Raw genomic sequence first — 56,326 nt, forward strand, 5'->3', positions numbered from 1 at the left:
TGCGGCTCGGTGGCGTCCCACTTCATCTCGTTCTCGGCCACGACACTGTTGAACTCACGGTTCAGAATCGTCGTGTACACGCTGGTGGACAGCTTGCCCGTCGCGACGGCCGCGCCGAAGTAGCGGCCCTTCTCGGCCGCCGAGGCCCGGAGGGTCGTGCCGGCGCTGGCCGTTGAGGTCAGCGCCACCGTCATCCCGGCGGCGAGAACGCCGGTGACTGCGATGGTCACCGCCGTTCGCAGGGCTCTTCTGTGATTCATGCGGATTCCTTCTCTTCGGTGGTGCAGCGATGGAGGCGCAACGCCCGAATCTGCTTGTGCGAAGAAGACGTCAGCACCGGTCGCTGTCGCGGCAGCAGTGCGGGGAGTCCTGACGCGACGTCCGGCATGCCCTGGGCGGACGTCGCGTTCCGAGGGGCCACAGCAGGTTCGCCCGGTGAACCAGAGGCGCGGCCGCCCTCAACCATCGACTGTGAGCGATAACATGCCGTTCGTCAAGTCGTAACCACCCGGGCCGTGCACGGGTCGCTCCGGTCGCGCTGCGGGGGCAGGTCTCGTGCTGCCGGAGCCGTACGAGCACGGCTCCGGCAGCGCCCGTCACTGGAACGAGACGTCGTCGACGAGGAGGCTGTCGGTACCCTCCGCCGTCTCCACGTAGAAGGCGGCACCCGAGAGCGTGCCGCTCCACGACACGGTCGTCGTGCCGGTGAGCAGGGCCCAACCGTTGACGTTCACCCCCACCGCCGGGGTCAGCTGGAAATAGTTCGTCGTGCCGTTCGCGGTCAGCGACAGCGTCGCCTTCGCCGACGGGGTGCCACTCTGCGCGCGTACCCAGACGTTGGTGGTGTAGCTCTTGCCGTTGGTGAGCTTGGTGGTCACGTCCTGACTGGGGCCGTTCCACGCGCCGGTCCGGCCGGTGATCGAGAGCGACCCGCTGCCGCCGTGCGCGACGGTGGTGTTCCTGGCGAGCGTGCCGCTGCCGTGCACGCCCCAGCCTGTCGTGCCGTTCTCCACGTCGCCGTTGGTGAGCAGGTTGGCGCTGCCGCCGCCGGTGCCGCTGAACTGCCACCAGTTGATGTTGAACAGGTTGCCGCTGCCGCCGGCGAAGCGTAGATAGAGATCATGGGTGCCGGTCGCCCCACTGACCGCGCAGGTGGTGGTGGTCCAGGTCTGCCAACCGCCGGTGCCACCCACGGTGCAGGTACCCACTGTCGGGCCGCTGGCGCTGTCGAGGCGTACCTCGATCCGGCCGCCGCTGGTGGCCGACGCGACCCGGGCGCTGAACGAGGTCGCACCCGCGCCGAACGCGACGCCCTTGACCTTGATGTAGTCGCCGTTCTCGATCCAACCGACGTTCATCCCGCCCTCGCTGGACACCTCGGTCTCGATCCCCGAGCCCCACGCGATCGTCTCGGCCTCCTGCCGCACGTACGGGTTCAGCGTGCCCACCTGCGGGGCGCCCGTACTCGTCATCGTGATCGTCGGGAACAGGCCATTGCTGGTGTAACTGAACTTCTCCACCGCGACCGAACGGGTGTAACCACCACCGCCGGGCAACGCCCCGTTGTGGTAGAAGAAATACGAGCCACCCTGGAAATCGATGACACCCGCGTGATTGGTGAAGCTGGCGCCCTGCCGCGGCATGATCGTTCCCCGATACGTCCACGGTCCCGTCGGCCCCGTCGCCGTGGAATACGCGATAAACTCCGAGCAACACTCCGCCGCGAACACGTTGTAGTACAACCCGTTGCGCTTGAACACCCACGGCCCCTCCTCGTACAGGGTTGGCCGACTCGCATTACCGGTACGGGTACCGAACCCCGCCGTCGTGAGCGGGATGCGCGTCGCGCTGCCGGAGAACGAAATCATGTCCGGGTTCAGCTTCACGTACCACAGACCCGGGTTTCCCCAGTACAGATACGCCTGCCCGTCGTCGTCGATGAACGCGTGCGGGTCGATCTCGTTGTTGCCGACCAGGGGCCGGCCGAGCGCGTCACGGAACGGCCCGGTCGGGCTGTCCGCCACCCCGACGCCGATGACCATCTGCCCGTTGGAGCGCTGGCGCACCGGCACGTACCAGTAGAACTTGCCGTTACGCGCGATCACCTGCCCGGCCCACGCGTTGGCGTCCGCCCAGGCGAACGTCGCCAGATTCATCGGTGAGCCGTGATCGGTCCAGTTCACCATGTCCGCCGACGAGTACACCCGCCACTCACGCATGGTGAAGTAAGTGGAACCGTCCTCGTCATGTCCGGTGTAGACGTACACCCGGCCGTTGTGCACCATCGGCGCCGGGTCGGCGGTGTAGATGTTCTGGACAATGGGGTTGTCGGCCTTGGCCGTGCCGGGGATCAGTGCGAGGACGCAGGCCATGCTCGCCAGCCAGGCGATGGCGCGCCTGGCCCGGCGGGTGGCCCGGGTTGAGGTTCGATCTTTCACCTTCACGATTACTCCCACAGAGAGTGCGCCGTGCGCGATGGTTGACTCGGCGAGCCACCGTTGTCCTGGCTGCCGCTCGGACAGGTTCTGCCGTCCGCGCGTAGGGCAGCATGACTGGCGGACGTGTTAGCGCTAACAGCTCTTCCCGGACACCCCCTCCCCCATCTGACCTGGATTTTTGCGAGGCGCGGATGACCGTCGTAACCACACCGCAGCAGTGTTGTATCGACGTTGACATCGAAGTTTTACGATGCACCGTACTGAGCAGCCGGACGGGCGTCAACGGAGGACGGTCGTCGACACCCGTCACGCACGGTCATGTTTCGGTGTTTACGAGCCCGGCAAATGTCCGCTTCGAGCCATAGCGACCACCGGGTCCGGCACCCTCGGGTCCGGCCGTCGCAGGATGAGTCAGCGAGGCGCCCCGGGGGTTGCGGGCGTGTTAACGACCAACTATGTTAGCGATCACATCGATGGGCCGCGATAAGCGCAGGGGTGGGCACCCGGCGTCCACGGCGACCCCGTCCCACCACCCACACCGCACCCGTCGTCGGCCCCGCGCCGCCGACGATCCCCCGCCATCGATGGCGGCCCCTACGTACCCGGCCACCTGGAGGTTCCCCATGCCACCCCCGCCCCTCAGCCGTCGCCACCTGCTTCAGGCCGCCGGAGCCACCGTGGTGGTCTCCACGAGCGGCGTCGCCCTCTCCCCCGGGAGCGCGTCCGCGGCCGTCGTGCCCCCGGCCCGGCCCGACATCGGCGTCTCGGCGTACGCATTCGACCCGGGTCAGGTACGACTCAGCTCCGGCCGTTGGATGGACAACCAGACCCGGACGCTCAACTACCTGCGGTTCGTCGACGTCGACCGGATGCTCTACAACTTCCGCGCCAACCACCGGCTGTCCACCAACGGCGCCGCCACCAACGGGGGCTGGGACGCGCCGAACTTCCCGTTCCGGACCCACATGCAGGGCCACTTCCTGAGCGCGTGGGCGTACGCGTACGCGGTACTGGGCGACACGACCTGCCGGGACAAGGCCAACTACATGGTGGCCGAGTTGGCCAAGTGCCAGGCCAACAACTCCGCCGCCGGGTTCGGCGCGGGTTACCTCTCCGGCTTCCCGGAGTCCGACTTCACCGCGCTCGAGGCACGGACGCTGTCCAACGGCAACGTGCCCTACTACTGCATCCACAAGACCCTCGCGGGTCTGCTCGACGTCTGGCGCTACATCGGCAACACCCAGGCCCGTACGGTGCTGCTGGCCCTCGCCGGCTGGGTCGACACCCGGACCAGCCGGCTGAGCTCCAGCCAGATGCAGTCGATGCTGGGCACCGAGTTCGGGGGCATGAACGACGTGCTCGCCGACATCTACCAGCAGACCGGCGACAGCCGGTGGCTCGCCACCGCGCAGCGGTTCGACCACAACTCAGTGTTCAACCCCCTGGCCTCCGGCCAGGACCAGCTCAACGGGCTGCACGCCAACACGCAGGTGCCCAAGTGGATCGGCGCCGCCCGCGAGTACAAGGCCACCGGGACCACCCGTTACCGGGACATCGCCAGCAACGCGTGGCGAATCACCGTCGGCGCGCACACGTACGTCATCGGCGGCAACAGCCAGGCGGAGCACTTCCGGCCGCCGAACGCCATCGCCGGCTACCTCAGCAACGACACCTGCGAGCAGTGCAACACGTTCAACATGCTCAAGCTGACCCGGGAGCTGTGGCTGCTCGACCCGAACCGGGCGGACTACTTCGACTTCTACGAGCGCGCGCTGATCAACCACCTGATCGGCGGGCAGAACCCGGCCGACAGCCACGGCCACATCACCTACTTCACCCCGCTGCGGCCGGGCGGACGTCGCGGTGTGGGCCCGGCGTGGGGTGGCGGCACCTGGAGCACCGACTACAACTCGTTCTGGTGCTGCCAGGGCACCGGCCTGGAGATCAACACAAGGCTGATGGACTCCATCTACTTCTACAACGGCACCACACTGAGCGTGAACCTGTTCACGCCGTCGGTGCTGAACTGGACGCAGCGCGGCATCACGGTCACCCAGACCACCAGCTTCCCGGTCAGTGACACCACCACGCTGACCCTGTCCGGCTCGATGAGCGGGTCGTGGAGCATCCGGGTGCGGATCCCGTCCTGGACCAGCGGCGCGACGATCGCCGTCAACGGCACGGTGGAGAACGTCACCACCACACCGGGCAGCTACGCCACTGTCACGCGCACCTGGGCCGCGGGCGACACCATCACCGTTCGGCTGCCCATGCAGGTCGCCGTCAAGGCCGCCAACGACAACGCCAACGTCGGCGCGGTCACGTACGGCCCCACGGTGCTGGCCGGCAACTACGGCAACACGGCCCTGAGCACCCTGCCCACCCTCACCGTCTCCTCGATCACCCGGACCAGCACCAGCTCGCTCGCGTTCACCGCCAGCGCCAACGGGTCCACGGTAAACCTCGCCCCCTTCTACGACGCCCACGGCTACAACTACACGGTCTACTGGAACACCAGCGGCAGCGGCGGCCCCACCGGCAGCTACCGCCTGGTCAACGTCGGCACCGGGCTGGTGCTCGGTGTCCAGAACATGTCCACCGCCGACGGTGGTCTGGCCGTGCAGTGGGGCGACAGCGGCACCGCGGACCACAACTGGGTGGTCATCACCGACGGCAACGCGGTCCGGTTCCGCAACGTCCACAGCGGCAAGGTCCTGGGCGTGGAGAACATGTCCACCGCCGACAACGCCCGGGTCCTGCAGTGGGCCGACAACGGCACCGCCGATCACCGGTGGATCCTCGTGGACAACGGCGACGGCACCTACAAGATCCGCAACGTCAACAGCAACAAGCTGCTCGGGATCCTGAACGCGTCGACCGCCTGGGGAGCGCAGGCCGTGCAGGATCCGGACAACGGCAGCGCGGACAACCGGTGGAGGCTGGTCCGCAACGCCTGATTTCCCCCGCTCGACGGGCTCACCGGCGCGGTCACCCGAAGGCCGCGCCGGTGACGCCGAGCGGGCACCCGCCAGCGGTCGTACAGTGGGCAGGGTCCTGGCCCCAGTGAACGTGGCGGACGTGTCGGCTCGTGCCGCTTCCGCCCGGAAGGAGCACAGTGAACCGCCCCCTCCGCACCACGCTCGGCGGCGCGTTGACCGCCGCCATGCTGGCCACCGTCGCCGTCGCGCCGGCGCAGGCGCACCCCGCCGGGCGGCCGCCGGCCGTCCTCGCCCTCCCCGACGGGTTCCAGCCCGAGGGCATCGCCACCGCCGGCCGGTACGCCTACTTCGGCTCCCGCGCTACCGGTGCCATCCAGCGCGTCGACCTGGTCACCGGCCGGGGTACGACGATCGGCGCGGCCACCGGCACACCGTCGCTCGGCCTCAAGGTCGACCCACGTGGCCGGCTCTTCGTCTCCGGTGGCACGGCCGGCGACGCTCGCGTGCTCGACACCCGCACCGGCGAGGTGCTGGCCCGCTACCAGTTCGCCACCGCCCCGACGTTCGTCAACGACGTCGTGCTGACCCGCGACGCGGCATACTTCACCGACTCGAACCGGCCGGTGCTCTACCGGCTGCCGCTCGGTCGCGGTGGGGCGCTGCCGCCCGCCGACGCCTTCACCACGATCACGCTGACCGGCGCGTACGAGCAGGTCGGCACCGGCGTGAACCTCAACGGCATCGCCACCACACCGGACGGCCGGGCGCTGATCGTCGTCCAGTCCAACACCGGCACGCTGTACCGGGTCGACCCGACCACCGGTGCGAGCACCGTCGTGGACGTGCCGGGCCACACCTTCGCCAACGGCGACGGACTGCTCCTGCTCGGCCGCACCCTCTACGTCGTGCAGAACCGCCTCAACCAGGTCGCGGTGGTCCGACTGAACCACGCCGGCACCGCCGGAGCGCTCACCAGCACCATCACCGACCCGAACTTCGACGTGCCCACCACCGTCGCCAAGGCGTTGGGCCGGCTCTACCTGCCCAACGCCCGGTTCACCACACCGCCGACCCCCACCACGCCGTACACGGCCGTCGCGGTCCGCGCCCACTGAGCGACCCGAGGGGGTGCCCGCTGCACGGGTGCCCCCTCGGCCCGCCGCTCTGGATCTCGAACGCCGACCGGCCGCCAGTAGGATCACTGGCACCTCGGCGATGACTGTCGCCTCGTGCACCCCGGAGTCCGTGTGGCCGCCCGTTCGTACCGGTTCCTGCGCCGAACCCTGGCCGTGGGCTGCCTACTCGCCGCCGCCGCACTTCCGGCCGCACCGCCGGCCATCCCGCCGGCCGTACCCACCGGCGCCACGGACGCCCCGCAAGCCACGGTCCTGCGGATGCTCCAGCTGAACCTCTGCAACAGTGGCCGCGCCGGCTGCTACACCGGCCGTGCGATCGCCAGGGCCGCAGAGGTGATCACCGTCGAGGCACCCGACCTGGTCACCCTCAACGAGATCTGCGCGGACGACCTACCCGTCCTGCACGACGTGTTCCAAACCGTCCACCCTGGGCGGACCGTCGTGGCCGCGTTCCAGGCCGCCGGCGACCGCCCGAGCGGCGACGACACCCGCTGCCGCAACGGCCAACGGTTCGGCATCGGGCTGCTGACCCACGTGCGGACGTCGGGCACCCCACACACCGTGTACGCCGGAACCCACCCGACCCAGGACCTCGCGGACCCCGAGGAACGCGCCTGGCTCTGCGTCGACGGCGCTCTGCTCGCCTGCACCACGCACCTGTCGGCCACCGGCTACCGCATCGCGCTCACCCAGTGCGACCACCTGCTCGACACCATCCTGCCGACGCTCAGCCGCGACGCCGGGCACCAGCCCACCGTGCTGGGCGGCGACCTCAACCTGCGCGCCGGCCACGACCCCGACGTGCGGTCCTGCACACCGCCGGGCCATCAGCGGATCGACGACGGCCGACTGCAACACATCACGGCGACCACCGACATCACGCTCTGTTGTCGCACACTGATACCCATGCACGGGGCGACCGACCACCCCGGGCTGCTGGCCACCCTCAGCATCGACCCCGGCCGCCGGCCGGCCTGAGCCGCCGCCGCGCCGGGCACGGATGGCGCGGGCCGGCCGCACGGCGTCAGCGCGGCGGCGTGTCCCGGCGGGACGGGAACGGAGTACCCGGCTGGCCGAGGGTGGAGCGGGCGCGCAACCCGACCGGGTCGGGAGCGGCGGTGGGCGTCGGGGCCGCCGGTTCCGAGAGCCGCCGCCCGTCCAGGTACTCGGCGGCGGCCCGGTCGTCGTCGGTCGGGGCGGCGAGCAGCGCGTAGAGCAGACCGACCACCCCGAAGGCCACCGCCAGCACGATCGGCACCAGCAGAGTGCTCACTCCGACGCCGGCCACCTCGCCTGTCCGTTCGTGGCGGTGCACCGACAGGGCGCTCATGCCGGTGAAGTGCATCCCGTTGACGGCGATCCCCATGACCAGCGCGGAGGCGAAGATCGCCAACCCGCGCCGGACGGTCATCGCGAGCCAGAACGCGACCGTGGACGCCACCACGGCGATGATCACCGAGAGCACGACCCGGACGGTGTCGTAGCCGAGGCTTCCGTTGAGGCGCATGGCGGCCATTCCGGTGTAGTGCATGGAAGCCACCCCGGCGCCGGTGAAGATGCCGCCGGCGATCAGTCGTACCGGATTCAGCCGGCCGGTGCCCACGATGGCCAGGCCGATGCCGACCGCCACCACGGCGATGGCCGTGCTGGCCGCGGTCAGCGGCACGTCGTAGCGAATCCGGGTGTTCTCGACGGCGAAGCCGAGCATGGCCATGAAGTGCATGCCCCAGATGGCGGTGCCGCCCAGGGCCCAGGCCGACAGCAGACCCCACCACGCCCGCTGACCGCTCGTCCGGGCCGTACGGATGCGCCCGGCGCAGACCAGACCGAGGATCGAACCGAGCACGGACAGCGCGTAACTCAGCGCGGGCGTGATCCAACCGTACTCAAAGTGATTGATCTCCGCCACGGCGGCTTTCTCCCCATTCGTTACCGACGCGTCAACAAGACGCCTCGGCAATGATCAGGGGTGCTGTGATCAGGCGCAACAGTGCCCCCGGGCCATCCGAGGGGTGCCGTTGCGGTGACCGTCCGCTGCGTCGATTCGACGCCGATAATGATTGAGCGTAATGATCAGGCCGACGTGTGGTACGCGAGAACACCCCGATTGACGGCCGCTATAGCCTGCCGAGCGGTAGAGCGCAGCTCCGCTGCGGCACCACCGGAGTCGGCAATCTGACCGAGCAGGTCGACGACCTGTCGGGCCCACCGGACGAAGTCACCGGCCGGCATCTCACCATCGATCTCGTGCCCGCTGCCGAGCACCTTGGCCAGCGCCTCGCCCCGGGCCCACCGGTAGACGGGCCAGGCGAAACCGAGATCCGGCTCCCGGGTCGCGGTCAGCCCCCGCGCCGCCTCGTCGGCCTCGATCTCCCCCCACAGCTTCAGCGTCTCGTCCACCGCGTCGGCCACCGGCCCGCGCGGCAGCGACGCCCGCTCGTCGACATCACGGCGCGCCTCGAACACCACCACGGACACCGCGGCGGCCAACTCGGCCGGGGACAACCCGTTCCACACCCCCCGGCGCAGGCACTCGGCGACCAACAGGTCCGCCTCGGTCCAGATCCGGCCCAGCATCCGACCGGCGTCGGTGACCGCGCCGTCTTGGCCGAGGTAACCACGTTCGGTCAGCAACGCCACGATCCGGTCGAACGTCCGAGCCAGGGACCCGGTACGACCACTGACCCGCTCGCGCAGCTCCTCGGTGTCGCGCTCCAGCCGACGACGCCGCTCCGCCCAGCGGGCGTGCTCCTCCCGCTCCGGGCAGGCGTGGCAGGGGTGGTTGCGCAGCTCGGTGCGGAGCTGGGTGATCCGGTGGTCCTCGCCGGTCACCTGCCGGGAACGGCCCCCGCGCCGGCCGCCGTGCCGGTCCAGGCCGGTGCCGCTGACCTCGGCGGCGAGATCCCGCCGGGCACCCGGGGAGCGGTGGTTGAAGTGCTTGGGCACCCGAATCCGGGCCAGCACCTCGGCCGGGGTGGTGAAGTCGCCGGGGCTGACCCGCCCGGCCCACCGGTCCTGGGTGAGCACCAGTGGCCGGGGCTCACCGAACCCGCCGGTCGCCGGGTCCAGCACCACGGCCAGCCCGGCCCGACGGCCCGACGGCACCCGGATCACGTCACCGACGCGCAGCCGCTCCAGCGAGGCCACCGCGGCGGCCTTGCGCTGGCTCTGCCCCTGCCGGGCGATCGCCTTCTCCCGGTCGGCGATCGCCACCCGCAGCGCGAAGTACTCGTCGAAGTCGCCGTGGTGGCAGGCGGCCTCCGCGCCGTACGCCTCGATGGTCTCGGTGTTGCGCTGCACCTGCCGGGCCAGGCCGACCACCGACCGGTCCGCCTGGAACTGGGCGAACGAGGACTCCAGCAGCGCCCGGGCCGGCTCCGCGCCGACCGTGCCCACCAGGTTCACGGCCATGTTGTACGACGGCCGGAAGCTGGAGCGCAGCGGATAGGTGCGGGTGGACGCGAGCCCGGCCACGTGCCGTGGATCGGTCTCCGGGGACCACACCACGACGGCGTGCCCCTCCACGTCGATGCCCCGGCGGCCGGCGCGGCCGGTGAGCTGCGTGTACTCCCCCGGGGTCAGGTCGACGTGCGCCTCGCCGTTGTACTTGACCAGCCGTTCCAGGACCACGCAGCGGGCCGGCATGTTGATGCCCAACGCCAGGGTCTCGGTGGCGAAGACCGCCTTGACCAGGCCACGGACGAACAACTCCTCGACGATCTCCTTGAACACCGGCAGCATGCCGGCGTGGTGGGCGGCCAAGCCGCGCTCCAGGCCGTCCAGCCACTCCCAGTAGCCCAGGACGGACAGGTCCTCGCCGGGAATGGCGGTGACCCGGGACTCGACGACCCGGCGGATCTCGGCCCGCTCCTCCGCCGAGGTGAGCCGCAGCCCGGCGGCGAGACACTGCTGCACCGCGGCGGCGCAACCGGCCCGGCTGAAGATGAACAGGATCGCCGGTAGCAGACCCTCCCGATCCAGTCGGTCGACGATGTCCGGGCGCGACGGGCCACGCCAGCGCGGGCCACGCCGGCCGGCACCGGGCCCCGCGCTGCGCCCCTCGCCCAACTCCAGCCGCCGCGCGGTCTCCCTGGTGTAGCGCAGCAACTCCGGGTGCACGTCGTGCTTGCGGGCGGCGTCGGCGTCGTGGAACAGGTCGAACATCCGCTTGCCGACCAGCATGTGCTGCCACAACGGCACCGGCCGGTGCTCGCTGACCACCACGGCGGTCTCGCCGCGCACGGTGACCAGCCAGTCGGCGAACTCCTCGGCGTTGGAGACGGTCGCCGACAACGAGATCAGGGTGACCGAGGCGGGCAGGTGAATGATCACCTCTTCCCACACCCCACCGCGGAACCGGTCGGCCAGGTAGTGCACCTCGTCCATCACCACGTACGCGAGGCCCTGGAGCGTGCTGGAGCCCGCGTAGAGCATGTTGCGCAGCACCTCGGTGGTCATCACCACCACCGGCGCGTCGCCGTTGATCGCGTTGTCGCCGGTCAGCAGGCCGACCTGCTCGGCGCCGTACCGGGCGACCAGGTCGTGGTACTTCTGGTTGGACAACGCCTTGATCGGCGTGGTGTAGAAGCACTTGCGCCGGGCCGGCGGGGTCGTCGCGTCGGCGGCGGGCACCGGGTCGTCGGGCCGCCCGCGCAACGCCAGGTGGACGGCGAACTCCCCGACCACCGTCTTGCCGGCGCCGGTCGGGGCGCAGACCAGCACACCGCTGCCCCGTTCCAGCGACTGACACGCCTCACGCTGGAAGTCGTCGAGGTCGAACCCCAGTTCAAGGGCGAACTCGTCCAGCGCCGGAAACTGTGCGGCTTGTGCGGCCTTGCGGCGCGCCGCTGCGTACCGCTCGGCGGGACTCGACATGGCACCAAGATTAGTGCGTGCCGAGTCACGTCACCCCACAAGGCCGTCCGGAGGCACGGTCGGGGACGGTCGGTAGGGTGCACGGCGTGCCGGACCATGCCGAACCGCCCCAGACCAGTCCGCCGGGCACCGCCGAGGCGCCCGCCGCCCGCCGGGCGTCCCGACGCCCTGTCAAGGCGGTGCTCTTCGACTTCCACGGCACCCTGGCCCAGGTGGAGGACCCCCAGCAGTGGGTGCTGAAGGCCGCGGCGGCGTGCGGCGTCACCCTGGACCGGGTCCGCGCCACCTCGCTGGCCGACCGACTGCTCACCGCCGGCCGCGCCGGCGGCCCACTGCCGACGCGGGTGCCACCCCGACTGGCCGAGCTGTGGGCCGACCGGGACCTCTACCAACACGCCCACCGGGGCGCGTACACCGGGCTGGCCGAGACCGTCGACGCCGGCATCGACGGCTTCGCCGAGGCGCTCTACGAGCGGCTGCTGATCGCCGAGGGCTGGCTACCGTACGCCGACACCGCACCCACGCTGACCGCGCTGCGCGACGCCGGGGTGCCGGTGGCGGTGGTCAGCAACATCGGCTTCGACCTGCGGCCACACTTCGACGCCTGGGGGCTGACCGACCTGGTCGGCGCGTTCGTGCTCTCGTACGAGGTGGGGCGCTGCAAACCCGACCCGGCGATCTTCTGGCGGGCCTGCGGGATGCTGGGCGTCGACCCGGAGCAGACCCTGATGGTGGGTGACACCCCGGCGGACGCGGGCGCGGTGGCCGCCGGCTGCTCGGTGCTGGTGCTTCCGGCAGCCGAGCCGGGCCGGGAGAACGGGCTGGGCGCGGTGCTCGACCTCGCCCTGCCGGCCTGAGCGACACCGGCCCGACCCGCGCCGGGCCCGCCGCAGGTCACGCCGGTGGACACCGCCGCAGGGTGGCCGGAGCTGAACGCCTACCGTCGTGCCCGTGACCGAGATCCTGCTGCCCACGCCACCGCCGGCCGCAACACCATCAGCCCGGCGTGGTGGGGTCGCCGCCGTGGGGCTGGTGCTCGGCGGGGCCCTGTCGGTGCAGTTCGGCTCCGCCGTCGCCGCGTTGCTCTTCCCGCGTACCGGGGTGGCCGGCGCGGTGACCCTGCGGCTGACCATCTCGGCGGTGCTGCTGCTCGTCGTGTGCCGACCCCGACTGCGCGGGCACGACCGGTCGGCCTGGCTCGCGGCCGGCGCGTTCGGGTTGGCGCTGGCCGGCATGAACTCGCTGTTCTACCAGGCCATCGAACGCATCCCGCTGGGCCCGGCGGTGACGCTCGAGGTACTCGGCCCGTTGGCGCTGTCGGTGTTCTCCGCCCGCCGACTGGCCAGCTGGGGCTGGGCGGGGCTGGCACTGGCCGGGGTGGCGCTGCTCGGGCAGGGCGGCTTCGACCGGCTCAACCCGGTCGGGGTGGCCTTCGCGTTCGGCGCGGGCGCCATGTGGGCCGCGTACATCGTGCTGAGCGCCCGGGTCGGCGACCGCTTCCCGGGCGCGGACGGGCTGGCTCTGGCGCTGACCCTCGCCGCGCTGGTCACCCTGCCGCTGGGCATCATCGACGGCGGTGCGGTGCTGCTCGACCCGCCGGTGCTGGCGCTCGGCGCCGCCCTCGCGGTGCTCGCCTCCGGGCTGCCCTACACCCTGGAGCTGCTGGCGCTACGGCGAATGCCCACCGCCACCTTCGCGGTGCTGATGAGCCTCGGCCCGGCCGTCGCCACGCTCGCCGGGTGGCTGGTGCTGCGGCAGGCGCTGACCCTGCTGGAGTGCGCCGCCATCGTGCTGGTCATCGCTGCCAGCATCGGCGCGGTACGGGTCAACGCAGCAGCCGCAGAGCGCCCGGAACCGCGCTGATCGACACCGGCAGCGTCAGCGAGCGTTCCCCGTCGGCGTACGAGGTGATGCCCTCGGCGGCCAACTCCACGGTGCGGGCCCGGAAGCTGCGCACCAACGGGTGGCTGACGTGGGTGCCCTGGTAGATGCGCGGCTTCACCCGAATCAGGGTCCGCCGGTTGACCCGACCCGCCACCACCACGTCGAGCAGCCCGTCGGTCGGGTCCGCGTCGGGGCAGATCCGCATCCCACCGCCGTACGTGGGGCAGTTGCCCACCGCCACCAGCACCGCGTCCAGGTCGTGCGACACCCCGTCGAGGCGCAGCGTGTAGCGGCGTGGGCGCAGCCGGGCCAGCTCGACCAGGATCGCCAGGTCGTACCGGCGCGGGCCGCGTGGCCAGCGCATCCGGTTGGCCCGCTCGTTGACGATCGCGTCGAACCCGGCCGCGAGGACCGCCCCGTACCAGCGCTCGACGCCGTCGACCCCGACCATCCGGGCCAGGTCGACCGGTTGGCTGCGGCCGTCCCGCACCGCCTCGGCGATCACCGCCGCCGCCGCGAGGGGGTCGGCCGGGAAGCCGGTGTCCAGGGCGAAGTCGTTGCCGGTACCGGCCGGGATCGGGCCGAACGGCACATCGGTACCGGCGACCGCCTGCAACGCCCGGTGCACGGTGCCGTCCCCACCGACCGCCACCAACGCGCCAGCGCCGTCGGCGACGGCGGCCCGGCACGCCGTCTCCGCCTCGGCGGGGCTGGACGCCGGCAGCAGCACGACCGGCCGCCCGGCGGTGGCCAAGGCGTCCAGCAGCCGGGGCAGCAGGACGCGGTGCCGTCCGCGACCGGCGGTCGGGTTGGCGAGCACGGCGACCGGGCCGGGCAGGTGATCGTCTGCGGTCACGGGCAGCACCGTACCGGTCGGACACCCGCCGTTCACCAGGGGCAGGCGTCCTCACCATCAGTTCCGCCGCCGACGCGCGAGGTGACGCAACGACGCCGTCCCCGGCAGACGGGGACGGCGTCGGTGGACCGGTCGGCGCGGGGCCGTCAGGTCATGTCGTCGTAGCGGCGTTCGATCGGCGCCGGTGGGGCGACCGGTTCGGGTACGCCGATCGGCGCGGCCGAGTCGACCCGCTGCCCGGCCACGACCGGGTCCGCGTCGAACTCCAACGGCGACACCTCGTCGTCGTCGATGCCGGCGTAGACCTCCTTGCCCCGCCCACGCCGCCGATCGTTGAGGAACGCGACGCCGACCGCGGCGAAGTAGAGCGCGGACAGGCAGAGGGCCAGAGCGGTCATCCCGAACGGATCAGGGGTGGGAGTGACCACGGCGGCGAACGCGAAGAACACGAAGACCGCCACCCGCCACCAGCTGAGCAGCCGCTTCGCGCTGGCGATGCCCACGAAGTTGAGCATCAGCACGATCAACGGAAACTCGAACGCCACCCCGAACAGCAGGATCAGGTTGGTGACGAACGAGATGTACCGGGTGACTTCCAGGGTGGTCGAGATGTCATCGCCGGACACGTTCATCAGGAACTCAAGGCCCTTGGCGGTGACGAAGAACGCCAGCACCGCGCCGGCCGCGAAGAGCGGCGCCGCCAAGGCGGTGAAGGCGTAGGCGTAGCGCCGCTCGTGCCGGTGCAGACCAGGCGCGATGAACGCCCAGAGTTGATAGAGCCAGATCGGCGCCGCGATGATCAGGCCCACCCACAGGCCGATCTTTAGGTTCAGCAGGAACAGGTCGGCCGGGCCGAGTTGCACGAACTCGCACTTGCCGTCGACGAACCTGGCCTGCGGCAGGTCGCAGTACGGCTTCGACAGTAGGATCCGGACCCGCTCGGCCAGCCAGATGCCGACGCCGAAACCGATCATGATCGCCAACGAGGCGCGGAAGAGACGATTGCGCAGCTCACGAACGTGCTCGATGAGCGTCATCGACCCGTCGGCGGCCCGTTCGAACGCCTTTGGGCTGCGTCTACGCAGTGCGAAGGCCACGGTGGTGGGGCCCTTCGGTCAGTTGTCGCGGACGCGGTGCACCGGGTCGACGACCGGCTGCTGCGGCGGCGCCTGCTGGTACGGGGCCTGCTGCGGCTGGCCAGCGTACGGCGCCTGCTGCCCGGCGTGCGGCGGCAGCGGCTGGTAGCCGGCCTGCGCGTCGGCCTTCTCGGCGAGGTCGCGGTCGTCGTCCTGCAGGCTCTTCGTCTCGGCCTTGATGATCCGCAGCGACCGACCCAGCGAACGGGCCGCGTCGGGGAGCCGCTTCGCACCGAAGAGCAGGATCAGCACAACCACGAGAACAGCGATGTGCCACGGCTTGAGGGCACCCATGAGAAGCTCCAGTCGCTCTGTGTCCGGGGGGTGGTACGCAGCCCATCGTACGTGCGGATCGGCTGCCCGCCACCCGCTGGGTGGTGGTGGTCTGGGCGGGAGGGGTGAAGTCTTGACCAACCCGCGATGATCCGTCAACCACCGCCGGGCGCGTGCTCGGTCAGCCGCGCTTCGCCTTGATCACCGCGAGTCGTCGGGATGTGGTGTCGAGCCGACGTTGGACGTCCTCGGCGCGCTGTTGCAGCGCCTCGGCGGTTTCCCGCAGCGCCTCGGCCTCGGCGGCCCGCCGCTGCAACGCCACGGCGGCGCGGTGCAGTCGGGGCAGCCGGGCCAGCACCGGACGCACGGCCAACGCGAGCGCCACGAGAGGTAGCAGCACCACCGCGAGCACGATCCAGATCAGCACGGCGGTCAGCCTACTGGGTGCGGCCGGCCACCGCCGGGTCACCCGACGGCGCGCGCTCCGGGTCGACCTCGGGCGGCCGGGGCACGGCCGCTGGCGCGGGCACGGCGTACGCGTCCAGCGCGGCGGCCGCCGTCGCCCGCACCTGCTCGGCCAGCTCGACCGGGGCGACCACCGTCACCTCCGGGCCGAGGCCCAGCACGAACCGGCGGGCCCACCCCAGGTCGGTCACCCGCAGGGAGACGAGCCACTGGTCGCCGTCGCCGGCCTCCACCCGCTCACACGGGTAGTACTCGGTGATCCACCGCTCGCCCCGGCCGATGCGCAGGGTGATCAACGGCAGGTCGGCCGAGGGGCGGAACACGCCCTCGGTGAGGTCGTGCGGGACGGCCTGCGGCGGCACCGTGGCCGGTTCGTCCAGTTCGGTGATCGCGTCGATCCGGTCGGCGCGGAACAGCCGGACGGCCTCCGCACGCCGACACCACGCCTCCACGTACGCCCGGCCGCCGACCATGAGCATCCGCAGCGGGTCGATGACGCGATCGGTGGTCTCGTCCCGGGCTGCCGTGTAGTAGGTGATCCGCAGGGCCTTCCCGCCCTCCACGGCGGCACGCAGCGCCTCGACCCGGCGGGTGTCCCCGGGCAACCGGACCGCCACCGGCGCGCCCACCAGGTCGCCCGCGTCCTCGATCTTGGCGAGGGCCCGTTCGACGGCCTCCCGGTTGGCCACCCCGGGCGTCTCGGCGAGCATCCGCAGCGCCACCACCAGCGCGAGGGCCTCGTCGGGGGTCAGCCGCAACGGCCGGTCGATGCCGGCGTCGTAGGTGATGGTCACCCGATCGCCGTCGAACGCCATGTCGATCAGGTCTCCGGGGCCGTACCCGGGGAGCCCACACACCCAGAGCAGCTCCAGGTCCTCCCGGAGCTGGCGCTCGGTGACACCCAGGTCACCGGCCGCCTCGGCGATCTCGATGCCGGGCCGGGCCAGCAGGTAGGGCACCAGGTTGAGCAGTCGAGCCAGCCGGTCGGCGGACGCGCGGGAACCGTTGCGGGCGGCCGGGCGGGTCACCGGGCACCCCCGCTGGCCGCCAGCTCGTCGTGGCGCACGGCGATCTCCTTGAGTCGTTGGATGACCGCCTCGCGGACCTCCGGTGGGTCGAGGACCCGCACGTCCGGGCCGTAGCCGACGAGATGACCGGCCAGCCCGTCCGGGTCCGCGTACGGCAGGACGAGCCGGTCGCCGTCCGGCCCGGCGGTCACCTCCACCGCCCAGCGGCGCAGCCCGGCGGCCCGCCCCGGGGCGGCCAGCACGGTGGCCCGACCGGTGCGCTCCACCGGACCCGACCAGCGGGCCACGTGGCTGATCAGGTCGACGTTGGCCGGCGGCTCGTACGCGCCGGCGGCGCCGGTCACCCGGACCGCGCCGACGACCCGGGACAGCCGGAAGCAGCGGGTCGCCTCCCGGTCCCGGTCGTGGCCGACCACATACCACCGGCCGCGCCAGCAGACCACGCCCCACGGTTGCAACCGCCGCCGGCTGGGCGCGTCGCGGTCGGGCACCCGGTAGTCGAACCCCACCTCGCGGCGGTCCCGGGCGGCGGCGGTCAGCGGCGCGAACGCCGGGTCGACCGTGACCATCGGCTCCAGGCCGAGGGTCGCCTGCGGGTCCACGTCCACCCCGGCGGCACGCAGCTTGGCCAGCCCGGACGACGCGGCGGCGGCCAGCCCGGCGTGCTGCCACAGCCGGGCGGCGATACCGACGGCGGCGGCCTCGTCCGGTTCGAGGAGGATGTCGGGCAGCGCGTACTCGCGGTGGGCGATCCGGTAGCCGGGCTCGGCGTCGAAGGCGCTCGCGGTGCCGGTCTCCAGGGGCACACCCAGCTCACGCAGCTCGGCCTTGTCCCGCTCGAACTTGCGCTGGAACGCCTCGTGGTCACGCGCGTCGTCAGGATCGTGCTCGTAACCGGGCACGGTCGCGGCGATCTGCGCGGCGGTCAGGAACCGTCGCGTGGACAGCAGGCAGATCACCAGGTTGACCAGGCGTTCGGTGCGGGTCCGCGACACGCGGTAGACGCTAGCAGCCGGCACGCCCACACCGTGCACCCACGCGGGCGTGCCGCACACTTGTTCGGATCGGGCCTCCCCCGGCGCGTCGGCGTCCGCGGTCATAGGGTGATCCTCATGTCGCGAGCGGACGCCAGGCCCGAGAGCGAGAGCGTCGGCACCGTCGTCGTCGCCGGCGCCGCCAACCTCGCCATCGCGGTCGCCAAGCTGATCGCCGGGCTGATCTCGGGATCCGCCGCGATGCTCTCCGAGGCGGCGCACTCGGTCGCCGACACCACCACCGAGGTGCTGCTCTTCCAGGCGCTGCGCCGCGGCGCTCGTCCGGCCGACCAGCGACACCCCTTCGGGTACGGCAAGGAAAGCTACGTCTGGGCGTTCTTCGCGGCCATGTTCACGTTCGTCGCCGGTGCCGGTTTCGCCGTCACCCACGGCGTCACCACGATCCTGGTGCACGAACACAGCGGCGACTACCTGATCTCGTACGTCGTGCTCGGGGTGTCGTTCGTCATCGAGTCGATCTCACTGGCCCGGGCCGTGCGCCAGGTCCGCCGCGAGTCGCGTCGCTGGCGGACCACGCCGCGGCGGTTCCTGCGGCTGACCGCCGACACCACCGTCAAGGCGGTCTTCCTGGAGGACAGCGCGGCCCTGATCGGTCTGGTGCTGGCCGGGCTCGGCGTCGGCCTGTCGCACGCCACCGGCGACGAGGTGTGGGACGGCGTCGCGTCGATCCTGATCGGGCTCCTGCTGCTGACGGTCGCCGGGGTCCTCGCCGGCAACAACCTGTCGCTGCTGGTCGGCCGGGCCGTCCCGGAGCGGCTGCGCCACGAGATCGAGCGGGAGCTGGCCGGGCTGCCCGAGGTGGAGCGCATCGACACCATGTTGACCATGCAGCTCGGCCCGCAGGACATCCTGGTCGCCGCGAAGGTCGACTTCCGCGACGAGGCCACCGGCGCGCAGATCGAGGCCACCGCCGACGACGCCGAGCGGCGGCTCACCGACCGGTACCCGGAGATCCGGTTCGTCTTCCTCGACCCCACCCGTTCGCGTCCGGACGCCATCGGCACCGCCCGGCACACCCAGGCCGCGAGCCCGGACGCCGGCGGCCCCGAGCCGACCTGAACCACACCCGGGCGCGGGCCGCCGGGCCAGCGCGGCTAGCGTGCCCGTCATGGTGCGATGGCGTACGGGAACGGTGGCGACGCTGCGACGGCAGTGGATCGGGGCGGTGGAGCTGGACGTCGACCTGACCGACGGCTCTCGGATGCGGGCGTTGGCCTACCCGGAGCTGGTCGGCACGCCTGAGCCCGGCGACCGGGTGCTGCTCAACGCCGGCGCGCTGCTGATGGGACTGGGCACCGGCGGGTACGCCCTGGTGGTCGCCCTGCCGGACCGGCTGCCGCCGGACCCGCCGGACGTCGCCGACACCCGCGACGCTGGGCACCTGGTCAAGGCCCGCTACACGCCGTTGCAGCCGATCCTCCTCGGCGTCGACGAGGAGGCGTCACCGCACCGCGACGTGCTGGCCGACGCGGACGACCTGGGCGGTCTGCCGGTGGTCACCGCCGACCTGCACTCGGCGCTCCCGGCGATCCTGGCCGGTATCCGGGCCGACGCCCCGCAGGCGCGGGTCGCCTACCTGCTCACCGACGGCGGGGCGCTGCCCGCCTGGTTCTCCCGCACCCTCGCCGGGCTGCGGGCCGAGCTGGCCGGCACGATCACCGTCGGGCAGGCGTTCGGTGGCGACCTGGAGGCCACCACCCTGCACGGCGGTCTGCTCGCCGCCCGGTACGTGCTCCACGCGGACGTGGCGATCGTGGCTCAGGGACCGGGCAACCTGGGCACCGGCACCCGGTGGGGCTTCTCCGGCGTCGCCGTCGGCGAGGCGGTCAACGCGGTCGCCACGCTGGGCGGAAAGCCGGTCGGCTCGTTGCGCATCTCCGACGCCGACCCCCGTCCCCGACACCGGGGGGTGTCACACCACAGCCTCACCGCGTACGGCCGGGTGGCGCTCGCCCCGGCGGAGCTGGTGGTGCCCGAGGACCTCGCGCCGTCCCTCGCGGCCGAGGTGCACGCGGCGGTGGCGCCCCTGGCGGCCCGGCACCGGATCGTCCGGGTGCTCACCGACGGTCTGGACGCCGCGCTAAGGGCCAGCGCCGTGCCGCTGTCCACCATGGGCCGCGGCCTCGACGCCGATTACGCGTACTTCCTGGCGGCGGCCGCCGCCGGCCGCCACGCGGTAACCCTCCTCCCCTGACCCCACCCTCAACACCCCGGTTGATCATGAAATTGTTGCCCGTCGTCTCGGCGTGTCAGGGCAATAACTTCATGATCGACGCAAGCTCGGGGGGCGGGGTCAGGCGAGGAAGATCAGGGCCAGCCAGCCGCCCACGATGAGGGCCAGGGCCAGGGCCAGCACCCAGGTCGGCACCGTGTATTCACCGCGCCGGTTACGGTCGATCTCGGCGCGGATCTTCTCCCGCCGGCGTTCGACCCAGTTCTGCCGCTCGGTGCCGCGCTCGGAGCGGTCGGAAGGTCCAGAAGTCGTCATGGCGCGCTCAGCTTAACCGCACAGCGGGCCGGGCCGACCGGCCCCGTCGGCGCAGCGCACCGCCGGGGCCGGCAACCGGTCACATGCTGGCGATCAGCCGCTCCACCCGCTCGTCGTACGCCCGGAACGGGTCCTTGCAGAGCACGGTGCGCTGCGCCTGGTCGTTGAGCTTCAGGTGCACCCAGTCGACGGTGAAGTCCCGGCGCTTCTCCTGGGCGTGCCGGATGAACTCGCCCCGCAGCCTCGCCCGGGTGGTCTGCGGCGGGGTCTCCTTGGCCTCGAAGATCTCCGGGTCGGTGGCCACCCGGTCCACGTCGCCGCGGCGCTCCAGCAGCCCGTAGAGGCCCCGGCCACGGCGCACGTCGTGGTAGGCCAGATCCATCTGCGCCACCCGGGGGTGCGACAACGGCAGGTCGTGCTTGCGCTGGTAACGCTCGATCAGCCGCAGCTTGCTCACCCAGTCGATCTCCCGCGAGACCGGCTCCAGGTCACCGGTCTCCACCGCGTTGAGCACCCGGCCCCACAGCTCGACGACCCGCTTGGCGGCCTGGTCGCCACCGCGTCGCTCGACGAACTCGGTAGCCTTGGAGAGATATTCCTGCTGGATGTCCAGCGCGCTGACCTCCTTGCCGTTGGCCAGCCGCACCTTGCGCCGGCCGGTGATGTCGTGCGACACCTCCCGGATGGCCCGGATCGGGTTCTCCAGGGACAGGTCGCGCATCACCACCCCGGCCTCGATCATCCGCAGCACGATGTCGGCGGTGCCGACCTTGAGCAGCGTGGTGACCTCGTTCATGTTGGAGTCACCGACGATCACGTGCAGCCGCCGGTAGCGCTCGGCGTCGGCGTGCGGCTCGTCCCGGGTGTTGATGATCGGGCGGCTGCGGGTGGTCGCCGAGGAGACGCCCTCCCAGATGTGCTCGGCCCGCTGAGAGAGGCAGTAGACCGCACCGCGTGGGGTTTGCAGGACCTTGCCGGCCCCGCAGATCAACTGCCGGGTGACCAGGAACGGGATGAGCACGTCGGCGAGTCGGCCGAACTCGCCGTGCCGCGAGACCAGGTAGTTCTCGTGGCACCCGTACGAGTTGCCGGCCGAGTCGGTGTTGTTCTTGAACAGGTAGATCTCACCCGCGATGCCCTCGTCGTGCAGCCGCTTCTCCGCGTCGACGAGCAGGCCCTCCAGGATCCGCTCGCCGGCCCGGTCGTGGGCGACGAGATCGGTCACCGAGTCGCACTCCGGTGTCGCGTACTCCGGATGCGACCCGACGTCCAGGTAGAGCCGGGCCCCATTGCGCAGGAAGACATTGCTCGACCGACCCCAGGACACCACGCGACGGAACAGATACCGCGCGACCTCGTCCGGGGACAGCCGCCGCTGCCCGCGATAGGTGCAGGTGACGCCGTACTCGGTCTCGAGGCCGAAGATTCGCCGCTCCATGGTGTGACATTAGCCGCCCGGAGGCCCGGTTCGTCACTGTCAGACCACAGGTCGTGCCCCGAGCGCGGTCACATACCGGTTGAGTGCGACATTCCGTCCGGGCCGAGGCTCGCCACGAACCGCTGGCAGCTGTCGTACTCCGGCAGCAGGCCCCGCTCGCGGGCCTGCGCCAGCGTCGGCGCCGCGTCGTCGCGCGCGGACAGCAGCGGAACGTCGGCGGGCCACTCGATGCCCAACTCCTCGTCCAGCGGGTGCACCGCGTGCTCGCCGGTCGGGTTGTAGGTGGCCGAACAGAGATAGCTCAACGTCGCGTCGTCGGTCAACGCGCAGAACCCGTGCCCCAGCCCCTCGCTGAGGTAGACCGCCCGACGGTCGATGTCGTCCAGCCGGACGCCCTCCCAACGGCCGAAGGTCGGCGAACCCACCCGCAGGTCCACGATCACGTCGAGGACCGCGCCCCGCACACAGGTGACGTACTTGGCCTGCCCCGGCGGGACGTCAGCGAAGTGGACGCCGCGCACCACGCCACGCGCGGAGACCGACAGGTTGGCCTGGGCCAGCCGCAGCGGATGCCCGACCGCCTCGGCAAGCTTGTCGAAGCGGTACCACTCCATGAACATGCCGCGCGGGTCGCCGTGCTGCTGGGCGGTGATCTCCCAGGCGCCCTCGATGCTCAGCTCCCGGATCTTCACCAGGAACCCCCGTCGCCGCCGGCCTGCTCGCTCAGCAGACCGAGCAGGTAGTCGCCGTAACCGCTCTTGGTCAGCGGCTCGGCGAGCGCACGCAGCTGCGCGTCGTCGATCAGGCCAGCGCGCCAGGCGACCTCCTCGACGCAACCGATCTTGAGACCCTGCCGCTCCTCGACCACCCGGACGAACTCGGCGGCCTGCATCATCGAGGTGAACGTGCCGGTGTCCAGCCAGGCGGTGCCCCGATCCAGCACCGTCACCGACAGCTCCCCGGTCTCCCGGTACACCTCGTTGACCGCCGTGATCTCCAGCTCGCCCCGGGCGCTCGGGGTGAGCTTGCGGGCGATGTCCACCACCCGGTTGTCGTAGAAGTAGAGGCCGGGCACCGCGTAGCGGGACTTCGGCCGGGCCGGCTTCTCCTCGATCGAGAGCACCCGACCATCGGCGTCGAAGTCGACCACGCCGTAGTCCTGCGGGTTGGCCACCTGGTAGGCGAAGACCCGCCCGCCGACCGGGTCACCGTGGTCGGCGAGCTGCCGACCCAGACCCACCCCGTGGAAGATGTTGTCGCCGAGGACCAGCGCCACCGACTCGGTGCCGATGAAGTCCGCGCCGAGGACGAACGCCTGCGCGATGCCCTCCGGGCGCTCCTGGCTGACGTACTCCAGCCGCAGACCGAACTGGCTGCCGTCGCCAAGCAGCCGACGGAACTGGTCCTGGTCGTCCGGAGTCGTGATCACCAGGATCTCCCGAACCCCGGACATCACCAGGGTGGAGAGCGGGTAGTAGATCATCGGCTTGTCGAAGACCGGCATCAGCTGCTTCGAGACCGCCCGGGTGATCGGCCAGAGCCGGGATCCGGTGCCGCCGGCAAGTAGGATTCCACGCACCGGGGAAGCCTAGCCGCACCCGGACAAGTCGTGCGGGGGTCACGTCCCAGGCGCCGCGCCGGCTGTCGCGTATACTTCCGGACCCGTGAGGATCCTCGTCACCGGCGGAGCCGGATTCATCGGGTCGGAGTACGTTCGCCTGCTGCTGGGCAAGCCCCTTGGCAGTGCAGACGGCGTGCCGCCGATCGAGCCGGCCGTCGTGACCGTGCTGGACAAGCTGACCTACTCGGGCAACCTGGCCAACCTCGAGCCCGTCCGCGACGACCCGCGACTGCGGTTCGTGCAGGGCGACATCTGTGACCCGGTCGTGGTCGACGAGGTGGTGGCCGAGCACGACGTGATCGTGCACTTCGCCGCCGAGTCACACGTCGACCGCTCGATCGCGGGCGCCGCGCCGTTCGTCACCACCAACGTGCTGGGCACCCAGACGCTGCTCGACGCGGCGCTGCGCCACGGCATTGGCCGGTTCGTGCACGTCTCCACCGACGAGGTCTACGGCTCGATCGACGAGGGCTCCTGGACCGAGACCTGGCCCCTCGCCCCCAACTCGCCGTACTCGGCGTCCAAGGCCGGCTCCGACCTGCTCGCGCTGTCGTACCACCGCACCCACGGCATGGACGTGGTCGTCACCCGCTGCTCCAACAACTACGGCCCGTACCAGTTCCCCGAGAAGGTCATCCCGCTGTTCGTCAGCAACCTGCTCGACGGTGGCACCGTCCCCCTCTACGGCGACGGCGGCAACATCCGTGACTGGCTGCACGTGCACGACCACTGCCGGGGCATCGCCCTCGTCCAGCAAAAGGGCCGCGCCGGTGAGGTCTACAACATCGGCGGCGGCACCGAGTTGACCAACAAGGAACTCACCGGCCTGCTCCTGGACGCCTGCGGCGCCGGATGGGACCGGGTCGTCCCGGTCACCGACCGCAAGGGCCACGACCGCCGGTACTCCCTCGACATCACCAAGATCAGCGAAGAGCTCGGCTACCACCCCAGCATCACCCTGGACCAGGGCCTCGCCGACACCGTCGCCTGGTACCGGGACAACCGCAACTGGTGGGAACCCCTCAAGTCCGCGCCGACCGCATGACCCGACTACTCGTCACCGGCGCGGGCGGGATGCTCGGCCGGGACCTGGTCACCGTGCTGGGCACCCGGCCCGACCTCAAGGTGACCGCCGCCACCCGCGCCGACCTGGACATCACCGACCGCGCGGCGGTCCACGCCGCCGTCGCCGGGCACGACCTGGTCATCAACGCGGCCGCGTGGACCAACGTCGACGCCGCCGAGGCCGACGAGGCGGCGGCGACCGCCGTCAACGGCGACGCCGTGGCCACCCTGGCCGCGGCCTGCGCCACCGACGGAATCCGGCTGATCCAGGTCTCCACCGACTACGTCCTCGCCGGCAACGCGGACGCCCCCTACCCCGAGGACGCGCCCACCGCGCCGGTCAACGCCTACGGCCGCGGCAAGCTCGTCGGCGAACAGGCCGTCGCGCGGCTGCTACCCGACACCGGGTACGTCGTGCGCACCGCCTGGCTGTACGGCGCGCACGGCCCGAACTTCGTGGCCACCATGCTCCGACTCGCCACCCAACGCGAGCACCTCGACGTGGTCGACGACCAACACGGCCAACCCACCTGGTCCTACACGCTCGCCGAGCGGCTGGTCGCGCTCGCCGACGCGGCGCTGGCCGGCCACGCGGCACCCGGCGTCTACCACGGCACCTGCGCCGGGCAGACGACCTGGTACGGGCTGGCCCGCGCCGCGTTCACGCTGGCCGGGCTGGACCCGGACCGGATCCGACCCACCACCAGCGACCGGTATCCGCGTCCCGCCCCCCGGCCTGCGTACAGTGTGCTAGGGCACAGCCGCTGGGCAGCCGTGGGTCTGCCCCCGCTTCCAGACTGGCACAACGCCCTGGTTGACGCGTTCCACTCCCCCGCTCCACCCGCCCCGTGGAAGGTCGCATGAAGCTCACCCTCGTCACCGGCCTGACCGGCCTGCTGCTCCTCGGCACCATCGTCGAGCTGTTGCGCCGCCGTCAGCTGCGCGAGAAGTACGGCATGCTCTGGCTCGCCGTACTGATCATCGTGATTCCGCTGTCCCTTTTCCCCCGGCTGCTCGACAACGTCGCCGAACTCCTCGGCGTCGCCTCCGGTGTCAGCCTGGTGCTCTTCCTCGGCATCGTCTTCCTGCTGCTGGTGTGCGTACACCTCAGCTGGGAGGTCAGCGCCCTGGAAGAAGAGACCCGCACCCTGGCCGAAGACTTCGCCCTGCTCCGCGCTGAGATCGACGCGGACCGGGCAGCCCGAGACGAACTGGTGTCGACCGATGGTTAACGGCAAGCGTACATTGATCATCATCCCGGCTCTCAACGAGTCGGGCTCGATCGCCGACGTCGTCGGCGAGGTCCGTGGCGAACTGCCCGGCGTCGACGTGCTCGTCGTCGACGACGGCTCCACCGACCGCACCGCCGCCGTCGCCGCCGCCGCCGGCGCCCTGGTCGCGAAACTGCCGTACAACCTCGGCGTCGGTGGGGCCATGCGCCTCGGCTACCGCTACGCCCGTGACCACGACTACGACGTCGCCATCCAGATCGACGCCGACGGCCAGCACGACCCCCGGTACGTGCCGAAGCTCGTCGACCTGCTCGACGACAACGACCTCGTCATCGGCGCCCGCTTCGCCGGTGAGGGCGACTACAACGTCCGCGGCCCCCGCCGCTGGGCGATGGTGATGCTCTCCGCCGTGCTGTCCCGGGTCGCCCGCACCAAGCTCACCGACACCACCTCCGGCTTCCGGGCCGCCAACCGGCGGGTCATCGAGATGTTCGCCGGCTGGTACCCGGCCGAGTACCTCGGCGACACGGTGGAGACCCTGGTGCACACCGCCCGCCGCGGCTACCGCATCCGCCAGGTGCCGGTCGCCATGCGCAAGCGGATGGCGGGCACACCCAGCCACTCCCCCGCCAAGGCGATGGTCTACCTCGGCCGCGCGTTCGCCGTTCTCACGCTGGCGCTCATCCGCCGGTGATCCGACGGCTACTGAGCCTGGTCCCGCCCGGCACCGTCGCTGTCGGTGCCGGGCTGGCCCTTCTCGGGCTCGCCTCCTACGTTCACCTCGCAGTCGCCGGCCACAGCCTCAGCGAGGCCGACTACTCGTCCCTGTCGGTGCTCTGGTCGATCGTGTTCACCCTCGGCATCGGCGTGTTCATGCCGATCGAGCAGGAGGTCGCCCGGGTCGTCGCCGCCCGACACAGCCAGGGGCTGCCCCCCGGGCCGGTGCTGGCCCGCGGCGTCACCGTCGCCGCCGTGATGCTCGCGGTGCTGGTGTTGGCCGTCACCATCGGCCGTCAGCCGCTCGCCGACAAGCTCTTCGCCGGTGACGGCAACCTGGTCACCGTGCTGATCGGCGCACTCGCCGCGATGGCCGTCGCCTACGCCACCCGCGGCGTCCTCTCCGGCCTGCAACTGTTCCCCTGGTACGGCGCCCAACTCGGGATCGACGGCGGCCTGCGCATCATCATGGTCGCCCTGCTCGGGCTGGCCGGGGTGACGTCCCCCCTCTGGTACGGGCTCGTGCTCGTCGCCGCCCCGCTGGTCAGCGTCCTGCTCACCCTGCCGCCCGTGCTACGCGCCATCGGCGCCGGCCCGCCGGTCGCCTGGGCCACCCTGCTACGCGGCCTCGGCCTGCTCACCGCCTCCAGCCTGCTCTCCCAGGTCGTGGTGAACATCGGCGTGATCAACGTACAGCTACTCGCCCCCTCCGACGCGGCAGCCGCCGGCGCGCTACTCTCCGCCCTCGTGCTGGTCCGCATCCCCCTGTTCGTCTTCGGCTCCCTACAGGCGTCACTGCTGCCCGGCCTGGCCACCACCGCCACCACCGGCGACCAGGCCGGCTTCCACAGCCTGCTGCGCCGGGCGCTCGGCATCGTCACCGCCCTCGGCCTCACCGGCGCCCTCGGCGCCGTGCTGCTCGGCCCATGGCTGGTCGGCACCCTCTTCGACGCACCCGGCGTTCTCGGCCACGGCGACTTTGCCTGGTTGGCGGCCGCCACGCTCGCCTACCTGTGGGCCATGGTGCTCGGCCAAGCCCTGCTCGCCCTCGACCGGCACCGCGCCCAGGCCCTCGCCTGGACCGCCGGCGTCGCCGCCCTGATCGCCGTGACGCTGATCCCCGCTCCGGTCACCCTGCGAGTCGAACTGGCGTACACCATCGGCTCCGTCATCGTGGCCGCCACCATGGCGATGCTGCTGCGCGGCGGCGTCCGCCGACCCACCACCCCCACCCGGCCGCTCGCCGAGGCCGTCGCCCCCGGAGGCATCCGATGACCCGACCCCGGGTGAGCGCCGTCATGCTCGCCTACGGCCCGGAGCCCTACCTCGTCGACGCCGCCCGGGCGGTGCTGGCCAGCACCGACGTCGAGATCGACCTCATCGTCGTCGACAACGGCTGCACCGGGGACGGCATCGACATCGTCAAGGGCCTGCCCGGGGTGCGGGTGATCCGACCGGAGGAGAACACCGGCTACTCCGGCGGCTGCCGGGTCGGCGCGGCCGAGGCCACCGGTGACTGGCTCGCGTTCGTCAACTCCGATGCCGTCGTCGCACCCGACGCCCTGGCCAAGACCACCGCCGTCGCCGCCGAAGCGGGCGTAGGCGCGGCCATGGCGTCCATCCGGTTGGCCGACACCCCCGAGCTGATCAACACCAGCGGTAACCCGCTGCACTTCACCGGCCTCTCCTGGGCCGGCGGCAACGGTGAACCGGCCAGCAACCACGCCCAGCGGCGGGCCGTACCCTCCCTCAGCGGCTGCTGCTTCGTGATCAGCCGGCAGCTCTGGCGCGAGCTCGACGGCTTCGCCGCCGAGTACTTCGCGTACCACGAGGACACCGAACTCAGCCTGCGACTGTGGCAGCGCGGACTACGACTGGAGTATGTGCCGGACGCCGTCGTGCGTCACCACTACGAGTTCTCCCGCAACGCCCTGAAGCTGTACCTGGTCGAGCGGAACCGACTGGTCACCCTGCTCACCGCGTACGAGGCGCGGACCCTCGTGGTGCTCGCCCCGGCGCTGCTGCTCACCGAGGCGGCCATGCTCACCGCCGCGGTCGTCGGCGGCTGGTCCCGGCAAAAGCTGCGGGGTTGGGGCTGGTTGTGGCGCAACCGCGACTGGGTTCGCGGCCGTCGACGGCAGCTACAGGCCGAACGCCGGGTGCCGGACGGGGTCATCGCGGAGCTGATGACCGGTCGGGTCACCCCCTCCGGTGTGCCGACCACGCCCGGCCTGGGCGCGTTCAACGCCGTCGCCGGCGGTTACTGGGCCCTGGCCCGGCCCCTGCTGCGCCGAGGATGACCGCTGGTGCCGGCCCGAACACCGGGCCCGGCACCAGCGGGCGAAACCCTAGCGCTCGCCGCCTTCCGCGGGCCGGTCCTCCAGGTCCGCGGAACCGGCCGAGCTCGTCGGCTTGTGCCCCTCCGTGGTCGGCACGACCGGCTCAGCGGGACCGCCCGCCGCATCCGTCGACTGCCCCTCGGCCGCCGCATCCCCGTCCAGCAGAGCCGTCAGCGCGGCACCGGTGATCCGCCGGAACGTCCGTCCGATCCGCTGACGGTCCAGGACCGCCACCTCGAGCTGGTTGGCGGCGATCGTCCGGGCGGCACCGCCCTCACCACCGACGGTGCTCAACGCCTGCACCGCCACCCCGACCGCCTCGGCCAGGGACATGTCCGCCCGATGCTGCGACTTCAACACACCGGTGATCGCCTCGGCCTGACCACCCATGGCCATCCGCCCCGGCTCGTCGTTGACCGAACCGTCATAGGTCAGCCGGTACAGCTCGTCCGCCTCCGGGGTGGCACCGACCTCCGCCACGCAGATCTCCACCTCGAACGGCTTCGACTGCTCGGTGAAGATCGCACCCAGGGTCTGCGCGAACGCGTTGGCCAGGGCCCGGCCAGTGACGTCACGCCGGTCGTAGCTGAGCCCGTTCAGATCGGCCATCCGGACACCGGCGCGGCGCAGGTTTTCGAACTCGTTGTACCGGCCGACCGCGGCGAACCCGATCCGGTCGTAGATCTCGCTGACCTTGTGCAGGGCGCTGGAAAGGTTCTCCGCGACGAAGAGGACCCCGCCGGAGTAGCTGAGGACCACCGCGCTGCGACCCCGAGCGATGCCCTTGCGGGCCAACTCGGAGCGGTCGCGCATGATCTGTTCGGGAGAGGCGTAGAACTGCATGGCCACGTCGGCGGTTCTCCTTACGGCGCTGTGCTGACGACTGCTGACTGGTGAGGTGCGGGTCTCAACCGCCCGGGTTCTCCATCCGGCCGGCAACCACACCCTCGGCGATCGCCGCCGTCTCGGTGTCGGTCAACCGGCGGGTGCCCTCGGCGGTCGCGGTCATCACCACGGGGTAGATCCGGCGGGTCAGATCCGGCCCACCGGTCGCGGTGTCGTCGTCGGCGGCGTCGTAGAGCGCCTCGACCGCCAGCCGCGTCGCGTCCTCGACGGACAGCCCGGCCCGGAACCGCTTCTTCAACGCGGACTTCGCGAACAGCGACCCGGACCCGATCGCGTCGTAACCGGTCTCCTCGTACGGGCCACCGGTCACGTCGAAGCTGAAGATCCGACCGGCGCGCGCCGGGTCGGCGGCGGCCAGGTCGAACCCGGCGAAGAGCGGCACCACAGCCAACCCCTGCATGGCCGCCCCCAGGTTGCCCCGGATCATCGAGGCCAACCGGTTGGCCTTACCGTCCAACGAGAGCATCGCGCCCTCGATCTTCTCGTAGTGCTCCAGCTCCACCTGGAACAGTCGCATCAGCTCGATGCCGATACCGGCGGTGCCCGCGATGCCGACCAGCGAGTACGCGTCGGCGGGGTGCACCTTCTCGATGTCGCGCTGAGCGATCAGGTTGCCCATGGTGGCCCGTCGGTCGCCCGCCATCACCACACCCTCGGCGGCCGCGATGGCCACGATGGTGGTCGCGTGCGGCGCCAGGTCGGCGGCCATGCCCGGCGGCAGCGGTCGCCGACCGGGCAACATCTCGGGGGCCACCCGACTCAGAAACGTCGTGAAGGAGGACGTCCCCGCGTTGGTGAACACATCTGGTAGACGCCCGGATGGATCAAAGCCCGCTGCCACGTGGTTCCTCTCAGGTACGTGATCGCCCTGGCCAGCCTCATGGGACTGTCACGGAACTGGCCAAGACCACCGTTGCAGTTGAAGCAGAGTATCCCGCGCACCCATCCGGTGCGATGATCGTGGTCCAGATGTTGCGGGTCGGCCCCGCCACAGATCGCGCAGACCCCGCCCTGCTCGGCCAGGAGCTCCTGAAACTCTTTCTCACCCACGCCGTACCGGCGCCGCAGGTGGTATTCGCGAGTCCCGCCGTAGAGCCGCTGCGCTGTCTCCTTGCCGCGGGCATTATGGCAGGGTTTGCAGTAGCTGTGTCGGCCGGCCTTGGTAGTGGTGGTGGGAAAGTCGTCCAGAGACTTGATCTGCTCGCAGTCCGGACACCACTTGAGACCTTCACCGACAGGCGTGGGCGACTTTCGCTGTGGGGCGATGCCGCGCTTACGCCGGCTCGCCTCAGAACGGACAGCGGCACAGGCTTTGCAGTAGAAGGCGAGACCGTCTACCCGTCGGCGGTCACGGTGGAACTCCGCACCGGCCAGCGTCTTCTTGCACTGCGGACACGTCTTGTCCGGGCGATCCGATGAATCGGACATATGCCCCTATTGACCCCCTTTCTGGACATAGCCCCTCACGAACTCCTCTGCGTTCTCTTCGAGGACGGAGTCGATCTCGTCGAGGAGGTCGTCGACGTCCTCGGTGATCTCGGCGTGCCGCTCGGCCACCTCGGGGTTGGCCTCGGTGGTGACGTCCTCGATTTCCTCGCCCTGACGGGACTTGCCGGACTGCGACTGGCCGCCGCTGTCATGAGTGGCCATGGCTGTCTCCTCCACGATCGTCTGGCATGAAATCTACCCCGCGCAGGCGACAGAAAGCCCTCACGTCCGCCGTGTTCGGGTCGGGGGCGTTCGATTGCGCCGAGGCGGTCAGCTCCGAGGAGCCGACGCGTCGGCCGGGGCCGGAGCCGAGACCGGCACCGGGACCCGCTCCGGCTCACGCTGTCCCTCCCCCGACGCCTCCGCCGGTGGTGCCTCGCGCCGCAGGCGGGGCGTCCAGTCCTTGAACCGCAGCGCCTGCTTCTCCACCAGATGCCAGGACAGGAACGCCAGAACGACGGTGAAGACCATGACCACCGCGAAGTAGCCGACGAAGCCCCAGGCAGCCGCCCCCAGCCAGGCCAGCATCTGCTGCACGACGAAGGAGTAGATGTAGATGCCGTACGAGTAGTCGTTCTTCTGGCCCACACGGTGCAGCAGCCGTGGCAACCGGACCGCGAGGTAGAGGATGGCGTACTCGTAGGTGAGCAATGCCGGGCCGAACAGGTGGCCCTCCAGGGTCTGCCAGCCGGTCACCACGATGGCGAGCACGCCGAGGACGTCGCTGATGGGCAGCTTGTCGCTGTAGAGGTCCGCCACGGCGCCCACCAGGAACATGAAGCCGAAGCGCAGGAACCAGATCTTGCTGAGCGCGCCGAGCAGCGGCAGCGTGCCGACGGAGCCGCTGGTGAAGTACGTCGACCCGCCGAAGCGCAGCGCCTCGTACTGGTTCCAGAGCAGCAGACCGAAGACGAGAACGGCGGCCGCGAGCACCAGCCAGCGGGCACGGCGCAGCACCGCCACCACGGCCAGCGAAGCCACGATCAGGTAGCAGAAGATCTCGTAACTGAGCGTCCAGAGTGAGCCGTCGAGGACGCTCTTACGCACCAGGTCGCCGTACGGCGTGTCCCGGAAGACGTCGACGATCCCCTGCTGGCGGTAGCCACCCCACCAGTTCGCCTGCAGGAAGTTGACCACGCCGGCCGGGTGCCGCCACAGGCCGTCCAGATTGCCGCGCTCGGCGTACCAGACGATCGGGGCCACCACGAAGCCGATGAACAGCAGACACACCCAGAGGCCCGGCCAGATCCGCAGGGCGCGGTGCCACAGGTAGCGGGGCAGGCTGGCCCGCCTGGCGCTGCGGGTGATGAGGAAGCCGGAGATGCCGAAGAAGCCGGCCACCCCCAGACCGGCCACGTCGACGACCTCGGTCAACGGTCGGGCGTACCCGATCACCGCGGTGTGCGCGAGGACGACCGCCACGGCGAAGCAGAGCCGCAGGAAGCCGAAACTGTTGGCACGCCCGGCGTACGCGTTCGACAGCGGTACAGCGGTCATCGCACGCAGGCCAACCTGCCGGGCTGAGGGAAGCATCGCATCACCGTGTGGGTCGACGGATCGGGGGACGGCCTAGCATGCCACACGGTGATTGCCGGCGGAGGCGGCGGATCTCAGCCCCCGGTCAACGTCTCCAACAGGTCCTTGGCGCTGGCACAGCGGTCGAACAGCGCCCCGACGTGCGCACGGGTGCCCCGCTCCGGTTCCATCATCGGCACCCGCACCAGCGACTCCCGGCCCACGTCGAAGATCACCGAGTCCCAGCTCGCGGCGACCACCTCGGAGGCGTACTGGGCGAGGCAGCGACCGCGGAAGTAGGCCCGAGTGTCCTCCGGCGGCTCGGTCATCGCGCTGCGCGTCTCGTCGTCGGTGAGCAGCGTCTTCATCGCCCCCCGGCTGACCAGCCGGTGGTAGAGGCCCTTCTCCGGCCGGACGTCGGAATATTGGAGGTCGACGAGCTGGAGCTTGTGCGAGCCCCAGCCGAGCTTCTCCCGCTCCCGGTAGCCCTCCAGCAACCGCAGCTTGGCCACCCAGTCCAGCTCGTCGGCGCAGAGCATCGGATCCCGGCCGAGCCGGTCCAGCACGCTCTCCCAGCGGTCGAGCACGTCGATGGTCTGCTCGTCGGCGTCGGTGCCGTACCGGTCGTCGACAAAGGACCGGACCCGCTCCAGGTACGCCCACTGCAGGTCGAGGGCGGTGAGCCGACGGCCGTCGCGCAGGCGCATGCGGTGCGTCAGGGCGGGGTCGTGGCTGACGGCGCGCAGCTCGCTGACCGGGTCGGCGATGCCGAGGTCGGCACCGAGGGCCTTCTCCTCGATCATGGTGAGGATCAGCGCGGTGGTGCCGACCTTGAGGTAGGTGGAGATCTCGGAGAGGTTGGCGTCGCCGATGATGACGTGCAGCCGGCGGTACTTGTCGGCGTCGGCGTGCGGCTCGTCCCGGGTGTTGATGATCGGCCGCTTGAGGGTGGTCTCCAGGCCCACCTCGACCTCGAAGAAGTCGGCGCGCTGGGAGATCTGGAAGCCGCTCTGGCCGCCGTCCTGGCCGATGCCGACCCGGCCGGCGCCGCAGACGATCTGCCGGGTGACGAAGAACGGCGTCAGGTACGCCACGATGTCGGCAAACGGCGTCTGCCGGCGCATCAGGTAGTTCTCGTGGGCGCCGTAGCTGGCGCCCTTGTTGTCGGTGTTGTTCTTGTAGAGGTGGATCGGCTGGGTGCCCGGGATGGTGGCGGCCCGGCGGGACGCCTCGGCCATCACCCGCTCGCCGGCCTTGTCCCAGCGCACGATGTCCCGGGGGGTGGTGACCTCGGGGGTGGAGTATTCGGGGTGGGCGTGGTCCACGTAGAGGCGTGCGCCGTTGGTGAGTATCACGTTGGCCAGGCCGAGGTCTTCGTCCGCGAGGGCCTCGGCGGGGTCGTACGCGGCACCGGAGTAGGTGAAGCCGCGGGCGTCGCGCAGCGGCGATTCTTCCTCGTAGTCCCACCGGGCCCGGCCGCCCCGGTTGAGTTCCGGGCGTGCCCCATAGGCGTTGACCACCTGCGATGAGGTGACCATCGGGTTGGCTCCGGCCTGCCCGGGCACGGAGATGCCGTACTCGACCTCGGTGCCCATGATCCGTCTTACGCTCATCGACCTACCCGCTTCGCTCGCCCGACCCGGTCCACCGTCAGGTCGAGCGTAGTCCGCCCTGGGCACCCGCACTCTGTAGGTGAGTGCCGGCGGGCCGGAACAGTTCGGTGGATTCGGTGTCGGAACGCTCAACGGTCGGCGTCGGGTCGTCGCTCGCGGTGGAGCGCGTGGTCCAGACGAGCCACCCGAACAGCACGAGGCCGAGGCTGGCGCTCAGCAGCGGAACCACCGAGCCGACCACCGGGTGCCAGTCGCCGGCGAGGGGGTTGAGGCTGCTCAGCCCGATGTTGGCGGGCAGGCCGTTCTGCCAGCGAACCATCGTGTACGCCAGGCAGAAGAGCTGGATCGGCAGGAGGAGCAGCACGGCGAGTCGGGTGAACGAGCGGGCCCGGGCGATCTCGAAGCCGCGTTGTTCGGCGGTCCACGCGGCGTAGAGCAGGACGCCGACCAGCATGGGCAGCATGTAGCGGCCCTGGGTGACGAAGCCGCTCTCGTTGACCAGGGCGATCTGCATGAGGGAGGGGACGGCCACGCCGCCGCCGAGCAGCACGAGCAGCCGCCACCGGTCGAGCGTGCTGCCCCAGACGACACCGATAAGCAGCAGCGCTCCGGCGACGAGCTGCCAGATCAGGTACGGCGGGGCGGGCATCCGGGTGTCCAGCCAGGAGGTGACCCCGACGATCTGGTCGAGGTATCCCCGCCACCGGTCGGCCTCGCGCAGCGCCGCCTGCCCGTAGGTGAGCCGGTCGGCGGAGTAGTTGCCGAGGTCGGAGGTCTGTTGGCGGACGGACCAGGCGAGCACGACGAGGGTGGCCAGGACGATGCCGCCCGCCCAGAGCTGCGCGGCCCGGTCCCGTAGCAGGCCGACGAGGTTGCCGCGGCGCAGTGGGAAGGCGAACGCGATGAAGGCGGTCGCCAGCCAGAGCGGGCCGGTCTGGCGCAGCACCGCGAGGAGCAGCGCGCTGATCCCGACGAGGACGATCAGGCCGCGCCGGGGGCCGGGTGGGCCGAGCAGCAGGGGGATGACCGCGCTGAAGAAGGCGATGCCGGCGGCGATCTCCAGGCCGTTCGGGTTGACCGCGCTGGCCATGTGCACGGCCATCGGGGTGGTGACGACGACCAGGGCGCCCATCATGAGGCCGCGGCGGGAGCGGTTGCGGATCACGACGTACGCGCTGGCGAGCAGCGCGGCGCAACACAGGGCGCTGATCATGCGGGCGAGCAGGACGCCGGACCAGCCGGGCCAGAGCACCGTCGGCGCGCCGACGAGGGCGTAGTAGGCGGGGAAGTAACGGCCGGCCCCGGTGCCGGCCCGGGTTGGTGTGTCGTCGCTGCCGGGCGGCTGGGCACAGGCCGCCGAGACTTCCTTCTTGAACTGCCAGCACTGCTCGCGCACGAGACCGCCGGGGACGGTCTGGAAGGCTCCGGTGCCCTTCTTCGCGGCGGCCGGCGGGGGTGCGATCTGCCCGGCGGCGACACCGGCCGCCCGGACGATGTGCTCGCGCTCGTCCGGGGTGCCGTCGTAGGGGGCGGCCATCGACCAGGCGAAAATGATCAGGAAGAACGCGGCGAAGGCGAGGGCCCAGTGTCGTCGGGCTGCGCTCGTGGTGGCTGCCGGGCTTGTGCCGGTGGCCGGCGGCGTCACTCTTCCGGGATCAGGCACGTCAACCTCGCGGCTCGCGCGGGCAGGCCCCGCTGGGTGGATGGACAGACGATAGACTCCCTCGTCGTCCTCACCGCTCCGGGTCCCCCCTTGGAGAACTCTTTGCTGTCACCTGTTGCCGATTCCGTCCGCCACCTGTCCCGACACAGTGCTGTGCGGTTCCTGGTCGTCGGGGGTCTGAGCGTTGCCGTGGACACGGGATCACTCTTCGTGTACCACGGAGTTCTCCGGATTGTCCTGCCGGTTGCGGCCGCCATGTCGTTCCTGACCTCGTTCTGGGTCAACTTCGGGCTGAACCGGGCGTGGTCGTTCGGCTCGTCCGCCCAGATGGTGCCGCAGGTGGGGCGCTACTTCGCGCTGGTCCTCGCCAACCTGACCGCCAACGTGGTGCTGGTGTCCGCGTTGACCTGGGCGGGCACGCCGTACCTGCTGGCGAAGCTGCTGGTGACGGCGTCGCTGTCGGCGGCGAACTATGTGGTGTCGAAGCGGTGGATCTTCGCTGCCTGATCGAGGCGCTGACATACCCGCAGCGAGGGTGCCCACCGGATGGTGGGCACCCTCGCTGTTGGGGTCAGAGGTACTGGCCGGTGTTGCTGGCGGTCTCGATGGACCGGCCGGCCTCGGCGCCCTTGCCGCCGGAGACGAGCGTGCGGATGTAGACGATCCGCTCGCCCTTCTTGCCGGAGATGCGCGCCCAGTCGTCGGGGTTGGTGGTGTTGGGGAGGTCTTCGTTCTCGCGGAACTCGTCGACGCAGGCGTCGAGCAGGTGCTGCAGGCGCAGCCCCTTGCGACCCGAGGTGAGGAACTCCTTGATGGCCATCTTCTTGCTCCGGTCGACGATGTTCTGGATCATCGCGCCGGAGTTGAAGTCCTTGAAGTAGAGGACTTCCTTGTCACCGTTGGCGTAGGTGACCTCGAGGAAGCGGTTCTCCTCGGTTTCGGAGTACATCCGCAGCACCACGGCGTCGATCATCGCCGCGACGGTGGCCTGGGGGTCGGTGCCGTGTTCGGCCAGGTCGTCCGGGTGCAGGGGCAGCCCGGAGAGGATGTACTTGGAGAAGATGTCCTTGGCCGCTTCGGCGTCCGGTCGCTCGATTTTGATCTTCACGTCGAGGCGACCGGGGCGCAGGATCGCCGGGTCGATCATGTCTTCCCGGTTGGAGGCGCCGATGACGATGACGTTCTCCAGCCCCTCCACGCCGTCGATCTCGCTGAGCAGCTGCGGGACGATGGTGTTCTCCACGTCGGAGGAGACACCGGAGCCGCGGGTCCGGAAGATCGAGTCCATCTCGTCGAAGAACACGATCACCGGCGTGCCCTCGCCAGCCTTCTCCCGGGCGCGCTGGAAGATCAGCCGGATGTGCCGCTCGGTCTCGCCGACGTACTTGTTGAGCAGCTCCGGGCCCTTGATGTTGAGAAAGAAGCTGGTGTGCTTCTCCTTGCCCTGCCGCTCGGCGATCTTCTTGGCCAGCGAGTTGGCCACCGCCTTGGCGATGAGCGTCTTACCGCAGCCGGGCGGGCCGTAGAGCAGGATGCCCTTGGGCGGGCGGAGCTGGTGCTCACGGAACAGGTCCGCGTGCAGGAACGGCAACTCCACCGCGTCGCGGATCTGCTCGATCTGCGACTGGAGGCCACCGATGTCGCCGTAGTCGACGTCGGGCACCTCCTCCAGGACCAGCTCCTCGACCTCGCTCTTCGGGATCCGCTCGTACGCGTACGCCGAGCGGGGCTCGATCATGAGCGAGTCGCCGGCCCGGATCGCCGAGCCGATGAGCGTCTCGGCGAGGTGCACGATGCGCTCCTCGTCGGAGTGGGAGACCACCAGCGCCCGGTCGCCCGGACCGCCGTTCGGCCCCTCCAGGATCTCCTTGAGCATCACCACCTCGCCGACCCGCTCGTAGCCGAACGCGTCGACGATGTTGAGCGCGTCGTTGAGCAGGACCTCCTGGCCACGGCGCAGGTCACCCACGTCGAGCGAGGGCGAGACCGCGACCCGTAGTTTGCGGCCGCCGGTGAAGACGTCCACCGTGCCGTCCTCGTGCTTGGCCAGGAAGACTCCGTAACCGCTCGGCGGTTGCGCGAGCCGGTCGATCTCCTCCTTGAGCGTCACGATCTGCGTGCGAGCTTCCTTGAGGGTGCTCACCAGCCGGTCGTTGTTCTCGGTCAGCCGCGCCAACTGTGCCTGGGTGGCCGCCAGCCGCTCTTCGAGCTGCCGGACGTGTCGGGGGCTTTCGGTCAACTTGCGCCGCACCAGGGCGAGTTCCTCTTGCAGGAACGCGACCTGCGTGGAGAGATCGTGGGCTTCCTTCTCCCACCGTGCGGCGCGCGAGTCCGCGTCGTCGCTACGTGCTGCCACGTCCCACCTCCCCGGGGGGCTTGAACGTTCTGCCCTAACACTAGCCGCTATGAGGCCGATTCGGTCCCACGCAACACCCTCGTCACCGAACCTTGATCGCCAAGGGTGGCCTGACGGGCCGTTACCGGCGTTCAGGTACCGTCGGAGCGTGGCACGGGAGAACATGGGGGGTGCACAGGTGGCCGAGGTCGCGACCGACGAGTTGCAGGTCTGGGTCGACCAGGATCTCTGCACGGGCGACGGGCTCTGCGTGCAGTACGCACCGGAGGTGTTCGAGTTCGACATCGACGGCCTGGCCTACGTCAAGGGCGTCGACGGTGAGCTGCGGATGGCGCCGGGCAGCCGGGTCGACGTCCCCGCGCACCTGCGACTCGAGGTGATCGACTCCGCGAAGGAGTGCCCGGGCGACTGCATCCACGTGGTGCGCGGCGACGGCGTCGAGGTCGCCGGCCCGGACGCCGAGGAAGACTGACCCACCGGCCGGGCCACGCGGCCCGGCCGGGCCCGGTTCGGGGTACGCCTCAGAGCATCGGACGGCCGACCACCGAGGCGACCAACCGCGCGAACTCCTCCAACCGGGCGATCTGCCCGGCCCCGCCGTCGTCGAGGGTCTTGCCGAAACGCAGCGCGTCGTGCCGTGGGGTGCCGGCCATCTCCTCGCTCGGCGGCGCCTCGTCCAACGAGGTGAGCAGCAGGTACACGTCGATGCTGTCGACCCGGATCTCGCCGCTCTCGGCACGGTTGAGCCGCCGCCGGCAACCCACCTCGGTGACGGTGGAGACCGGCACCACCCGCAGCGACGAGGTCATCGAGCCCGGCGGGCCCTCCTCCGGCGGTACGTCCTCACCGTGCCAGAGGATCAGCCGGCTGCCGTCGCAGACGACGACCTCCTGCCACACCCCGTTGACCTCGTTGACGAAACGTTCCAGGGTGAAGCCGAGCACCGACGCGCCGCGCAGCACGCCGCCGAGCGCCTCCAGGGCGACGTCCGGGTCGCGCAGGTAGGCCCGCGCCGCCGATTCCAGGTCCTGGTAGGGCGACCAGTCGGGAAAGACCGCGGGGAGGTCTCCACCGCCGTAGCCCGGTCGGCTCATGCCAGCGTCTCCCCCTGCTCGGCGGTGCCGACACCCAGCTCGATGGTCACGGCCTGTCCATCTCCCCCGTACCGTTGGGCTGCGCGCCTGCCGCCTGGGCGGCAGCGGACTGCCGGGCCGCCTCCGCGTCGCGCAGGTCCTGGCGGCGCTGCGCGTACGCCTCGGTGCCCTTGCTGGGCTTGCGTCGGCGTGGCGGCGCGGTGACCCCCGGGGCCAGCTTGCGCGCGGACACCAGGAAGGCGGTGTGCGCGATCATCCGGTGGTCCGGACGGACGGCGAGGCCCTCGGCGTGCCAGTCGCGCACCAGGGACTCCCAGGCCCGTGGCTCGGTCCAGCCGCCGCGCTCGCGCAGCGCCTCCACCAGCTCGGAGAGCTGCGGCGTGGTGGCGACGTAGCCGATGAACACCCCGCCGGGCACCAGCGCCCGCTCGACCATGTCGAGGGTCTCCCAGGGGGTCAGCATGTCCAGGATGATCCGGTCGAAGCCGGTCTCCTGGCACTGCGCGACGTCGCCGACGTGCAGGTTCCAGGAGGGGTGCGGCCCGTTGAAGAACGCCTCGACGTTGCGCTTGGCGATCTGGGCGAAGTCGTCACGCAGCTCGAACGAGTGCAGCTCGCCCTCGGTGCCGACGGCGCGCAGCAGGGAGCAGCTCAGCGCGCCGGAGCCCGCGCCGGCCTCGAGGACCTTCGCGCCGGGGAAGATGTCGCCCATCGCGACGATCTGCGCCGAGTCCTTCGGGTAGATCACCTGAGCGCCACGCGGCATGGACAGCACGTAGTCCGACAGGAGTGGCCGCAGGGCCAGGAACGCGGTGCCGCCCCCGGAGGTGGTCACCACGCTGCCGTCGGGGAGCCCGATCAGCGCGTCGTGCGCCAGGATGCCGCGGTGGGTGTGGAACTCCTTGCCGGGCTCCAGCGTCACGGTGTGCATCCGCCCCTTGGGGTCGGTCAGCTGGACCCGGTCGCCGGGCCGGAACGGCCCCCGGTGCACGGGTGTCAGCGCCGGGTTGGCGGGGTCGGCGGCGACGGTGGAGGGAGTTGCGGTCACGGTGTCATCTTCCGGTTGGGTTCGAGGAGCTGTGCCAGGTCCGCGATGTGCAGAATGCCGACGACATCTTCGCCTGACGTCACCACGTACTGCGCGCCCGGGTGGGTCTGTACGGCCTCCATCACCCGCTCGCCGTCCCACCCGACCGACAACGTGGGAAGTGTGCCCAGCGACCGGGCGACGGCGTCCACCGCCAACCACGGTCGGCGTTCGACCGGCACCGCGTCGGCGGCGGCCGGGTCGACCAGCGCCACCGGTCGACCGGTGGAGTCGGTGACCAGCAGCGCGGCGCCGGGCTGCCCGCTGTCGGCGTGTCGGCGCTGGGCCTCGGCCAGCGGTGTACCGGTGGCCACCGGCCAGACCGGACGGGCCAGCCGGGCGAGGTCGATCAGCGGGAACCGGCGGCTGACCCGGGCGGCCCGGATCGACTGCCCGGCGCCACGCCAGAGGGTGACGGCGACCAGCAGCATCAGCGGCAGCGCCAGCGGCGCCAGCCGCCGCTCGACGGTGAGGAGCACGACCAGGGCCGCGGTGCCGACGGCGACGACCCGGCCGGCCCACCCAGCGACCTCGGTGCCGAGGTGCCGGTCGCGGGTCAGCCCCCACACGGCGGCGCGCAGCGCCCGGCCGCCGTCGAGCGGCAACCCGGGCAGGCTGTTGAACAGCGCCACGATGACGTTGCTGACCGCGAGCTGGAAGGCGAGCTGGTGGGCCACGGTCCCCTCGGGCAGGGCGAGCGTGGCGGCGACCGCGAGGACGCCGAGCACCGCGGAGACCGCCGGGCCGGCCAACGAGACCAGCAGGTCGACGCGGGGTGACGGGGCGTCCCGGTCCATCTCGGTGTAGCCGCCGAGCAGCTCCAGCGTGATACCGCGCACACCGATGCCGTACCGCCGGGCGGTGAGGGCGTGGCCCAGCTCGTGCAGCAGCACCGAGCCGAGCAGCGACACGACGAATCCGAAGCCGATCAGGTAGCCGCTGAGCTGCGGCAGGTCCAGCTGTCGGCGGGCGAACTCGCCGTACAGCACCGCGATGAGCACCGCGAGTAGGACCATCGAGCCATTGAGGTGCAGCGGCACCCCGAACACCCGGCCGACGTTCAGGCCGAGGCGTCGGTCTGGTCGGCGCGGCGGTCGGGTTGTCTGCTCCATCGCCACGATGCTACGGACCGTCGCTGTGCGGGGCGGGCGGCGGTCGGTGTCACACCGGTGCCCTAACCTTTGCCGACATGACGGCGGAATCGGTCACCACCTCCCAGCCCTCCCCCGCGGCGCAGGCGCCGCCGACGGTGCGGGCCTCGCTGTCCCCGTCCCGGGCGGCGGATTTCAAGACCTGCCCGCTGCTCTACCGGTTCCGCAGCATCGACCGGTTGCCCGAGCGCACCACCATCGAGCAGGCCCGGGGCACGTTGGTCCACGCGGTGCTGGAGCGCCTGTTCGACCTGCCCGCCACCGGTCGCACACCGGAGGCCGCCGGCGACCTGGTGGCCCCGCAGTGGGACCGACTGGTCACCGAGCAGCCGGAGCTGGCCGGCATCTTCGACGGCGCGGAGCCGGCCGGGCCGGTGGAGTTCCTCCGCTCGGCCGCCGGGCTGTTGCAGGGTTACTTCGCGGTGGAGGACCCGACCCGGCTGGAACCGGCCGAACGCGAGAGTCTGATCTCCGCGGTCGTCGACGAGGAGTTGCTGATCCGGGGTTACCTCGACCGGCTCGACGTCGCTCCGGACGGCGCGCTGCGGGTGGTCGACTACAAGACCGGCGGCGCCCCACGCGAGGCGTTCGAGGCGCGGGCGCTGTTTCAGCTGAAGTTCTACGCCCTGGTGTTGTGGCGCACCCGGGGGGTGGTGCCCCGGGTGCTGCGACTGCTCTACCTGCGCGACGCCGAGGTGTTGGATTACACACCCGACGCCGACGAGCTGGTCCGCTTCGAGCGCACCGTGGTGGCGCTGTGGCGGGCGATCGAGCAGGCCACCGCCCGGCAGGATTTCCGGCCCCGGCCGAGCCGGCTCTGCGACTGGTGCAGCCACCAGGCGCTCTGTCCCAGCTTCGGCGGCACCCCGCCGCCGTTCCCGGTCGCCGCGGCGAGCGCCGACCCGCTGCGCGACTCCCGGTCCACGCCGGTGGCGCCGGGCGCCGACGAGTGACGGCCTCCTGACCGACGCGCACGCCCGGCGCGGCGATTCGGGGCCGCCGGGATCACCTGCCGCAGGCCGACGCCGGAGACCCGACCGCAGCGGTGCCGCCGCGGTCGGGACAGGGCGACCGGCCGGCCTCTACGGTGATCCGCGACGCACCGGTTCCGGTACGCAAGGATGACCGGTGCGCGCCACGACGTCGGCGGGACGGGAGACGAGATGAGCGATGAGGCGCCCTCGGCGCGGCCGGTGCGGATCCTGCTCGCCGACGACCAGCCGCTGCTGCGGACCGGGTTCCGGATGGTGCTGGGCGCCGAGGGTGACCTGGACGTGGTGGCGGAGGCCGGTGACGGTGTGGAGGCGGTGGAGCTGTCTCGTCGGCTGCTGCCCGACGTCGTGTTGATGGACATCCGGATGCCCCGGATGGACGGGGTGGCGGCGACCCGGGCGATCGTCGAGGCCCGACTGCCGGTACGGGTGCTGGTGCTCACCACCTTCGACCTGGACGAGTACGTGGTGGGCGCGTTGCGGGCCGGGGCCAGCGGGTTCCTGGCCAAGGACGTGCCGGCCGAGGACCTGATCGCGGCGATCCGCACGGTCGCCGGCGGGGACGCGGTGGTGACACCTCGGATCCTGCGGCGGCTGCTGGACCGCTTCGCCGAGCTGCTGCCCGATCCGGCGGCGACGCCGTCGGCGGCGCTCAACGCGCTCACCGACCGGGAGCGGGAGGTGCTCGTGCAGGTCGCCCGGGGGCTGTCCAACGCCGAGATCGCGACGGTCCTGTCGGTGAGCGAAACCACCATCAAGACCCACGTCGGGCACGTGCTGACCAAGCTGCGGCTGCGCGACCGGGTGCAGGCGGTGGTGCTGGCGTACGAGTCGGGGCTGGTCCGCCCCCGGGCGTAGCCGGACGGGCCCGGGTACCTCACCCGGCGTACTCGAAGATCCCTCCATGGGGGGACGGCCACCGTTGCCGTCGTCACCTACCGTGACCGGAGATGGCTCGGTTCGGTTGACCCTCCTGTGGCGTCAGGTGGAAACGTCGGTGCTGCCGCCCGCCGCCGGGTGGGGAAAAACGGTCGACCGGCCGCCACGTCAGGGGCAACCCTGATGCGACATAGGGGGGCACCCGCAGCGGGAAATCCGCGCCGAGTCCCCCCAGGGTCGGACGGGACGGGCGGGGAAAGCACCGATGATTGAACAGTCGCGCCGGACCATTCGGGGGGCGGCGTGCATTTTCGGACAGACGGAAGAGGTAGATGACGTGACCGCGACGGTAGGCCAGCAGGCGCAGGCCGCGGCCCGGGCGAACGACGTGTGGAAGGTGTACGGCAGCGGCGAGGCTCAGGTCGTCGCGCTGCGGGGGGTCAGCGCCGAGTTCGAACGTGGCCGCTTCACCGCGATCATGGGCCCGTCGGGTTCCGGTAAGTCGACGCTGATGCACTGCCTGGCCGGTCTGGACTCGGTGACCCGGGGGACGGTGTCGATCGGTGAGACGACGGTCACCGGGCTGGGCGACGCGGGGCTCACGAAGCTGCGCCGCGACAAGGTGGGCTTCATCTTCCAGCAGTTCAACCTGCTGCCGACGCTGACCGCCAAGGAGAACATCCTGCTGCCGCTGTCGATCGCCGGGCGCAAGCCGGACCCGGCCTGGTACGACACGGTGATCGAGACGGTGGGTCTGAAGGACCGGCTGGACCACCGGCCGGCGCAGCTCTCCGGTGGGCAGCAGCAGCGGGTGGCGTGCGCGCGGGCGCTGGTCTCCCGCCCCGAGGTGATCTTCGCGGACGAGCCGACCGGCAACCTGGACTCGCGCTCCGGCGCGGAGGTGCTCAACTTCCTGCGTAACTCGGTGCGGGAGCACGGCCAGACCATCGTGATGGTCACCCACGACCCGACGGCCGCCGCGTACGCCGACCGGGTGGTCTTCCTCGCTGACGGCGAGATCGTCTCGGAGCTGATCGAGCCGACCGCCGAGACGGTGCTGGACACCATGAAGAAGCTGGACACTCCGGCCGAGGTGGGCAACTGATGTTCCGCGCGACACTGAAGAGTCTGCTGGCCCGCAAGGTCCGGCTGATCCTGTCCGGCCTGGCGGTGGTGCTCGGGGTGATGTTCGTCTCCGGCGCATTCGTGCTCACCGACACGCTGGGTCGCTCCTTCGACTCGGTCTTCGCCGACGGTTTCTCCGAGATCGACGTGAACGTCGCGGCGAAGCCGAAGGTGCAGATCAACGAGATGGAGGGCGAGCAGAGCGTCGCCCCGCTGCCGGCCGCCCTGGTGGACCGGGTGAAGCAGGTGCCGGGGGCGGCCTCCGCGACGGGCGTCGTCAACGCCGATGGCGCCCGGGTGATCGGCAGCAACGGCAAGGTGGTCACCTCGTTCGGCCCGCCGCAGTTGGGCGAGAACTGGACCGGCGAGAGCGAGCTGCTGCAACTGCGCGAGGGGCGCGCGCCGCAGGCCGAGGACGAGATCGTCATCAACAAGGCGTTGGCCACGGCGGCGAAGGTGCAGGTCGGCCAGAAGGTCGGCGTGCTCACCGCGTTCGAGTCGAAGAAGCGGGATTTCACCCTGGTCGGCGTCTTCGGTTACAGCGGTGACCGGGACTCGATCGGCGGGGTCAACGAGGTCTTCTTCACCACGCCGGTGGCGCAGCGGCTGATGCTGGGCGAGCCGGATGTGTTCAGCAGCATCACCGTGCAGGCCGCCGACGGGGTCTCCGACGAGAAGCTGCGCGACGACGTGGCCCGTACCCTGGGCGCGGACTTCGAGGTGAAGACCGGTGAGCAGGTGGCCGCGGACGCCTCGGCCAGCCTGAAGGAGGGCCTGTCCTTCTTCAACAAGATCCTGCTCGGCTTCGCCGCGGTGGCGTTGCTGGTGGGCACCTTCCTGATCCTCAACACCTTCTCGATCATCGTGGCGCAGCGGACCCGGGAGTTGGCACTGATGCGGGCCATCGGGGCCAGCGGCCGGCAGATCATCGGTTCGGTGGTGCTGGAGGCCATCGCGGTGGGGTTGATCGCGTCGGTGCTCGGCCTCGCCGCCGGCATCGGGGTGGGCGCGCTGCTGGCGTACCTGTTCGGCAAGCTCGCCGGTGGGCTCACCCTGGCCGGGATCGGTGTGCCGGCGGCGGCGGTGATCGGTTCGTTCGGCGTCGGTCTGGTGATCACCGTGGTGGCGGCGCTGCTGCCGGCGCTGCGGGCGTCCCGGATCCCGCCGATCGCGGCGATGCAGGACGTGGCCACCCCGGACCGGCCGTTGACCAAGGTGACGGTGGCCGGGTCGCTGGTCACCGGCATCGGCGCGGTGCTGCTGTTCCTCGGGCTCAGCGGCAACGCCGGCGGTCAGACGCTGTCCACCATCCTCGGTGGGGTGCTGTTCGCCTTCATCGGGGTGGCGCTGCTGACCCCGCTGATCAGCCGGCCGGTGGTGAGCCTGCTCGGCGCGATCTTCTCCTGGTCGGTGCCGGGCAAGCTGGGCCGGCTCAACTCCGGGCGCAACCCGCGCCGTACCGCAATCACGGCCGCCGCGCTGATGGTCGGCATCGCGCTGGTCACCGGGGTCACGGTCATCCTCGACTCGGCCAAGGGCAGCATCAGCGCGCTGGCCCAGGACACCATCAAGGCCGAGTTGGTGATCGCCGGCCAGCAGGGTGGCCCGCGTCCGCCGACGTTCGACCCCGGCGTGCTGGACCGGGCCAAGGCCCTACCCGGTGTGCGGCTGGTCGACGGCGAGTACGGCGACATGGGGCGGATCGACGGCGAGAGCACCTGGGTCGCGGCGAGCAGCGACCCGGCGTCGCTGCGGCAGATCTTCGGGGCGAAGCCCGTCGCCGGTGACATCGACCGGATCGGGCCGACCCAGATGCTCGCCAGCTCCGACACCGCCACCTCCCGTGGCTGGTCGGTGGGCTCGACGGTGAGCGTGCAGCTGACCCGCGGTGAGGCACGCACCTACACGGTCAGCGGCATCTATGAGTCGTCGCAGCTGACCAACCCGGTGACGCTGCCGCCGGCGGCGGCGAAGGACTTCGCCATCCCGCAGCCCATCCAGGGCTTCATTCAGCTGGCCCCGGGCACCCGGGTGTCCGACGTCCAGCCGCAGGTGGAGGCGTTGCTCGCGGACAGCCCCGAGGTGTCGGTGGCCGACCGGGACGCATTCATCAAGCAGCAGACCAGTTCGCTCGACGGGCTGCTCACGATGATCCAGATCCTGCTCGCGCTGGCCATCGTGATCGCCGTTCTGGGCATCATCAACACCCTGGCCCTGTCGGTGCTGGAGCGGACCCGCGAGTTGGGTCTGCTGCGGGCGATCGGCCTACGTCGGTCCCAGACCATGGGCATGATCACCGTGGAGGCGGTGGTGATCTCGGTGTTCGGCGCGCTGCTCGGCGTGGCGGTGGGCACCGGCCTCGGCGCGGCCGTGGTCGAGGCCCTCAAGGACGAGGGCATCACCGACCTGATCCTGCCCTGGGGGCAGATGGGTGTCTTCCTCGGCCTCGCCGCCATCATCGGCGTGGTGGCCGCGGTGCTCCCGGCCGTCCGGGCGGCCCGGATCAACGTGCTGGGCGCCATCGCCCACGACTGATCGGCACTGCCGAGGCCCCCGGTCGCCATCCGCGCGACCGGGGGCCTCGGCCTGTCCGGGCTGCCTCATTCGTCCTCGGCCGCCCGCAGGCGACTGCCAGGCTGGTGCTGCCGGCAGGGCGCCGGCCCGCCCGCGACCGGGCGGTCGGAGAGCCGGGGCCGGTGACATGACCGATCAGGACGCGTACCAGCAGGCGCTCGACAACGCCGAGCGGCTGCTGGGCCAGCCGTTGGTCCTCCCGCTCGGCGAGGGCGAGCCGCCGGTGGGGCACGACTTCCGTCGCCTCGCCACCGTGCAGACCTTCGGCGCGGCGTGGCCCGGGAGGGCCTGGACCTGCGCAGCCGGTGCCTGGTCTCGGTGGCGATCGCCGCCGCCCTCGGCACCCACGAGCCGCTGCGCGGGCAGCTGCGCATCGCGCTGACCTCGGGCGTGACCAGAGAGGAGATCGTCGAGCTCTTCATCCACCTGGCCGCCTACGCGGGGGCCGCGCGGGCCTTCGACAGCTACCAGGTGGTCGCCGCGGTCTTCGCCGAGCGCCCCTGAACCCTGCGGCGCTCCTGACCCGCCGGGCGGGTCAGCCGGTCGCCGCAGCCCGGTCGGTCAGCAGCGCCGCGAGCAGCTCCAGGTCCACGCCGGTCAGGCTCTCCACCTGGTGTACGCCGACAGTGCTCGGCAACGCCACCTCCGCCGGCACGGCCAGCACCGCCGCGCCCGAGGCGAGCGCGCTGGCCACCCCGGTCGGTGAGTCCTCGATCGCCACGCACCGCTCGATCGGCACACCCAGCAGCCGGGCCGCGGTCAGGTAGGGCTCGGGGTGCGGTTTGGCCGCCACCACCTCGTCGCCGGCGACCACCGTGTCGAAGTTGTCCCGACCGAGGGTGTCCAGGGCGATCTCGACCAGCGCCCGCGGGCTGGAGGTGACCAGGGCGGTGGGGATTCCCGCCGCGCGGATCGCGCGCAGCAGGTCGAACGCCCCGGGCCGCCAACGCAGACCGGTGCGGAACAGCTTCAGGATCCGGGCGTTGATCCACGCCGCGCTGATCTCCGGATCCCGTTCGGGCTGCCCCAGGTCGTCGTGCAGGATGCGCATCGACTCGGCCATGGCGGTGCCGATGATCGACTGGCGGGCGTCGACGGAGAGTTCCCCGCCGTACTCCCTCGCGAGCTCCTGCAACGCGACGTCCCACAGCTTCTCGCTGTCGACCAACGTGCCGTCCATGTCGAAGAGCACAGCGGCGGGGTGATGGCTGCTCAGCGGAACCTCCAGGGTCGTGACCGACACCGGCGATCCTGCCAGCACCCTCCGGGGCCGGTGGCGGCAACGGGTGCCAGGGTGATGCGGGCAACCCCGCTCAGCCCAGGTCGCACTCCTTCAGGGAACCCTCGTAACCCCGGAAGAACATGTCGGTGCGCTGTTCGGCGGTGCCGTGCGCGCCTTCCGCGAACCATGGCTGGTCCGGGTCGTCGCCGACCGCCGCCACCCCCTCCCGGAACTCTTCCAGGTCGCCCTCGGCGAGGGTCAGGGCACCCGAGCGCACCGAGTCACCGAGGTACGCGCCGGCCATGCAGTCGGCCTGCAACTCCTGCTGGATGGTGAAGCTGTAGTTGATGCCGAGCCGCACCTGGATGGCGTGCGCGTACTCGTGCCCGAGCAGGTAGAACACGAACGCGTCGCCGACCTGGCGGAACGCCCCCACCGACCAGGCGACGTCGTACGCGATGAAGTCGCCCTGCGAGCAGTAGACGGCGTTGTTGCGGGGCAACGGCTGGCCGCCGCAGGACACCTCGCCGTCGCGCTGGTACGGGATGACGCGCCGGACTGGGCGGAACCGCTGCCCGGATTCCTTGAACTGGGCCGCCCAGTACCGCTCGGCGATTGTCTGCGCGTCGGCGACGTCCTGCTCGAACTCGGCCACACTGGTGGTGCTGTCGGCCCGGGTGGTGCTCGGCCCCGGCGAGGCGGCCGTCGGGTTCGCACCGGGGCGTTCGGCCTCCGGCTCGGCCAGCCCACCGCCGGCGCAGGCGAGGGAGACCAGGGCGGCGATCAGCAGTCCCGCCAACGGGCCCCGCGCGTCGCGTCCGAACCGTGCCCCCACTGTGCCTCCCCAGACATCGGCGCTCAGGCTGGTAGTACCCCGACGGTAGGACCGAAACGCCCGTCACCGGTTTCACGCACCGTGCGGCCGAACGGTTCAGGCGCCGCGGGCCGAGGCAGTGCGGGTCAGCCGCCCGACTCACGGCCGCGCTGCCAGGTGTCGCCCTGGTCGCCGTGCCGCCCGGCCTCGTACCGCTGCTGCCGCACCCGAGCGTCCCGCCCAGCCCGAGCGTCATCGCCCTCAACCTCACCGGCCCGCCCCCGCCAAACCACCACCCCAAACGCCACCCCCGCCACCACCACAAAAACTGCCACCACCACCCACACCACCGTCATCCCGCCAACCTAGGCCCCACCCACCACCCCTTGCGTCCCGTGATCAAGAGGTTCACGTCATCCCGCCCGGCGTGTCGTGACGCGAACCTCTTGATCAACAGATCAGGTGGGTGGGCGTGTCCGGGTGGGGGTGTGGGGTTCGACGTTTCCTGTGAGGCACCGGGGTGGTGTCCCACAGGAGGAGGGGAAAAACCGTGAAGTACATGATTTTGCTCTACGGGTCGCAGCAGGACTACGACGTGCTGTCGGGGCGGGCGTCCGACCGGCCGGCGATGTCGGCCGAGCAGATCGCCGCGATGCACAAGCACATGGAGACCTTCCACCAGGCGCTGGCCGAGTCCGGGGAGCTGGTCGACGCCCGAGGGCTGAGCGAGCCGGTGCACGCCCGCCGGGTGCAGGTCCGTGAGGGGGCGCCCGTGGTCACCGACGGCCCGTACCCGGAGACGCAGGAGGTCCTTGCCGGTTACACCATCGTGGAGTGCGCCAGCTTCGACCGGGCCACCGAGATCGCCGCCGGCCTGGTCGACCCGGACGCCCCCGGTGGGTACGTGGACGTGCGGCCGGTGCTCGACGGTGTCGAGGACCTGGCCGGCTGACCCGGTGCCGGAGACTCCCGTCGAGGACCTGCTGCGCGAGCTGGCGCCGCAGGTCCTCGGCGCGCTGGTCCGCCGCTACGGGCACTTCGACACGGCCGAGGACGCGGTGCAGGAGGCGCTGATCGCCGCGGCGGACGGTTGGCCGCGCGACGGCGTACCGGAGAATCCGCGCGGTTGGCTGATCACCGTGGCGTCCCGCCGGCTGACCGATCTGCTGCGTCGCGAGCAGGCCCGGATGCGGCGGGAGGACAGGGTCGCCCGGTGGGTGCTGCCGGAGCAGTGGCGCGCCCCCGCCGCCGACCGTCCACCGGCGGACGCCGACGACACGCTCATCCTGCTGTTCCTGTGCTGCCACCCGTCGCTGTCGGCGGCGTCGCAGATCGCGCTCACCCTGCGCGCGGTGGGCGGGTTGAGCACCGCCGAGGTGGCCCGGGCGTTCCTGGTACCGGAGGCGACGATGACCCGGCGGATCAGTCGGGGCAAGCAGCGGATCCGCGACAGTGGACTGCGGTTCGCGCCGCCCACCGGCCCGGAACGCGCCGACCGGCTCGCCGCCGTGCTGCACGTGCTCTACCTGATCTTCACGGAGGGGTACGCCCGCACGGCCGGGCCCGGGTTGCTGCGCGCCGACCTGACCGCCGAGGCGATCCGGCTGACCCGGCTGGTGCGCCGGCTGCTGCCCGAGGACCCCGAGGTCACCGGGTTGCTCGCGTTGATGCTGCTCACCGACGCCCGTGCGCCGGCCCGGATCGGTCCGCACGGCGAGTTGGTGCCGATGGCCGAGCAGGACCGCTCCCGGTGGCGGGCCGACCAGATCGCCGAGGGGGTCGAGCTGATCACGGAGGCGCTGCCGCGCGGGGTGGTCGGGGCGTACCAGCTCCAGGCGGCCATCGCGGCCGTGCACGACGAGGCGCCCAGCGCGGCGGCCACCGACTGGGCACAGATCACCGCCCTGTACGAGGTGCTCCTCGGGATGTCCGACAACCCGGTGGTGGCGCTCAACCACGCGGTGGCGGTGGCGATGAGCCGGGGCGCGTCGGCCGGGTTGGCGCTGCTCGCCGACCTGGCCGACGACCCCCGGCTCGCCGACGACCCTCGACTGCCGGCCGCCCGCGCCCACCTGTGGGAGCTGGAGGGTGAGCGGGTCGCGGCGCGGGAGGCGTACCGGGTGGCGGCGGCGCGCTCGACGAACCTGGCGCAACAGCGCTACCTGAACGCCCGCGCGGAGCGTCTCGCCAGCGACCCACCGCCCACCGGCTGAGCCGACGGGCCGTGCGGGGTCTCACGGGCTGAGCCGGCGGACCGTGCGGGGTCACCGGCTGAGTCGGCGGGCCGTACGGGTTACGGGCTGAGCCGGCGGGCGGTGTCGGTCAGGGGCTGGCGGCCAGGAAGACGAAGGCGGCCAACAGCACCAGGTGTACGCCACCCTGCAACACGTTGGCCCGGCCAGGCACCACGGTGAGGACGGCGGTCACGGCGGTGAGCGCGAGCAGGGCGAGCTGGGTGCCGCCGAGACCGAGCAGCAGCGGGCCGTCCAGCCAGATCGAGGCGATCGCGATGGCCGGGATGGTCAGGCCGATGCTGGCCATCGCCGAGCCGAGCGCGAGGTTCAGGCTGATCTGCACGCGGTCGCGGCGGGCGGCGCGGGCGGCGGCCAGGGTCTCCGGCAGCAGCACCAGCAGCGCGATGATCACGCCGACGAACGCGTGCGGCAGGTTCGCCGCGGCGACGCCGGCCTCGATGGTCGGTGAGACGGTCTTGGCGTCGCCGACCACCGCGACCAGCGCCACGAGCAGCAGCACCAGGCTGACCAGCGCCGCGCGGGTGGTCGGGGGCTTGGCGTGCTCCTCCGCGTCGATCACCTTTCCCCGGCTGTCGACCGGCAGGAAGTAGTCGCGGTGCCGGCCGGTCTGCACCAGCACGAACAGCCCGTAGAGCGCCAGCGAGGCGACGGCGGCGAAGGCGAGCTGGGCCGGGCTGAACTCCGGGCCGGGCCGGGCCGTGGTGAAGGTCGGAATGACCAGGCTCAGGGTGGCCAGGGTGATCACGGTGGCCAGGGCCCCGCCGGTGCCCTCCGGGTTGAACACCGCGACGCGACGGCGCAGCGCCCCGAGCAGCAGGGACAGGCCGAGTATCCCGTTACAGGTGATCATGACGGCGGCGAAGACGGTGTCCCGGGCGAGCGACTGGGTCTTCTCCGGCCCGCTGATCATCAGCGTGACGATGAGGGCGACCTCGATCACGGTGACCGCGACGGCGAGCACCAGCGACCCGTACGGCTCCCCCACCCGGTGGGCGACCACCTCCGCGTGGTGCACGGCCGCGAGCACGGCACCTCCGAGCAGCACCGCGACCACCACGATGACCGGGCCGGGCAGGCTCCGCCCCCAGGTGACGATCAACACCAGGACGGCGAGCACGGGTACGACGAATGTCCAGTCGGTCAAGCGGGAGCGAAGCAGGGCGGCCATCCGTACAGAGTGCCAGGTCAAGTGATCATGCGCCCACCATCGATGCAGCGGTCTGCGTTCCCGGAGGTCCACAGCGAGCAAATCCGTAACCTATAGGTTACGCTTCTGGAGTGGATGAGGTGGCCGTCGCGATCGCGGACCCGGTACGGCGGCACATCCTGACCATGTTGCGCGCCGAACCCCTCTCCGCTGGCGACATCGCCCTGCGGTTCACGATCAGCCGGCCCGCCATCAGCCGCCACCTGCGGGTGCTGCGCGAGAGCGGCCTGGTCCGTGACGAGCTGGTCGGACGGCAGCGGATCTACCGGCTCGATCCGGGCCCGCTCGCCCCGCTGCTCGACTGGCTCACCGGGCTCACCACAGTCGACCGGTGGGGCCGGCATCTCGACGCGTTGGAGACCGAGGTCTATCGCACCCGCCGAGAGCGCCGCAGCCGCGGCCCGGCGGAGCACCGAAGGGAGCACACCGCATGACCCGCACACCCGCCGGACGCCTGTTCCGCACCGACACCGGGCACGATCTCGTCCTCACCCGAACCTTCCGCGCCCCGGTGGCGGACGTCTGGGCCAGCCTGACCGAGCCGGAGCGCACGGCCCGCTGGTTCGGCCCGTGGGAGGGCGACGCCGGGCCCGGACGGACCATCCGGGTCCAGATGGCGTACGAGGAGCAGCAGCCCTGGTGTGAGATGCGCATCGACGCGTGCGAACCGCGGCAGCGCCTCGCCGTGTCGATGGTCGACGACTACGGCAGCTGGCTGCTGGAGCTGTCGCTGACCGAGACCGACGGCACCACCGAGCTGCGGTTCGTGCAGCACCTGAGCAGCGTCGAGGGGATCGCCGAGGTGGGCGCCGGTTGGGAGTACTACCTGGACCTGCTGGTCGCCTCCCGGGACGGCTCGCCCCGCCCCGAGTTCGACGACTACCACCCGGCGATGCAGCCCTACTACCAGGAGCTGGCCGCCGCGGCCGGCTAGCGGTCCAGCTCCCGCCGCAGCTTGGCGAACTCGGCGGTCAACGCCGGCAGCGGGAAGTGCGCGTTCAGGCCGCTGGGGTTCGGCAACACCCAGACCCGGGCCGGGCCCAGCCGGTCCGGTCGCGGGCCCAGCCCGGCCCGTGGCCGGGCGAAGGCGATCCGGTACGCGGTCACCCCGAGGACCGCCACCCAGCGCGGCCGGTAACGCTCGGCCTTCACCGCCAACCCGGTGGCCCCGGCCACCAACTCCTCCGAGGTCAGCTCGTCGGCTCGGGCGGTGGCCCGGTTGCTCAGGCTGGTGATGCCCAGTCCCTGCCGCAGCAGCTCGTCGCGTTCCCACGAGCGCAGCTGACGGTCGGTGAAGCCAGCCCCGTGCAGCGCCGGCCAGAAGCGGCTGCCCCGACGGGCGAACGGCTCCCCCACCGCGGCCGAGTAGAGACCCGGGTTGAAGCCGCAGAACAGCACGCGCAGCCCGGGGCCGATGATGTCCGGCAGCCCTCGGCCGGCCGCCGCGGCCACCTCCTGCGGGGTCGGCCGCCGCGCCGGTCCCGCACGCTCCGCGTCCACCCCACCGATCCTGCCGTACGCCCCGGTGCCGGGCCCGGCGCACGCCTTGGCACCCTCTACGGATGCAGTCAATCGACCACCTCGCCGCCAGCCGTTACGCGCGGATGCGCTGGAACACTCCGCTCTCGCCGGAGCACGCCGCGCTGCTGTTGCAACGGCTCGACGTCCGCCCGGGCGCGCGCGTGCTCGACCTCGGCTGCGGCTGGGGTGAGCTGCTGCTGCGGGCGGTCGCCGCCGGCGGCGTGTCCGGCCCGGTCGCGACGCGGGGCGTCGGCGTCGACACCGACGAGGCCGCGCTCGCCCGGGGGCGGCGGCTGGCCGCGGGTCGGTCGCTGAACCGGCACGTCGCCTTCGTGATGGGGGAAGCGGCGGCCTGGCAGGAGCCGGCCGACCGGGTCCTCTGCATCGGCTCGGCACACGCCTTCGGCGGCACCGCAGCCGCCCTCGACGCCCTCGCCGCCGTGGTCCGGCCCGGTGGGCGGTTGCTGTTCGGCGACGCGTACTGGGAACGGTCCCCCACGGCGGAGATCGCCGAGGTCTTCGGCCCGGAGGTGCCGAGCCTTCCCGGGTTGGTCGAGGCCGCCCGCGAACGGGGCTGGCGGCTGCTGCACCTGAGCACCGCCGACCAGCGGGAATGGGACGACTTCGAGTCCACCTGGCTCGCCGGCCGGCAGGAGTGGCTGCTGGCGTACCCGGAGGATCCCCGGGCAGCCGACGTCCGGGCGGAACTCGACGACCGGTTGCGCCAGTACGTCGGCGGTTACCGAGGTGTCGTCGGCCTCGCCTACCTCGTCCTCGGCCGCTGACGGTCCGTCCTTGACGCCGCTGGCTACGCTGCGCGTGGTGAGCACCGGATCGCGTCTCGCTCTGCCCTGGCGGATCCTCCTCGTGGTCACCGGCGCCACGCTGGTGTGGCTGTTCCTGGGCGCTCTGCTCGGCCGGGACTACGACCGACTCACCCATGCGGTCGGGGCGGTCCTCACCACCGCTGTCGTCGTACCCCTGGTGGTTGTCGCCCGTCGCGTGCTGGATCGACGCCCGTGGACCGGCCTCGGGCTGCCGTCGCTGCGCGCCGGCTGGCGGCGTCTGCTGCTCGGCATGGCCTGCTGGCTCGTCCCCGCCGCGGCCGGGTTCGCGCTCTGCCTCGGCCTCGGCTGGGTCGAGATCAGCGTCCGGACGTCCGTCGGGGACGTGCTGCGCGTGGCGGCGCTGCTGGTGGTGCTCGTCTTCCTGAAGGAGGCACTGCCGGAGGAGCTGATCTTCCGCGGGTACCTGCAACACCACCTCGCCACCCGACTGCCGGCCTGGCAGGCCCTCGTCGGGCAGGCCGCGCTCTTCACCCTCTTCGGGTTCCTCGTCGGGGCGGCCCGATCCGTCGACCGGCTGGCGCTCTTCTTCGTCTTCGCGCTGCTGCTGGGCGCCTTCCGCGCCGCCACCGGTGACATCTGGGCCGGTATCGGCCTGCACGTCGCCTTCCAGACGGTCGCTCAGTTGTTCGGCGACGTCGGGGCGGTCTTCGACGTGGTCGGCGCGGACGTCCTGGGAGTGGTGGCCATGGGGGCCATCCCGTTCTCGATCAGCTGGTGGGTCCTGCGACACCGCTACCGGGACCGCCTGAACTGGCGCGCCCTCGCACCGGACCCGGTGCGCTGAGCGGCTGAAGCCTGGGCGTTTGGCCCACCAGCCGGACCGGCGTGGGGAAGAGTGGCGGGCGAGAGCTGTCGTCGAGGAGCACGCGGGGGATTCAGATGAGCGACACGTCTTCGGCCGAGCCCGCCCGCAACGTCGTCCTGGTCCACGGCGCGTACGCCGACGGCTCCTCCTGGTCCGACGTCATCCCGCTGCTGCAACGGGCCGGGCTGACGGTCACCGCGGTGCAGAACCCGCTGACCTCCCTGGC

The 56,326-nt window shown here is 71.3% G+C and carries 58 protein-coding genes (1 of these 58 cut by a window edge); 28 read left to right on the forward strand and 30 right to left on the reverse strand.

Translation table 11 applies throughout. The features are described 5' to 3' along the window. A partial coding sequence (locus tag AC5L30_RS23835) for an endo-1,4-beta-xylanase (RefSeq protein ID WP_494869871.1) occupies positions 1–260 on the reverse strand: 260 nt, incomplete at its 3' end. A gap of 336 nt (positions 261–596) precedes the next feature. Continuing rightward, a complete protein-coding gene (locus AC5L30_RS23840; protein ID WP_494870028.1) occupies positions 597–2,372 on the reverse strand; it encodes a family 43 glycosylhydrolase in 1,776 nt (591 codons plus the stop codon). 689 nt (positions 2,373–3,061) lie between these two features. Between AC5L30_RS23840 and AC5L30_RS23845 the strand changes: the two genes are divergently transcribed. The 3 genes from AC5L30_RS23845 (at position 3,062) to AC5L30_RS23855 (ending at position 7,491) form a co-directional block, all read left to right on the forward strand. Beyond that, positions 3,062–5,395, forward strand: a complete 2,334-nt coding sequence (locus AC5L30_RS23845; RefSeq protein ID WP_494869872.1) for a beta-L-arabinofuranosidase domain-containing protein — start codon at positions 3,062–3,064, stop codon at positions 5,393–5,395. Positions 5,396–5,553: 158 nt separating this feature from the next. After that, complete coding sequence (locus AC5L30_RS23850; protein WP_494869873.1) at positions 5,554–6,492, forward strand: NHL repeat-containing protein; 939 nt, start codon at positions 5,554–5,556, stop codon at positions 6,490–6,492. A 132-nt stretch (positions 6,493–6,624) separates the two neighbouring features. After that, positions 6,625–7,491 (forward strand): endonuclease/exonuclease/phosphatase family protein, encoded by an 867-nt coding sequence (locus tag AC5L30_RS23855; protein ID WP_494869874.1) that lies wholly within the window; start codon positions 6,625–6,627, stop codon positions 7,489–7,491. A gap of 46 nt (positions 7,492–7,537) precedes the next feature. On the opposite strand, the gene AC5L30_RS23860 is transcribed toward AC5L30_RS23855, so the two are convergent. After that, positions 7,538–8,422, reverse strand: coding sequence for an MHYT domain-containing protein (locus tag AC5L30_RS23860; RefSeq protein ID WP_494869875.1), 885 nt, complete (start codon positions 8,420–8,422; stop codon positions 7,538–7,540). A gap of 164 nt (positions 8,423–8,586) precedes the next feature. Beyond that, the gene (locus tag AC5L30_RS23865) at positions 8,587–11,388 is read right to left on the reverse strand and encodes a DEAD/DEAH box helicase (protein WP_494869876.1); all 2,802 of its coding nucleotides are present in this window, start codon (positions 11,386–11,388) and stop codon (positions 8,587–8,589) included. Between the two features lie 86 nt (positions 11,389–11,474). Here AC5L30_RS23865 and AC5L30_RS23870 point away from each other — a divergent pair, with 86 nt between their 5' ends. Both AC5L30_RS23870 and AC5L30_RS23875 read left to right on the forward strand, forming a co-directional pair. Then, entirely contained in the window at positions 11,475–12,245 is a 771-nt protein-coding gene (locus AC5L30_RS23870; RefSeq protein WP_494869877.1) for an HAD family hydrolase, read from the forward strand. 94 nt (positions 12,246–12,339) lie between these two features. Continuing rightward, complete coding sequence (locus AC5L30_RS23875; RefSeq protein ID WP_494869878.1) at positions 12,340–13,251, forward strand: EamA family transporter; 912 nt, start codon at positions 12,340–12,342, stop codon at positions 13,249–13,251. On the opposite strand, the gene AC5L30_RS23880 is transcribed toward AC5L30_RS23875, so the two are convergent. The 6 genes from AC5L30_RS23880 to AC5L30_RS23905 form a co-directional block, all read right to left on the reverse strand. Continuing rightward, positions 13,214–14,137, reverse strand: coding sequence for a diacylglycerol kinase (locus AC5L30_RS23880; RefSeq protein WP_494870029.1), 924 nt, complete (start codon positions 14,135–14,137; stop codon positions 13,214–13,216). The two genes, AC5L30_RS23875 and AC5L30_RS23880, sit on opposite strands and share 38 nt — an antisense overlap. Before the next feature lie 137 nt (positions 14,138–14,274). Further along, the gene (gene tatC, locus AC5L30_RS23885) at positions 14,275–15,225 is read right to left on the reverse strand and encodes a twin-arginine translocase subunit TatC (RefSeq protein WP_494869879.1); all 951 of its coding nucleotides are present in this window, start codon (positions 15,223–15,225) and stop codon (positions 14,275–14,277) included. 18 nt (positions 15,226–15,243) lie between these two features. Next, the gene (tatA, locus tag AC5L30_RS23890; RefSeq protein WP_124855346.1) at positions 15,244–15,558 is read right to left on the reverse strand and encodes a Sec-independent protein translocase subunit TatA; all 315 of its coding nucleotides are present in this window, start codon (positions 15,556–15,558) and stop codon (positions 15,244–15,246) included. A 160-nt stretch (positions 15,559–15,718) separates the two neighbouring features. Then, positions 15,719–15,964: a hypothetical protein gene (locus AC5L30_RS23895; RefSeq protein WP_494869880.1), complete on the reverse strand. Its 246-nt coding sequence runs from the start codon at positions 15,962–15,964 to the stop codon at positions 15,719–15,721. 10 nt (positions 15,965–15,974) lie between these two features. Continuing rightward, positions 15,975–17,030, reverse strand: coding sequence for a helix-turn-helix transcriptional regulator (locus AC5L30_RS23900; RefSeq protein WP_494869881.1), 1,056 nt, complete (start codon positions 17,028–17,030; stop codon positions 15,975–15,977). After that, entirely contained in the window at positions 17,027–18,025 is a 999-nt protein-coding gene (locus tag AC5L30_RS23905) for a helix-turn-helix transcriptional regulator (RefSeq protein WP_494869882.1), read from the reverse strand. Before AC5L30_RS23905 ends, AC5L30_RS23900 begins: the two co-directional genes overlap by 4 nt. Before the next feature lie 117 nt (positions 18,026–18,142). Here AC5L30_RS23905 and AC5L30_RS23910 point away from each other — a divergent pair, with 117 nt between their 5' ends. Further along, on the forward strand, positions 18,143–19,144 hold the full coding sequence (locus AC5L30_RS23910) for a cation diffusion facilitator family transporter (RefSeq protein WP_494869883.1): 1,002 nt from the start codon (positions 18,143–18,145) through the stop codon (positions 19,142–19,144). Positions 19,145–19,193: 49 nt separating this feature from the next. Continuing rightward, positions 19,194–20,279: a DUF3866 family protein gene (locus tag AC5L30_RS23915; RefSeq protein WP_494869884.1), complete on the forward strand. Its 1,086-nt coding sequence runs from the start codon at positions 19,194–19,196 to the stop codon at positions 20,277–20,279. Between the two features lie 99 nt (positions 20,280–20,378). On the opposite strand, the gene AC5L30_RS23920 is transcribed toward AC5L30_RS23915, so the two are convergent. From AC5L30_RS23920 to rfbA, 4 genes are all read right to left on the reverse strand, one after another. Continuing rightward, positions 20,379–20,573, reverse strand: coding sequence for a hypothetical protein (locus AC5L30_RS23920; RefSeq protein ID WP_452305238.1), 195 nt, complete (start codon positions 20,571–20,573; stop codon positions 20,379–20,381). A 79-nt stretch (positions 20,574–20,652) separates the two neighbouring features. Next, positions 20,653–22,011, reverse strand: a complete 1,359-nt coding sequence (pafA, locus tag AC5L30_RS23925; protein ID WP_124771093.1) for a Pup--protein ligase — start codon at positions 22,009–22,011, stop codon at positions 20,653–20,655. 68 nt (positions 22,012–22,079) lie between these two features. Next, the gene (gene rfbC, locus AC5L30_RS23930; protein WP_494869885.1) at positions 22,080–22,703 is read right to left on the reverse strand and encodes a dTDP-4-dehydrorhamnose 3,5-epimerase; all 624 of its coding nucleotides are present in this window, start codon (positions 22,701–22,703) and stop codon (positions 22,080–22,082) included. Further along, the gene (gene rfbA / locus AC5L30_RS23935; RefSeq protein ID WP_494869886.1) at positions 22,700–23,590 is read right to left on the reverse strand and encodes a glucose-1-phosphate thymidylyltransferase RfbA; all 891 of its coding nucleotides are present in this window, start codon (positions 23,588–23,590) and stop codon (positions 22,700–22,702) included. Before rfbA ends, rfbC begins: the two co-directional genes overlap by 4 nt. Positions 23,591–23,675: 85 nt before the next feature. Between rfbA and rfbB the strand changes: the two genes are divergently transcribed. The 6 genes from rfbB to AC5L30_RS23965 are packed head-to-tail and all read left to right on the forward strand — an operon-like array spanning position 23,676 to position 28,946. Continuing rightward, positions 23,676–24,677, forward strand: a complete 1,002-nt coding sequence (gene rfbB, locus AC5L30_RS23940; RefSeq protein ID WP_494869887.1) for a dTDP-glucose 4,6-dehydratase — start codon at positions 23,676–23,678, stop codon at positions 24,675–24,677. Then, positions 24,674–25,561 carry a dTDP-4-dehydrorhamnose reductase gene (gene rfbD, locus AC5L30_RS23945; protein WP_494869888.1) on the forward strand — a complete coding sequence of 296 codons (888 nt, stop codon included), beginning with the start codon at positions 24,674–24,676 and terminating at the stop codon, positions 25,559–25,561. Before rfbB ends, rfbD begins: the two co-directional genes overlap by 4 nt. Beyond that, positions 25,558–25,929 (forward strand): DUF2304 domain-containing protein, encoded by a 372-nt coding sequence (locus tag AC5L30_RS23950; RefSeq protein WP_112587313.1) that lies wholly within the window; start codon positions 25,558–25,560, stop codon positions 25,927–25,929. Before rfbD ends, AC5L30_RS23950 begins: the two co-directional genes overlap by 4 nt. Beyond that, on the forward strand, positions 25,922–26,623 hold the full coding sequence (locus tag AC5L30_RS23955; protein WP_112587315.1) for a glycosyltransferase family 2 protein: 702 nt from the start codon (positions 25,922–25,924) through the stop codon (positions 26,621–26,623). The genes AC5L30_RS23950 and AC5L30_RS23955 overlap by 8 nt, the downstream gene beginning before the upstream one ends. After that, positions 26,620–27,921, forward strand: a complete 1,302-nt coding sequence (locus AC5L30_RS23960) for a lipopolysaccharide biosynthesis protein (RefSeq protein WP_494869889.1) — start codon at positions 26,620–26,622, stop codon at positions 27,919–27,921. Before AC5L30_RS23955 ends, AC5L30_RS23960 begins: the two co-directional genes overlap by 4 nt. After that, complete coding sequence (locus AC5L30_RS23965; RefSeq protein WP_494869890.1) at positions 27,918–28,946, forward strand: glycosyltransferase family 2 protein; 1,029 nt, start codon at positions 27,918–27,920, stop codon at positions 28,944–28,946. The genes AC5L30_RS23960 and AC5L30_RS23965 overlap by 4 nt, the downstream gene beginning before the upstream one ends. A gap of 48 nt (positions 28,947–28,994) precedes the next feature. On the opposite strand, the gene prcA is transcribed toward AC5L30_RS23965, so the two are convergent. Genes prcA through AC5L30_RS23980 form a run of 3 tightly spaced genes read right to left on the reverse strand, consistent with a single transcriptional unit; the run spans position 28,995 to position 30,941 of the window. Further along, on the reverse strand, positions 28,995–29,834 hold the full coding sequence (gene prcA / locus AC5L30_RS23970; RefSeq protein ID WP_494869891.1) for a proteasome subunit alpha: 840 nt from the start codon (positions 29,832–29,834) through the stop codon (positions 28,995–28,997). A 58-nt stretch (positions 29,835–29,892) separates the two neighbouring features. Continuing rightward, positions 29,893–30,732, reverse strand: coding sequence for a proteasome subunit beta (gene prcB, locus AC5L30_RS23975; protein WP_181518379.1), 840 nt, complete (start codon positions 30,730–30,732; stop codon positions 29,893–29,895). Further along, positions 30,651–30,941, reverse strand: a complete 291-nt coding sequence (locus AC5L30_RS23980) for an endonuclease VII domain-containing protein (RefSeq protein ID WP_355162122.1) — start codon at positions 30,939–30,941, stop codon at positions 30,651–30,653. Before AC5L30_RS23980 ends, prcB begins: the two co-directional genes overlap by 82 nt. Between AC5L30_RS23980 and AC5L30_RS23985 the strand changes: the two genes are divergently transcribed. Next, positions 30,846–31,310 carry a hypothetical protein gene (locus AC5L30_RS23985; protein WP_494870039.1) on the forward strand — a complete coding sequence of 155 codons (465 nt, stop codon included), beginning with the start codon at positions 30,846–30,848 and terminating at the stop codon, positions 31,308–31,310. The two genes, AC5L30_RS23980 and AC5L30_RS23985, sit on opposite strands and share 96 nt — an antisense overlap. Positions 31,311–31,325: 15 nt before the next feature. Here AC5L30_RS23985 and AC5L30_RS23990 read toward each other — a convergent pair whose 3' ends face one another. The 4 genes from AC5L30_RS23990 to AC5L30_RS24005 all read right to left on the reverse strand — a co-directional run bounded on the left by AC5L30_RS23990 (position 31,326) and on the right by AC5L30_RS24005 (position 36,170). After that, positions 31,326–31,541, reverse strand: a complete 216-nt coding sequence (locus tag AC5L30_RS23990; protein WP_030332902.1) for a ubiquitin-like protein Pup — start codon at positions 31,539–31,541, stop codon at positions 31,326–31,328. Positions 31,542–31,649: 108 nt separating this feature from the next. After that, complete coding sequence (locus tag AC5L30_RS23995) at positions 31,650–32,876, reverse strand: acyltransferase family protein (protein WP_494869892.1); 1,227 nt, start codon at positions 32,874–32,876, stop codon at positions 31,650–31,652. A 113-nt stretch (positions 32,877–32,989) separates the two neighbouring features. Further along, the gene (gene dop, locus AC5L30_RS24000; RefSeq protein WP_112726389.1) at positions 32,990–34,507 is read right to left on the reverse strand and encodes a depupylase/deamidase Dop; all 1,518 of its coding nucleotides are present in this window, start codon (positions 34,505–34,507) and stop codon (positions 32,990–32,992) included. Positions 34,508–34,544: 37 nt separating this feature from the next. Then, the gene (locus tag AC5L30_RS24005; protein ID WP_494869893.1) at positions 34,545–36,170 is read right to left on the reverse strand and encodes a DUF2142 domain-containing protein; all 1,626 of its coding nucleotides are present in this window, start codon (positions 36,168–36,170) and stop codon (positions 34,545–34,547) included. Between the two features lie 153 nt (positions 36,171–36,323). Here AC5L30_RS24005 and AC5L30_RS24010 point away from each other — a divergent pair, with 153 nt between their 5' ends. Continuing rightward, entirely contained in the window at positions 36,324–36,677 is a 354-nt protein-coding gene (locus tag AC5L30_RS24010; protein WP_328654387.1) for a GtrA family protein, read from the forward strand. Positions 36,678–36,741: 64 nt separating this feature from the next. Here AC5L30_RS24010 and arc read toward each other — a convergent pair whose 3' ends face one another. Further along, positions 36,742–38,526: a proteasome ATPase gene (gene arc, locus AC5L30_RS24015; protein ID WP_030332887.1), complete on the reverse strand. Its 1,785-nt coding sequence runs from the start codon at positions 38,524–38,526 to the stop codon at positions 36,742–36,744. Positions 38,527–38,704: 178 nt separating this feature from the next. Here arc and AC5L30_RS24020 point away from each other — a divergent pair, with 178 nt between their 5' ends. Then, entirely contained in the window at positions 38,705–38,998 is a 294-nt protein-coding gene (locus AC5L30_RS24020; RefSeq protein WP_091408893.1) for a ferredoxin, read from the forward strand. 49 nt (positions 38,999–39,047) lie between these two features. On the opposite strand, the gene AC5L30_RS24025 is transcribed toward AC5L30_RS24020, so the two are convergent. The 3 genes from AC5L30_RS24025 to AC5L30_RS24035 are packed head-to-tail and all read right to left on the reverse strand — an operon-like array spanning position 39,048 to position 41,756. Next, entirely contained in the window at positions 39,048–39,620 is a 573-nt protein-coding gene (locus tag AC5L30_RS24025; RefSeq protein WP_091408625.1) for a hypothetical protein, read from the reverse strand. A 46-nt stretch (positions 39,621–39,666) separates the two neighbouring features. Next, positions 39,667–40,668 (reverse strand): tRNA (adenine-N1)-methyltransferase, encoded by a 1,002-nt coding sequence (locus AC5L30_RS24030; RefSeq protein WP_494869894.1) that lies wholly within the window; start codon positions 40,666–40,668, stop codon positions 39,667–39,669. Beyond that, the gene (locus AC5L30_RS24035; protein ID WP_494870030.1) at positions 40,665–41,756 is read right to left on the reverse strand and encodes a site-2 protease family protein; all 1,092 of its coding nucleotides are present in this window, start codon (positions 41,754–41,756) and stop codon (positions 40,665–40,667) included. The genes AC5L30_RS24030 and AC5L30_RS24035 overlap by 4 nt, the downstream gene beginning before the upstream one ends. A gap of 140 nt (positions 41,757–41,896) precedes the next feature. Between AC5L30_RS24035 and AC5L30_RS24040 the strand changes: the two genes are divergently transcribed. The 5 genes from AC5L30_RS24040 to AC5L30_RS24060 all read left to right on the forward strand — a co-directional run bounded on the left by AC5L30_RS24040 (position 41,897) and on the right by AC5L30_RS24060 (position 47,932). Next, entirely contained in the window at positions 41,897–42,811 is a 915-nt protein-coding gene (locus AC5L30_RS24040) for a RecB family exonuclease (protein ID WP_091408618.1), read from the forward strand. A gap of 210 nt (positions 42,812–43,021) precedes the next feature. Further along, on the forward strand, positions 43,022–43,708 hold the full coding sequence (locus AC5L30_RS24045; RefSeq protein WP_494869895.1) for a response regulator: 687 nt from the start codon (positions 43,022–43,024) through the stop codon (positions 43,706–43,708). 358 nt (positions 43,709–44,066) lie between these two features. Continuing rightward, positions 44,067–44,834, forward strand: coding sequence for an ABC transporter ATP-binding protein (locus tag AC5L30_RS24050; protein WP_112587338.1), 768 nt, complete (start codon positions 44,067–44,069; stop codon positions 44,832–44,834). Next, on the forward strand, positions 44,834–47,389 hold the full coding sequence (locus tag AC5L30_RS24055) for an ABC transporter permease (RefSeq protein WP_494869896.1): 2,556 nt from the start codon (positions 44,834–44,836) through the stop codon (positions 47,387–47,389). Before AC5L30_RS24050 ends, AC5L30_RS24055 begins: the two co-directional genes overlap by 1 nt. Before the next feature lie 312 nt (positions 47,390–47,701). Continuing rightward, on the forward strand, positions 47,702–47,932 hold the full coding sequence (locus tag AC5L30_RS24060; RefSeq protein WP_494869897.1) for a carboxymuconolactone decarboxylase family protein: 231 nt from the start codon (positions 47,702–47,704) through the stop codon (positions 47,930–47,932). Between the two features lie 31 nt (positions 47,933–47,963). On the opposite strand, the gene AC5L30_RS24065 is transcribed toward AC5L30_RS24060, so the two are convergent. From AC5L30_RS24065 to AC5L30_RS24075, 3 genes are all read right to left on the reverse strand, one after another. Then, positions 47,964–48,620 (reverse strand): HAD family hydrolase, encoded by a 657-nt coding sequence (locus tag AC5L30_RS24065; RefSeq protein WP_494870031.1) that lies wholly within the window; start codon positions 48,618–48,620, stop codon positions 47,964–47,966. Positions 48,621–48,741: 121 nt separating this feature from the next. Then, positions 48,742–49,485, reverse strand: a complete 744-nt coding sequence (locus AC5L30_RS24070) for a neutral zinc metallopeptidase (RefSeq protein WP_494869898.1) — start codon at positions 49,483–49,485, stop codon at positions 48,742–48,744. Positions 49,486–49,610: 125 nt separating this feature from the next. Then, complete coding sequence (locus AC5L30_RS24075; RefSeq protein WP_494869899.1) at positions 49,611–49,820, reverse strand: hypothetical protein; 210 nt, start codon at positions 49,818–49,820, stop codon at positions 49,611–49,613. A gap of 203 nt (positions 49,821–50,023) precedes the next feature. Between AC5L30_RS24075 and AC5L30_RS24080 the strand changes: the two genes are divergently transcribed. Next, positions 50,024–50,416, forward strand: coding sequence for a YciI family protein (locus AC5L30_RS24080; RefSeq protein ID WP_238661275.1), 393 nt, complete (start codon positions 50,024–50,026; stop codon positions 50,414–50,416). A gap of 4 nt (positions 50,417–50,420) precedes the next feature. Next, positions 50,421–51,677 (forward strand): RNA polymerase sigma factor, encoded by a 1,257-nt coding sequence (locus AC5L30_RS24085; protein WP_494869900.1) that lies wholly within the window; start codon positions 50,421–50,423, stop codon positions 51,675–51,677. Positions 51,678–51,786: 109 nt separating this feature from the next. On the opposite strand, the gene AC5L30_RS24090 is transcribed toward AC5L30_RS24085, so the two are convergent. Then, entirely contained in the window at positions 51,787–52,887 is a 1,101-nt protein-coding gene (locus AC5L30_RS24090) for a calcium:cation antiporter (RefSeq protein ID WP_494869901.1), read from the reverse strand. 110 nt (positions 52,888–52,997) lie between these two features. Between AC5L30_RS24090 and AC5L30_RS24095 the strand changes: the two genes are divergently transcribed. Both AC5L30_RS24095 and AC5L30_RS24100 read left to right on the forward strand, forming a co-directional pair. Further along, a complete protein-coding gene (locus tag AC5L30_RS24095) occupies positions 52,998–53,360 on the forward strand; it encodes a metalloregulator ArsR/SmtB family transcription factor (RefSeq protein ID WP_494869902.1) in 363 nt (120 codons plus the stop codon). Then, positions 53,357–53,860 (forward strand): SRPBCC family protein, encoded by a 504-nt coding sequence (locus AC5L30_RS24100; protein WP_494869903.1) that lies wholly within the window; start codon positions 53,357–53,359, stop codon positions 53,858–53,860. Before AC5L30_RS24095 ends, AC5L30_RS24100 begins: the two co-directional genes overlap by 4 nt. Here the strand turns inward: AC5L30_RS24100 and mug are convergent. Continuing rightward, a complete protein-coding gene (mug, locus tag AC5L30_RS24105) occupies positions 53,857–54,426 on the reverse strand; it encodes a G/U mismatch-specific DNA glycosylase (protein ID WP_494870032.1) in 570 nt (189 codons plus the stop codon). The two genes, AC5L30_RS24100 and mug, sit on opposite strands and share 4 nt — an antisense overlap. Before the next feature lie 62 nt (positions 54,427–54,488). On the opposite strand from mug, the gene AC5L30_RS24110 reads away from it, so the two are divergent. The 3 genes from AC5L30_RS24110 to AC5L30_RS24120 all read left to right on the forward strand — a co-directional run. Beyond that, a complete protein-coding gene (locus AC5L30_RS24110; RefSeq protein WP_494869904.1) occupies positions 54,489–55,232 on the forward strand; it encodes an SAM-dependent methyltransferase in 744 nt (247 codons plus the stop codon). A gap of 37 nt (positions 55,233–55,269) precedes the next feature. Beyond that, positions 55,270–56,079 (forward strand): CPBP family intramembrane glutamic endopeptidase, encoded by an 810-nt coding sequence (locus AC5L30_RS24115; protein ID WP_494869905.1) that lies wholly within the window; start codon positions 55,270–55,272, stop codon positions 56,077–56,079. Between the two features lie 95 nt (positions 56,080–56,174). After that, a protein-coding gene (locus AC5L30_RS24120; RefSeq protein WP_494869906.1) for an alpha/beta fold hydrolase crosses the window boundary here: on the forward strand, positions 56,175–56,326 show its beginning. Its footprint extends 562 nt past the window's final position; the window shows 152 of its 714 coding nt (coding positions 1–152); its start codon is at positions 56,175–56,177; the stop codon falls past the right edge of the window.

The sequence above is a fragment of the Micromonospora sp. BQ32 genome (assembly GCF_059358895.1).

What these genes read in the sequence shown, in the direction of transcription:
- AC5L30_RS23840 (WP_494870028.1), bottom strand. Translation starts at nt 2,372, where the DNA reads ATGGCCTGCGTCCTCGCACTGATCCCCGGCACGGCCAAGGCCGACAAC.
- AC5L30_RS23845 (WP_494869872.1), top strand. Translation starts at nt 3,062, where the DNA reads ATGCCACCCCCGCCCCTCAGCCGTCGCCACCTGCTTCAGGCCGCCGGA.
- AC5L30_RS23865 (WP_494869876.1), bottom strand. Translation starts at nt 11,388, where the DNA reads ATGTCGAGTCCCGCCGAGCGGTACGCAGCGGCGCGCCGCAAGGCCGCA.
- tatA (WP_124855346.1), bottom strand. Translation starts at nt 15,558, where the DNA reads ATGGGTGCCCTCAAGCCGTGGCACATCGCTGTTCTCGTGGTTGTGCTG.
- AC5L30_RS23910 (WP_494869883.1), top strand. Translation starts at nt 18,143, where the DNA reads ATGTCGCGAGCGGACGCCAGGCCCGAGAGCGAGAGCGTCGGCACCGTC.
- AC5L30_RS23915 (WP_494869884.1), top strand. Translation starts at nt 19,194, where the DNA reads ATGGTGCGATGGCGTACGGGAACGGTGGCGACGCTGCGACGGCAGTGG.
- AC5L30_RS23920 (WP_452305238.1), bottom strand. Translation starts at nt 20,573, where the DNA reads ATGACGACTTCTGGACCTTCCGACCGCTCCGAGCGCGGCACCGAGCGG.
- pafA (WP_124771093.1), bottom strand. Translation starts at nt 22,011, where the DNA reads ATGGAGCGGCGAATCTTCGGCCTCGAGACCGAGTACGGCGTCACCTGC.
- rfbD (WP_494869888.1), top strand. Translation starts at nt 24,674, where the DNA reads ATGACCCGACTACTCGTCACCGGCGCGGGCGGGATGCTCGGCCGGGAC.
- AC5L30_RS23950 (WP_112587313.1), top strand. Translation starts at nt 25,558, where the DNA reads ATGAAGCTCACCCTCGTCACCGGCCTGACCGGCCTGCTGCTCCTCGGC.
- AC5L30_RS23955 (WP_112587315.1), top strand. Translation starts at nt 25,922, where the DNA reads ATGGTTAACGGCAAGCGTACATTGATCATCATCCCGGCTCTCAACGAG.
- AC5L30_RS23965 (WP_494869890.1), top strand. Translation starts at nt 27,918, where the DNA reads ATGACCCGACCCCGGGTGAGCGCCGTCATGCTCGCCTACGGCCCGGAG.
- AC5L30_RS23985 (WP_494870039.1), top strand. Translation starts at nt 30,846, where the DNA reads ATGATCGTGGTCCAGATGTTGCGGGTCGGCCCCGCCACAGATCGCGCA.
- AC5L30_RS23990 (WP_030332902.1), bottom strand. Translation starts at nt 31,541, where the DNA reads ATGGCCACTCATGACAGCGGCGGCCAGTCGCAGTCCGGCAAGTCCCGT.
- AC5L30_RS23995 (WP_494869892.1), bottom strand. Translation starts at nt 32,876, where the DNA reads ATGACCGCTGTACCGCTGTCGAACGCGTACGCCGGGCGTGCCAACAGT.
- dop (WP_112726389.1), bottom strand. Translation starts at nt 34,507, where the DNA reads ATGAGCGTAAGACGGATCATGGGCACCGAGGTCGAGTACGGCATCTCC.
- AC5L30_RS24025 (WP_091408625.1), bottom strand. Translation starts at nt 39,620, where the DNA reads ATGAGCCGACCGGGCTACGGCGGTGGAGACCTCCCCGCGGTCTTTCCC.
- AC5L30_RS24040 (WP_091408618.1), top strand. Translation starts at nt 41,897, where the DNA reads ATGACGGCGGAATCGGTCACCACCTCCCAGCCCTCCCCCGCGGCGCAG.
- AC5L30_RS24045 (WP_494869895.1), top strand. Translation starts at nt 43,022, where the DNA reads ATGAGCGATGAGGCGCCCTCGGCGCGGCCGGTGCGGATCCTGCTCGCC.
- AC5L30_RS24055 (WP_494869896.1), top strand. Translation starts at nt 44,834, where the DNA reads ATGTTCCGCGCGACACTGAAGAGTCTGCTGGCCCGCAAGGTCCGGCTG.
- AC5L30_RS24075 (WP_494869899.1), bottom strand. Translation starts at nt 49,820, where the DNA reads ATGACGGTGGTGTGGGTGGTGGTGGCAGTTTTTGTGGTGGTGGCGGGG.
- AC5L30_RS24080 (WP_238661275.1), top strand. Translation starts at nt 50,024, where the DNA reads ATGATTTTGCTCTACGGGTCGCAGCAGGACTACGACGTGCTGTCGGGG.
- AC5L30_RS24090 (WP_494869901.1), bottom strand. Translation starts at nt 52,887, where the DNA reads ATGGCCGCCCTGCTTCGCTCCCGCTTGACCGACTGGACATTCGTCGTA.
- AC5L30_RS24100 (WP_494869903.1), top strand. Translation starts at nt 53,357, where the DNA reads ATGACCCGCACACCCGCCGGACGCCTGTTCCGCACCGACACCGGGCAC.
- AC5L30_RS24110 (WP_494869904.1), top strand. Translation starts at nt 54,489, where the DNA reads ATGCAGTCAATCGACCACCTCGCCGCCAGCCGTTACGCGCGGATGCGC.